Annotated in this window: 50 protein-coding genes (1 of these 50 only partly in view); 29 read left to right on the top strand and 21 right to left on the bottom strand. The window is 67.4% G+C overall.

Translation table 11 applies throughout. From position 1 onward, the window contains the following. The 5 genes from QWY80_RS17320 to QWY80_RS17300 all read right to left on the bottom strand — a co-directional run. Window positions 1–296 carry the 5' portion of a GFA family protein gene (locus tag QWY80_RS17320; protein ID WP_290234337.1) on the bottom strand. It extends 136 nt beyond the left edge of the window, so only the first 296 of its 432 coding nucleotides appear in the window; its start codon is at window positions 294–296; its stop codon lies beyond the left edge, outside the window. 116 nt (window positions 297–412) lie between these two features. Then, window positions 413–1,705 (bottom strand): nitrate regulatory protein, encoded by a 1,293-nt coding sequence (locus tag QWY80_RS17315; RefSeq protein WP_290234335.1) that lies wholly within the window; start codon window positions 1,703–1,705, stop codon window positions 413–415. A 109-nt stretch (window positions 1,706–1,814) separates the two neighbouring features. Then, the gene (locus QWY80_RS17310) at window positions 1,815–3,146 is read right to left on the bottom strand and encodes an MFS transporter (RefSeq protein ID WP_290234332.1); all 1,332 of its coding nucleotides are present in this window, start codon (window positions 3,144–3,146) and stop codon (window positions 1,815–1,817) included. A 284-nt stretch (window positions 3,147–3,430) separates the two neighbouring features. Beyond that, complete coding sequence (locus QWY80_RS17305; RefSeq protein ID WP_290234330.1) at window positions 3,431–4,783, bottom strand: NarK family nitrate/nitrite MFS transporter; 1,353 nt, start codon at window positions 4,781–4,783, stop codon at window positions 3,431–3,433. A gap of 304 nt (window positions 4,784–5,087) precedes the next feature. Continuing rightward, window positions 5,088–5,822, bottom strand: coding sequence for a murein L,D-transpeptidase catalytic domain family protein (locus QWY80_RS17300; protein WP_290234328.1), 735 nt, complete (start codon window positions 5,820–5,822; stop codon window positions 5,088–5,090). A gap of 163 nt (window positions 5,823–5,985) precedes the next feature. Between QWY80_RS17300 and QWY80_RS17295 the strand changes: the two genes are divergently transcribed. Beyond that, window positions 5,986–7,572: a L,D-transpeptidase family protein gene (locus tag QWY80_RS17295; RefSeq protein WP_290234324.1), complete on the top strand. Its 1,587-nt coding sequence runs from the start codon at window positions 5,986–5,988 to the stop codon at window positions 7,570–7,572. A 19-nt stretch (window positions 7,573–7,591) separates the two neighbouring features. On the opposite strand, the gene QWY80_RS17290 is transcribed toward QWY80_RS17295, so the two are convergent. Further along, window positions 7,592–8,542, bottom strand: a complete 951-nt coding sequence (locus tag QWY80_RS17290) for a LysR family transcriptional regulator (protein ID WP_290234321.1) — start codon at window positions 8,540–8,542, stop codon at window positions 7,592–7,594. A gap of 243 nt (window positions 8,543–8,785) precedes the next feature. Between QWY80_RS17290 and rhmD the strand changes: the two genes are divergently transcribed. From rhmD to QWY80_RS17250, 8 genes are read left to right on the top strand one after another with little or no spacing between them, the layout of a single operon-like run. Beyond that, the gene (rhmD, locus tag QWY80_RS17285) at window positions 8,786–9,970 is read left to right on the top strand and encodes an L-rhamnonate dehydratase (protein ID WP_290234317.1); all 1,185 of its coding nucleotides are present in this window, start codon (window positions 8,786–8,788) and stop codon (window positions 9,968–9,970) included. A 27-nt stretch (window positions 9,971–9,997) separates the two neighbouring features. Beyond that, window positions 9,998–10,333 carry an L-rhamnose mutarotase gene (gene rhaM, locus QWY80_RS17280; RefSeq protein WP_290234314.1) on the top strand — a complete coding sequence of 112 codons (336 nt, stop codon included), beginning with the start codon at window positions 9,998–10,000 and terminating at the stop codon, window positions 10,331–10,333. After that, window positions 10,324–11,214 (top strand): amidohydrolase family protein, encoded by an 891-nt coding sequence (locus QWY80_RS17275; protein ID WP_290234311.1) that lies wholly within the window; start codon window positions 10,324–10,326, stop codon window positions 11,212–11,214. The genes rhaM and QWY80_RS17275 overlap by 10 nt, the downstream gene beginning before the upstream one ends. Window positions 11,215–11,252: 38 nt before the next feature. After that, window positions 11,253–12,023, top strand: coding sequence for an L-rhamnose 1-dehydrogenase Lra1 (lra1, locus tag QWY80_RS17270; protein WP_290234309.1), 771 nt, complete (start codon window positions 11,253–11,255; stop codon window positions 12,021–12,023). Between the two features lie 9 nt (window positions 12,024–12,032). Beyond that, a complete protein-coding gene (locus QWY80_RS17265) occupies window positions 12,033–12,836 on the top strand; it encodes an HpcH/HpaI aldolase/citrate lyase family protein (protein WP_290234306.1) in 804 nt (267 codons plus the stop codon). A gap of 38 nt (window positions 12,837–12,874) precedes the next feature. After that, complete coding sequence (gene aldA, locus QWY80_RS17260; RefSeq protein ID WP_290234304.1) at window positions 12,875–14,311, top strand: aldehyde dehydrogenase; 1,437 nt, start codon at window positions 12,875–12,877, stop codon at window positions 14,309–14,311. Between the two features lie 37 nt (window positions 14,312–14,348). Continuing rightward, entirely contained in the window at window positions 14,349–15,887 is a 1,539-nt protein-coding gene (locus tag QWY80_RS17255; protein ID WP_290234301.1) for a purine-cytosine permease family protein, read from the top strand. A 5-nt stretch (window positions 15,888–15,892) separates the two neighbouring features. Next, window positions 15,893–16,096: a hypothetical protein gene (locus QWY80_RS17250; RefSeq protein ID WP_290234298.1), complete on the top strand. Its 204-nt coding sequence runs from the start codon at window positions 15,893–15,895 to the stop codon at window positions 16,094–16,096. A gap of 142 nt (window positions 16,097–16,238) precedes the next feature. Here the strand turns inward: QWY80_RS17250 and QWY80_RS17245 are convergent, their stop codons facing one another. The 6 genes from QWY80_RS17245 to QWY80_RS17220 form a co-directional block, all read right to left on the bottom strand. Next, complete coding sequence (locus QWY80_RS17245) at window positions 16,239–17,060, bottom strand: sugar phosphate isomerase/epimerase family protein (RefSeq protein ID WP_290234294.1); 822 nt, start codon at window positions 17,058–17,060, stop codon at window positions 16,239–16,241. Between the two features lie 139 nt (window positions 17,061–17,199). Next, window positions 17,200–18,201, bottom strand: a complete 1,002-nt coding sequence (locus QWY80_RS17240; RefSeq protein ID WP_290234290.1) for a TRAP transporter substrate-binding protein — start codon at window positions 18,199–18,201, stop codon at window positions 17,200–17,202. 58 nt (window positions 18,202–18,259) lie between these two features. After that, entirely contained in the window at window positions 18,260–19,399 is a 1,140-nt protein-coding gene (gene bglB / locus QWY80_RS17235; protein ID WP_290234287.1) for a beta-galactosidase BglB, read from the bottom strand. A 32-nt stretch (window positions 19,400–19,431) separates the two neighbouring features. Further along, on the bottom strand, window positions 19,432–20,730 hold the full coding sequence (locus tag QWY80_RS17230; RefSeq protein ID WP_290234285.1) for a TRAP transporter large permease: 1,299 nt from the start codon (window positions 20,728–20,730) through the stop codon (window positions 19,432–19,434). Then, on the bottom strand, window positions 20,727–21,218 hold the full coding sequence (locus QWY80_RS17225; RefSeq protein WP_290234282.1) for a TRAP transporter small permease: 492 nt from the start codon (window positions 21,216–21,218) through the stop codon (window positions 20,727–20,729). Before QWY80_RS17225 ends, QWY80_RS17230 begins: the two co-directional genes overlap by 4 nt. Before the next feature lie 116 nt (window positions 21,219–21,334). Continuing rightward, the gene (locus tag QWY80_RS17220; protein ID WP_290234279.1) at window positions 21,335–22,075 is read right to left on the bottom strand and encodes an oligogalacturonate-specific porin KdgM family protein; all 741 of its coding nucleotides are present in this window, start codon (window positions 22,073–22,075) and stop codon (window positions 21,335–21,337) included. A gap of 281 nt (window positions 22,076–22,356) precedes the next feature. On the opposite strand from QWY80_RS17220, the gene kdgR reads away from it, so the two are divergent. Further along, entirely contained in the window at window positions 22,357–23,166 is an 810-nt protein-coding gene (kdgR, locus tag QWY80_RS17215; RefSeq protein ID WP_290234277.1) for a DNA-binding transcriptional regulator KdgR, read from the top strand. A gap of 77 nt (window positions 23,167–23,243) precedes the next feature. On the opposite strand, the gene kduD is transcribed toward kdgR, so the two are convergent. After that, the gene (gene kduD / locus QWY80_RS17210) at window positions 23,244–24,005 is read right to left on the bottom strand and encodes a 2-dehydro-3-deoxy-D-gluconate 5-dehydrogenase KduD (RefSeq protein ID WP_290234276.1); all 762 of its coding nucleotides are present in this window, start codon (window positions 24,003–24,005) and stop codon (window positions 23,244–23,246) included. 16 nt (window positions 24,006–24,021) lie between these two features. After that, entirely contained in the window at window positions 24,022–24,858 is an 837-nt protein-coding gene (gene kduI / locus QWY80_RS17205; protein WP_290234273.1) for a 5-dehydro-4-deoxy-D-glucuronate isomerase, read from the bottom strand. Between the two features lie 210 nt (window positions 24,859–25,068). Between kduI and mgrA the strand changes: the two genes are divergently transcribed. Further along, window positions 25,069–26,103 carry an L-glyceraldehyde 3-phosphate reductase gene (gene mgrA, locus QWY80_RS17200; protein ID WP_290234271.1) on the top strand — a complete coding sequence of 345 codons (1,035 nt, stop codon included), beginning with the start codon at window positions 25,069–25,071 and terminating at the stop codon, window positions 26,101–26,103. Window positions 26,104–26,126: 23 nt separating this feature from the next. On the opposite strand, the gene QWY80_RS17195 is transcribed toward mgrA, so the two are convergent. The 3 genes from QWY80_RS17195 to QWY80_RS17185 form a co-directional block, all read right to left on the bottom strand. Further along, the gene (locus QWY80_RS17195) at window positions 26,127–27,968 is read right to left on the bottom strand and encodes an ABC transporter ATP-binding protein (RefSeq protein WP_290234269.1); all 1,842 of its coding nucleotides are present in this window, start codon (window positions 27,966–27,968) and stop codon (window positions 26,127–26,129) included. Between the two features lie 114 nt (window positions 27,969–28,082). Then, on the bottom strand, window positions 28,083–29,813 hold the full coding sequence (locus tag QWY80_RS17190; RefSeq protein WP_290234266.1) for a peptidoglycan DD-metalloendopeptidase family protein: 1,731 nt from the start codon (window positions 29,811–29,813) through the stop codon (window positions 28,083–28,085). 214 nt (window positions 29,814–30,027) lie between these two features. Beyond that, window positions 30,028–30,876, bottom strand: coding sequence for a pirin family protein (locus tag QWY80_RS17185; RefSeq protein WP_290234264.1), 849 nt, complete (start codon window positions 30,874–30,876; stop codon window positions 30,028–30,030). 100 nt (window positions 30,877–30,976) lie between these two features. On the opposite strand from QWY80_RS17185, the gene QWY80_RS17180 reads away from it, so the two are divergent. From QWY80_RS17180 to rsd, 9 genes are all read left to right on the top strand, one after another. Beyond that, window positions 30,977–31,891 (top strand): LysR family transcriptional regulator, encoded by a 915-nt coding sequence (locus QWY80_RS17180; RefSeq protein WP_290234261.1) that lies wholly within the window; start codon window positions 30,977–30,979, stop codon window positions 31,889–31,891. 98 nt (window positions 31,892–31,989) lie between these two features. Further along, entirely contained in the window at window positions 31,990–33,003 is a 1,014-nt protein-coding gene (locus QWY80_RS17175) for a glutathione S-transferase family protein (protein WP_290234260.1), read from the top strand. 34 nt (window positions 33,004–33,037) lie between these two features. After that, window positions 33,038–33,913: an Hsp33 family molecular chaperone HslO gene (gene hslO, locus QWY80_RS17170; RefSeq protein ID WP_290234258.1), complete on the top strand. Its 876-nt coding sequence runs from the start codon at window positions 33,038–33,040 to the stop codon at window positions 33,911–33,913. 329 nt (window positions 33,914–34,242) lie between these two features. Further along, window positions 34,243–35,796, top strand: a complete 1,554-nt coding sequence (locus QWY80_RS17165; RefSeq protein WP_290234256.1) for a phosphoenolpyruvate carboxykinase — start codon at window positions 34,243–34,245, stop codon at window positions 35,794–35,796. Between the two features lie 140 nt (window positions 35,797–35,936). Next, the gene (msrB, locus tag QWY80_RS17160; RefSeq protein WP_290234252.1) at window positions 35,937–36,434 is read left to right on the top strand and encodes a peptide-methionine (R)-S-oxide reductase MsrB; all 498 of its coding nucleotides are present in this window, start codon (window positions 35,937–35,939) and stop codon (window positions 36,432–36,434) included. 136 nt (window positions 36,435–36,570) lie between these two features. Next, a complete protein-coding gene (locus QWY80_RS17155) occupies window positions 36,571–38,922 on the top strand; it encodes a Tex family protein (RefSeq protein WP_290234251.1) in 2,352 nt (783 codons plus the stop codon). A gap of 178 nt (window positions 38,923–39,100) precedes the next feature. Beyond that, window positions 39,101–40,711 (top strand): glutamate--cysteine ligase, encoded by a 1,611-nt coding sequence (gene gshA, locus QWY80_RS17150; RefSeq protein ID WP_290234249.1) that lies wholly within the window; start codon window positions 39,101–39,103, stop codon window positions 40,709–40,711. Further along, entirely contained in the window at window positions 40,708–41,226 is a 519-nt protein-coding gene (locus QWY80_RS17145; RefSeq protein WP_290234246.1) for a disulfide bond formation protein B, read from the top strand. The genes gshA and QWY80_RS17145 overlap by 4 nt, the downstream gene beginning before the upstream one ends. A gap of 107 nt (window positions 41,227–41,333) precedes the next feature. Then, complete coding sequence (gene rsd, locus QWY80_RS17140) at window positions 41,334–41,840, top strand: sigma D regulator (protein WP_290234243.1); 507 nt, start codon at window positions 41,334–41,336, stop codon at window positions 41,838–41,840. A gap of 60 nt (window positions 41,841–41,900) precedes the next feature. Here the strand turns inward: rsd and QWY80_RS17135 are convergent, their stop codons facing one another. Both QWY80_RS17135 and QWY80_RS17130 read right to left on the bottom strand, forming a co-directional pair. Further along, entirely contained in the window at window positions 41,901–44,978 is a 3,078-nt protein-coding gene (locus QWY80_RS17135; protein ID WP_290234240.1) for an efflux RND transporter permease subunit, read from the bottom strand. Between the two features lies 1 nt (window position 44,979). Next, window positions 44,980–46,074 (bottom strand): efflux RND transporter periplasmic adaptor subunit, encoded by a 1,095-nt coding sequence (locus QWY80_RS17130; RefSeq protein WP_290234237.1) that lies wholly within the window; start codon window positions 46,072–46,074, stop codon window positions 44,980–44,982. Window positions 46,075–46,498: 424 nt separating this feature from the next. On the opposite strand from QWY80_RS17130, the gene QWY80_RS17125 reads away from it, so the two are divergent. Then, window positions 46,499–47,473, top strand: coding sequence for a malate dehydrogenase (locus QWY80_RS17125; protein ID WP_290234235.1), 975 nt, complete (start codon window positions 46,499–46,501; stop codon window positions 47,471–47,473). A gap of 182 nt (window positions 47,474–47,655) precedes the next feature. Here QWY80_RS17125 and QWY80_RS17120 read toward each other — a convergent pair whose 3' ends face one another. Continuing rightward, on the bottom strand, window positions 47,656–48,312 hold the full coding sequence (locus QWY80_RS17120; RefSeq protein WP_290234233.1) for a histidinol-phosphatase: 657 nt from the start codon (window positions 48,310–48,312) through the stop codon (window positions 47,656–47,658). A 166-nt stretch (window positions 48,313–48,478) separates the two neighbouring features. On the opposite strand from QWY80_RS17120, the gene QWY80_RS17115 reads away from it, so the two are divergent. Together QWY80_RS17115 and ptsP are read left to right on the top strand one after the other, a co-directional pair. Next, a complete protein-coding gene (locus QWY80_RS17115; RefSeq protein WP_290234231.1) occupies window positions 48,479–48,970 on the top strand; it encodes an RNA pyrophosphohydrolase in 492 nt (163 codons plus the stop codon). Between the two features lie 48 nt (window positions 48,971–49,018). Then, on the top strand, window positions 49,019–51,277 hold the full coding sequence (gene ptsP, locus QWY80_RS17110) for a phosphoenolpyruvate--protein phosphotransferase (protein ID WP_290234229.1): 2,259 nt from the start codon (window positions 49,019–49,021) through the stop codon (window positions 51,275–51,277). Between the two features lie 160 nt (window positions 51,278–51,437). Here ptsP and QWY80_RS17105 read toward each other — a convergent pair whose 3' ends face one another. After that, entirely contained in the window at window positions 51,438–52,229 is a 792-nt protein-coding gene (locus QWY80_RS17105; RefSeq protein ID WP_290234226.1) for an NRDE family protein, read from the bottom strand. 119 nt (window positions 52,230–52,348) lie between these two features. Here QWY80_RS17105 and QWY80_RS17100 point away from each other — a divergent pair, with 119 nt between their 5' ends. The 6 genes from QWY80_RS17100 to QWY80_RS17075 form a co-directional block, all read left to right on the top strand. After that, the gene (locus QWY80_RS17100) at window positions 52,349–53,374 is read left to right on the top strand and encodes a response regulator (protein WP_290234224.1); all 1,026 of its coding nucleotides are present in this window, start codon (window positions 52,349–52,351) and stop codon (window positions 53,372–53,374) included. Further along, window positions 53,371–54,165 carry a sulfite exporter TauE/SafE family protein gene (locus QWY80_RS17095; protein ID WP_290234221.1) on the top strand — a complete coding sequence of 265 codons (795 nt, stop codon included), beginning with the start codon at window positions 53,371–53,373 and terminating at the stop codon, window positions 54,163–54,165. The genes QWY80_RS17100 and QWY80_RS17095 overlap by 4 nt, the downstream gene beginning before the upstream one ends. 26 nt (window positions 54,166–54,191) lie before the next feature. Beyond that, window positions 54,192–54,980: a prolipoprotein diacylglyceryl transferase gene (gene lgt / locus QWY80_RS17090; protein ID WP_290234218.1), complete on the top strand. Its 789-nt coding sequence runs from the start codon at window positions 54,192–54,194 to the stop codon at window positions 54,978–54,980. A 22-nt stretch (window positions 54,981–55,002) separates the two neighbouring features. Continuing rightward, on the top strand, window positions 55,003–55,863 hold the full coding sequence (locus tag QWY80_RS17085; protein ID WP_290234215.1) for a thymidylate synthase: 861 nt from the start codon (window positions 55,003–55,005) through the stop codon (window positions 55,861–55,863). Further along, the gene (locus tag QWY80_RS17080) at window positions 55,860–56,390 is read left to right on the top strand and encodes a dihydrofolate reductase (RefSeq protein WP_290234212.1); all 531 of its coding nucleotides are present in this window, start codon (window positions 55,860–55,862) and stop codon (window positions 56,388–56,390) included. The genes QWY80_RS17085 and QWY80_RS17080 overlap by 4 nt, the downstream gene beginning before the upstream one ends. A gap of 80 nt (window positions 56,391–56,470) precedes the next feature. Further along, window positions 56,471–56,874 (top strand): hypothetical protein (locus QWY80_RS17075; RefSeq protein ID WP_290234209.1); only part of this gene is annotated, 404 nt, incomplete at its 3' end.

Below are 56,874 nucleotides of genomic sequence, written 5' to 3'. Positions count from 1 at the left end.
TCCACCAGCCCCACAGGGATCGCGTAGTGGTCACCGGTCTTCAGGCGATAGAAGAGGTGGGTGCCGCAGCGGCGACAGAACCCCCGCTCGGCCCACTCCGAGGAGGTGTAGACGCTGACGTTCTCCTCACCCTCGATCTGTACTCGGGTGACGGTCTCCAGGGCCAGTAACGGCCCGCCGCCCCAGGTGCGACACATCCGGCAATGGCAGGCCCCCAGATTCTGCCGACCGGCCTGCACCGAGATCCTCACGGCGCCGCACAGGCAGTTGCCACGGGCGGTCATTCCATCCTGCATGTCGATTCCTCCCTCATGTTCCAGAACACCGGCGACGGGGTAGTCGCGCCGCGCCTTTCCAGTCTAGACACGCAGGGGCAGCAGCGCCGGTCGTCTGTGGTCGAGGCCGGTGTGGATCAGACAGAGGGCTGGGTGGGCGGTGCGAGGATATCGGAGAGATCGAGGATGGTGTTGGCCAGGTCGGCCATGCTCTTGCTCTGGTCCATGGCGGTCTTGCGCATGAAGGCGTAGGCCTGTTCCTCGGTCATCTGACGGCTGGCCATGATCACGCCCTTGGCGCGCTCCACCAGCTTGCGCTCGCGCAGTGCCTTGCGGGTGTTCTCCAGCTCGTCGCTGAGCCCCTGCAGGTGTCCGGCCTGGGCCCGCATCAGTTCGATCAGCGAGCGGTTGAACGGCGAGGTCACCAGGCCGGCGGTCAGCTCGCCCAGTTCGTGGGCATGGTCGTCGTCGAGCAGCTCCACCAGCTGCCGGCAGGCATCGGCGTCCTCCTCCGACACCGTCCGCTCCTTGCCGTGGCGGGCCGGCTCGGCCAGGGCCTGGCGCGCGGTGGCGATCTTCTCCCGGCACAGGCTGGCGAGCTCCTCGGCGAGATGAGCCTCGACCCGCTGCATGGCGTCGATACGCCGGGTGGTCAGCTCGTACCAGGTCTCGCCCAGGGCCGTGGCGCTGTCCGGCAGCGGGGTGTCGCGGCAGGCGATCTCGCGCAGGTGGTGGATGCCGGCCAGGGTGCGGCCGGGCATGTCGCTCTCCCAGCGCTTCCGGGCGTCGCTGGAGGCGAACTCGAGGAAGGTGTCGAAGCAGCGGCCCTGGGCCTCGATGAGGTGTCGGAGCAGCCGGCGGTGCGAGGCGTCGAGATTGCCGGCGGTGAAACCGGCGGAGCCACAGGCGCGTTCCTGGCCAGCCAGTTCCTTGCCCTGCATGAAGTGGAAGATGGCCACCAGGGCACGGGTGATCTCGGGGTCGCTGGCGGTATCGGCGGCATCGAAGACCACCGAGAGCAGGCTGCCGATCAGCCGGTTGAAATGCCGGGTCGCCTGGTCGGAGCCGGTCTTCAGGGTCGCGATCTCCTCTCGTACGGCGTCCAGCCGGTCCAGGGCCTGCAGGGCGCCGGCGATGCGCCGCAGCAGCCGGGCGCTGGCGGGGCCCCGTCCGCCGGGGTTGGCCAGGCCGTCCAGGCGCTGGCGCATGGCCTGTTCCTGGGCACGACACTCCTCCAGGCGTTCCAGTCGGGCAGCGGCGAAGCGTGCCCCGCCCGAGGCCAGGTAGATGCTGGTGGCACCGCGCTCCTTCTGCAGGGCATGGATGAAGCGGCTGATGTCGCCCACGACCTGGCCGACGGCGGCCAGGTGTTCCAGGTCATCGATGTCGCAGCGCTTGGCTGCCAGGAGCAGGCGTTGGGCGGGTGTCATGGTCGTAACCTCATCGGGAGTCGATGCCGATACTGACTAAGCAAGCCGCATGCCAGGCCGCCCGGATGGGTGGGTTCCATGTCACCCGAACCGGCGCCTGGCACGGGTCTCAGCGCGTCGACAGGGCAGCGGTCGCGGCCTCCTCGCCCGCGGCGTCGCGGTAGGCCTGGGCCTCGCGGGCCTCGTCCGCGGCGGAGAAACGCACCAGCAGGGCGCAGGCGGCCAGCGCCAGGACCACCACGCCGAGCACGAAGAGTCCTTGCTGATAGCCGATCGATTCGGCGCGGAACAGGAAGGCGGCGGCCACAGCGCCGATGTTGCCGCCGGCGCCCACGATGCCGGCCACCGTGCCCAGGCCCTGGCGGTTGAGGAAGGGCACCACGCCGAAGGTGGCCCCGGAGGCCATCTGCGAGCAGAGCCCCAGGACCATCAGCAGGGCGATGGCCAGCGGCAGGAACTGGGCCTGGGAGAAGGCGACCAGGGCGATCCCCGAGCAGCTAAGCGCCACGAACAGCCAGCGCACTCGCCCCTTGAGGCCGGCCTGGCGGGCGCTGTAGTCGGACACCACGCCGCCCAGGGTGCGGGCGAAGAGGTTCATCATGCCGAACAGGCCGGCGATCAGCCCGGCGCTGGCGAGCGTCAGGTCGAACTGGTCGAAGAAGTAGATGGCGGCGATGTTGTGCAGGGTCAGCTCGACCCCGAAGCAGAGGGCATAGGCCAGGCCCAGCGCCCAGACACGGATGTCTCGGGCCACGGCGAGGAAGCCCGGCTTGCGGGCGGTGCCCCCGGTGCGGTGCAGCTCGCGGAAGTCGCCGTCGGGGGCATCCTGGGTGAAGCGCCAGTAGGCCAGGCCGGTGATGACCATCACCACGCCCGGCACCAGCATGGCCAGTCGCCAGCCCAGGGTCTCGCTGACGCCGAGCATCAGGAGGCCGGAGAAGATCAGCGGCATCAGGATCTGGGTGGTGCCACCGCCCAGGTTGCCCCAGCCGGCGGTGGTGGCGTTGGCGGTGCCCACCACGTTGGGCGCGAACATGGTGCTGGTGTGGTACTGGGTGATCACGAAGCCGGCACCGATGGCGCCGATGGCCAGGCGGGCCAGCAGGAAGGCCTCGAAGCTGTCGGCCAGGCCGATCGCCATCACCGGCAGGGCGCCGAGCAGCAGCAGGCCGGTATAGGTGCGGCGCGGTCCGAGACGATCCAGGAGCACCCCGACCAGGAGTCTCACCAGCACCGTGATGGCCACCGAGGCGATGATGGTATTGCCGATCTGGGTCTGGGTCAGGGCGAGATCCTCGCGCACCACCGCCATCAGCGGGGCGATGCCGAACCAGCCGAAGAAGCAGATGTGGAAGGCGAACCACGAGAAGTGGAAGGCGCGCATCTGGGGCGTGGTGAGGCTCAGCAGGCGAATGCGGTTCGCCTTGTTGCGGATCTCCATGGGGGCGACCTCATGTCGTAGCGAATACGGGGAACAGTGCCTTCGGCGTTGAAGGCGCGGTTCGACGCACTCGTACTCCCAGGGAGCCTGGTCCACGTCCACCAATGCTTGATGCACATCAAGCAATCGGCCTGCCAGTAGTAGATTTTCTCTATGGGTATCAGCCTCTTAGAGGTGCTTCGGCCGATGAGAATCGGCACCCCGGCCGGGGCCGGGGTGCCGTGATGGTGCAGGGCGAAGCGCCTTCGCCCCGGGATGGTGCCGGCGCACCGGGGGGTAGGCGTTCAGCGCAGCGACAGGGCGCCGGCGCCGGTGTCCTCGCCCACGGCGTCGCGGTAGGCCTGGGCCTCCTCGGCTTCGACCTCCGGCGAGAAACGCACCACCAGGGCACACAGGGAGGCGATCAGCACGGCGATGCCCAGGTAGAAGAGCCCCTGCTGGTAGGAGAGCGACTCCGAGCGGAACAGGAAGCCCGCGGCCACCGCCCCGGCGTTGCCGCCGGCGCCGACGATGCCGGCCACGGCGCCCAGCGCCTTCTTGTTGATGAAGGGCACCACGCCGAAGGTGGCGCCCTCGGCCATCTGCACGAAGAGGCTGAACACCAGCATGATGCCGATGGCGAGTGCCAGCACGTGCATCTGCGAGAAGAACATCAGGGCGACGCCCTCGCAGAGCATGGCGATGAACAGCCAGCGCACCCGGCCCTTGAGGCCGCCGCTGCGGGCGAAGAGGTCGGAGAAGATGCCGCCCAGGGTGCGGGCGAAGAGGTTCATCAGGCCGAACAGGCCGGCGATCATCCCGGCGGTGGCGAGCGTCAGGTCGAAGTGGTCGAAGAAGTAGATGGCGGCGATGTTGTTGATGGTCAGTTCGACGCCGAAGCAGGCGGCGTAGACTACGAACAGCGCCCAGACGCGGACGTCCTTGGCGGCGGCCTTGAAGCTCTGGGCCATGCCGTGCTCGCCGCTGGCCGACGGCAGCTCGCCCCGGGCGCGCAGCTCATCGAAGTTGCCGTTGGGAGCATCCTGGGTGAAGAAGTAGTAGGCGATACCGGTGAGGAACAGCACCACGCCGGGGACCACCATGGCCAGGCGCCAGCCCAGGGCCTCGTTGACGCCGAGCATCAGGATCCCGGAGAAGATCAGCGGCATCAGGATCTGGGTGGTGCCACCGCCCAGGTTGCCCCAGCCGGCGCTGGTGGCATTGGCGGTGCCCACCACGTTGGGGGCGAACATCACCGAGGTGTGGTACTGGGTGATCACGAAGGAGGCGCCGATGGCACCGATGGCCAGGCGGGCCAGCAGGAAGGTCTCGAAGCTCGAGGCGAAGCCGATGCCCATCACCGGCAGCGAGCCCAGGCAGAGCAGCCAGGTGTAGGCCCTGCGCGGCCCGATCTTGTCGCAGAGTACGCCGATCACCAGGCGCACGAGGATGGTGATGGCCACCGAGGCGATGATGGTGTTGCCGATCTGGGTCTTGGTCAGTCCCAGGTCGTCGCGTACCACCGCCATCAGCGGGGCGATGCCGAACCAGCCGAAGAAGCAGATATGGAAGGCGAACCACGAGAAGTGGAAGGCGCGCATCTGGGGGGTGCTGAAGTTCAACAGGCGGATTCTGTTGGCCTTGTTGAGGATGTCCATGGGTGAACCTCGCAGTGGCGTCGCGTTGACGATTCAGGAATCGAGCCCTTCTTCGTTGAAGGTCCGGTTCGACGCACTCGTACTCCGAGGAGCCTGGTCCACGCCCACCAAGTCTTGATGTAGATCAATTGATATGCATCAAGCAATAGCTTTGCCATGTTGGTTATTTGTCTTTATTTTCAAATGACTACACTGATTCTAGGGCGAATAACGGCAGCCGCCGAGTCAGGAGGGGGCGCCCGGTGGGCGCCGTGATGGTGCGAGGTGGGGGCGAGGTTGCGCCCCGGCGGGGCGTGCGGGCCGGTCACTGCATGGCCAGCTGCGAGCCGTCGGGTCCCTGGCAGTCGAGGAAGGCGGAGGAGGCGAGCCAGTCGGCGTCGGGATAGTAGACGAACAGGTACTGCCCCTCACGGATACTGTCGATCAGCGGGTAGGTGACCGCCTGGCGTACCGCCGGGCAGCCGTGGCTGCGGCCCAGCCGGCCGGTACGCTCGATGAAGGCCTCGCTGACGTAGTCGGCGCCATGGATGACGATGGCGCGTTCATAGGCCAAGTCGTTGATGCCGGCTTCCAGGCCCTCCAGGCGCAGCGAATAGCCGTTGCGACCGTAGTAGCTGTTGCGGGTGCGGAACAGGCCCAGGCTCGACTGGTGGCTCTCCGGGGTGTTGGAGAAGGCAGTGGCCAAGGCGTCGCCCGACCCCTGGCCGTGGGAGACCAGTTCCTCGAACAGCAGGCGTCGCTCGGCCAGGTCGAAGACCCATAGTCGCGGCTCGGTGGAGGGCAGCGAATAGTCGATCACCGCCAGTCGCTCGGCGTTGGGGTCGGCACAGGCCAGGGCGCCGGCGGCCAGGTACAGCACCCGGGAAGACGCCGCGGGGGCCAATCGAGCCAGGGTCTGGGCGAGCGATTGACCCAATGTCTGATGATGGCCGGGGAGGTGGGCGAGGAAGTCGCCGCCATGGGCCGAGGGGCCGACGAGCAGCAGGCCGATGGCGAAGGGAGCGAGGGCGGCACGAGCAAGGGAAGTCGGTGGCGTCATGGACGGTCCTGGGTTGTGGTTCGGCTTGTCGGATTCATGGAATTGGGGCCCATGGCGCGGGCATGGCGAAGGGGCCGGCTTCCCTGCGGCCCCGAGTCAGGCACTATTATGAGGGTGAGTGTCAAGGACGCTACTCAAGCTATCAACGAAGCAGGAGGCGGTCATGAGAGCAGTCGTCGCCCTGGGCTGGGCGCTGGTCATGATGCTGGGCCTGTCCGGCATGGCGCTGGCCGGGGAGGAAGAGGCCTCGGAGAAAGCGGCGACGGCGCCGTTGGCGCGACTGCTGGGGGAGGCGGCTCCCGAGCTGCGCGCCTTCTACGCGGCGCGTGATCGGCGGCCGGCCTGGCAGGAGCGCCGGACGGTGGCGGCCTTCGCCGAAGCGCTGCAGGGCCTGGAAGGCGATGGCCTGGAGCCGCGCGACTATCGCCCCGATGAACTGCTGGCGGACTATCGGCGGGCCCACGCCGGCTCGGACGAGGAGGCCCAGGCCCGCTTCGAACTGGCGGCCACCCGACGGCTGCTGCGAGCGGTGGAGCATCTGCAACGCGGCCGGTTCGATCCCCGTGAGGTCGAGCCGTCATGGGAGATCCCGGTGGCACCGGCGCGTTTCGACATGCCGGCGCTCTCCCGGGCCGTGGAATCCCGGCACTTCGCGCAGGCCTTCGCCGAGGCGCGTCCCGAGCATGCCGCCTACACGCGGCTGCGCGATGGCCTGGCCCGCTACCGCCGCATCGCGCGCCTGGGCGGCTGGCCGCAGCTGCCGGCGCGCGAGGACGCCCTGCGCCCCGGCGACGTTCACGACGACGTGGTGGTACTGCGCGAGCGCCTGGCGGTGATCGGCGAGCTGGAGGTGATGGCGGCGGGACTGGCCGTCCCGCAGCCGCGACGCTATGACGCCACCCTGGAGACAGCGGTCGAGCGCTTCCAGCGCCGCCATCTGCTGGAGACCGACGGCATCGTCGGTCCCCGCACCCGCGACGCCCTCAACGTGCCGGTGGCGCGCCGCATCGACCAGATTCGCCTCAACCTCGAGCGTGCCCGCTGGCTGCTCCACGACCTGCCCGAGGCCTTCGTGCTGGTCGACATTGCCGGCTACCGGATCCGCTACCATCGGCCCAATGGCGAGACCTGGCGCTCGCGCATCGTGGTGGGCCAGCCCTATCGCCACACGCCCTCGCTGCGCTCCGAGATCACCCACCTGACCGTCAATCCCAGCTGGACGATCCCGCCCACCATCCTGCGCGAGGACGTGCTGCCCAAGGTGCGCCGCGACCTCGGCTATCTGTGGCGCGAGCGCATCCAGGTACTCAGCCCCTCGGGTGAGCCCCTCGATCCCTGGCGGGTGGACTGGGAGGACCCCGGCAACATCGTGCTGCGTCAGGTGCCGGGCGACGACAATCCCCTGGGCGACCTGGTCATCCGCTTCCCCAACGCGCATATGGTCTATCTCCACGACACCCCGTCCCAGGGCCTGTTCGGCCGCGAGCAGCGCGCCTTCAGTTCCGGCTGCATCCGCGTCCAGGGCGTGCATGAACTGGCCCAGCTGCTGTTCGAGGACACCGGCACCGCACACGACATCCGCGCCCTGGTGGCGGCGGGGCGCACCCGCAACGTCTCGCTGGCGCGGCGCATGCCGGTGATCCTGCACTATGCGACGGTGCATGCCGACGCGGAGGGGGTACTGAGCTTCCGCCCCGATATCTACGGTCGCGATGCGACGCTGTTGGCGGCGCTGGATGCCCCGCAGTAGGAGGGAGGAGCCGGTGGGCTCAAGCCCCGATACCGGCGCGCCAGTCGGCGGCATTGCGTCTCAGGATCTCGCAGAAGCCGGTGATCGGTTCGTCGTAGAGGGTGTCCTTGCGCATCAGCAGTCCGAAAGGGGAGAGAGCGCGGCCGATAGAGAGTGGCAGTTTCTCGATGAGCCCGGCCTCCAGGTGATCGCGCAGGACGGTTTCCGCCATCACCAGCAGGGCATCGCTCTTCTGCACCAGTTGCAGTGCCGCAAAGATCGAGCCGCACTCGATGATGTCCCGCGGCGAGACCAGCCCCTCCATCTCGAACTCCTTCTCCAGCGCCTGGCGCGCCGGGGTGGCTATCGGTTGCAGGATCCAGGGCCACGCTTCGAGCAGCTCCTCCAGCGGGGGCAGCTCGGCCATGCATAGGGGGTGGCCGCGGCGCACCACGGTGATCATGGTTTCGTTGCCCAGCGGCTCGAAGTCGAACTGGTTGTGCTGGATTACACTGGCGTAGCGGGCGATGGCAATGTCGATCTTGCCCTGCTCGAGCAGCTCGACCAGCTGGTCGCTGGTTTCGCCCATCAGCCGGATCTGCAGCAACGGACGCTGGCGCTTCATCTCGATCACCGCCTGGGCCACCAGGTCCGGGGCGGCGCCCATGATAGCGCCTACCGTCAACTGGCCCCGGCCACCCAACTGGTAGCGATGCACCTCCTCGGCACAGCGGTCGAGGCGGGTCAAGGCGTTGTCGGCGAAGTCGATCAGCATCTCGCCCACCGTGGTGGGCTGCATGCCACGGGCGGTGCGCTCGAACAGCTGACAGCCGAACACCTTCTCTATCTCGCCCAGCATGCGCGTGGCCGCCGGCTGTGACATGTGCATGGTCGCGGCCGTCTGGTGCAGGTTGCGGCGCTTGCCCAGCGTCGAAATCATCAGCAGGTGCTTGTAGCGCAGCCGGCTCAATAGTGCCTGATATCCCTCCATCCTCAAGCCTCTTTCGATACCTTGAAATTATGGTGAGCCGCCAGGCTCAAGGCTTCGACATTAGTCGAACCATCGAGGTCGCGGTGATACGGCGTGATCATCGGAAAGCAGCCTAACATGCGGCCTGGCGCCAATCGATAACCTCAGGGTATCAATCGGCGTACGATTCTCATTGGTCGCCCCTGTCCTGCATGGGTAGAACTCTCCCCAACACCGATTCGTTTCACGCCACAGGGGGAGCCCATGAGCGAAGTGACCATCAAGCAGGTACGCGCCTATACCGTTCGCGGCGGGGGGGCCGATTACCATGACCAGGCCGAGGGCCACTGGATCGACTCGCAAATCGCCACGCCGATGAGCAAGTACCCCGAGTACCGCATGACCCGGCGCAGCTTCGGTCTCAACGTGCTCGGCACCCTGGTGGTGGAACTGGAGGCCAGCGACGGCACCACCGGCTTCGCGGTGACCACCGGCGGCGAGATCGGCGCCTGGATCGTCGAGAAGCATCTGGCGCGTTTCATCGAGGGCAAGCGCGTCACCGAGATCGAGAAGATCTGGGACCAGATGTTCAACGCCACCCTCTACTACGGCCGCAAGGGCGTGGTGATCAACACCATCTCCTGTGTCGACCTGGCACTGTGGGACCTGCTCGGCAAGGTGCGCGGCGAGCCGGTGCACCAGCTGTTGGGTGGCCCGGTACGCGATGAGCTGGTCTTCTACGCCACCGGCGCTCGCCCCGACCTGGCCAAGCAGATGGGCTTCATCGGCGGCAAGATGCCGCTGGTCCATGGCCCGGCCGAGGGCGAGGAAGGCCTCGAGCGCAATCTGGCGCACCTGGCCGAGATGCGCCGCGCCGTGGGCGACGACTTCTGGCTGATGTACGACTGCTGGATGAGCCTCGACCTCAACTACGCCACTCGCCTGGCCCAGGGGGCTCAGGAGTATGGCCTGAAGTGGATCGAGGAGGCCCTGCCGCCGGACGACTACTGGGGCTATGCCCAGCTCAAGCACGACGTACCCCGGGGCATGCTGGTCAACACCGGCGAGCACGAAGCGACGCGCTGGGGCTTCCGCCTGCTGCTGGAGATGGACTGCTGCGACGTCATCCAGCCCGACGTCGGCTGGTGCGGCGGCATCACCGAGCTGATCAAGATCTCGGCGCTGGCCGACGCCCACAACAAGCTGGTGGTGCCGCACGGCTCCTCGGTCTACAGCTATCACTTCGTGATCACCCGCCACAACAGCCCCTTCGCCGAGTTCCTGATGATGGCGCCCAAGGCGGACAAGGTGGTGCCGATGTTCAACCCGCTGCTGCTCGACGAGCCGGTGCCGGAAAACGGCCGCCTGCCCGCCGCCAAGCTCGACAAGCCGGGCTTCGGGGTGCGGCTCAACCCCGAGTGCGAGCTGGCACGTCCCTATACCCACTGATCCGATGGTCGAGACGAGGAGGGCAGCATGCCGATCCAGGCCTTTCGCATGACACTGCACCCCGGCCAGGCGGCGGAGTACCGGCGTCGGCATGACGCCCTCTGGCCGGAACTCGCCGAGGCGTTGCAGGAGGCGGGTATCGAGGAGTACCGCATCTTCCTCGACTCTGAAACCCACCAACTGTTCGCGATCATGGTGCTGCGCGAGGACCACCGGACGGTACGCTTGCCCGAGTTGCCGGTGATGCGCCGCTGGTGGGCCTACATGGCGGATATCATGGAGACTCACGAGGATCAGGCGCCGATCAGCGTGCCCCTCGATGAAGTGTTCACCTTCCTGCCAGGAGCCACCGCATGCAAGTGATCGACCCCCATGTGCACTTCTGGGTGCTCGACCAGGGCAACCAGCCCTGGCTCGAGCACCCGTCCCCCAACCTGCTCGGCGACTACTCGCCCATGGCACGGGACTTCGGTCCCGAGGAACTGCTGGCCGGGCGTGGCGATATCGAGCTGCTGGGCGCCGTACATGTCGAAGCCGATGCCGTCGACCCGCTGGCCGAGACGCGCTGGCTGACCGCTTCGATGGAGCCGTCCCGCGAACCGGTGCTGCCCACCGCGCTGGTGGTCGGCGCCGATCTGTCCCGTGGCGATGCCGGCGAACAGCTGACGGCCCAATGCGGGATGTCCGATAGGGTGCGGGGCGTTCGGCAGATCCTCAACGTCCATGCCGACCCGCTCTACGACTATGTGGGTCGCCACTACATGGAAGACCCCGGTTGGCGGGAGAATTTCGCCCTGCTGGGCCGCCTGGGGCTCTCCTTCGACCTGCAGCTCTATCCCTCCCAGATGCCCCAGGCGGCGAGGCTGGCCGCCGAGCACCCGGAGACGCTGTTCGTGCTCAACCACGCTGGCATGTACGTCGACCGCCAGGGCGTGGCGGGGTGGCGGGCCTGGCGTGACGGCCTGCGCCAGCTGGCCGCCCGGGACAACGTGGTGGTCAAGCTCAGCGGCTTCGGCATGCTCGACCACCACTGGACGGTTGGCAGCATCCGGCCGCTGGTCCTGGAGGCCCTCGATGCCTTCGGCATCGAGCGTTGCCTGTTCGCCTCCAACTACCCGGTGGACGGCCTCTACGCCCGCTATCAGGACATCTGGCACGCCTACGCCGAGATCGTCGCCGACGCCTCGGAGGACGAGGCCCGAGCCCTGTTCATCGACAATGCCCGGCGTGTCTACCGGCTGTGATCGCTGGCACGCCCATCCAGACCTTTCAGGAGTCCGCCATGTTGCTCAAGGACAAAGCCGTCATCATCACCGGTGCCTCACGCGGGATCGGCCGTGCCGCTGCCTTGGAGTGCGCCCGCCAGGGAGCCAATGTAGTCATCGGCTACAGCGGCAGCGAGTCCAGCCGTCCCGCCGTCGAGGCGCTGATCGGCGAGATCGAGGCCCTGGGCCGTCGTGCCGCCGCGGTCGGCGCCCCGGCCGGCGATCCGGAAACCGGCGACAAGCTGGTCGAGGCGGCCGTGACGAACTTCGGCGGCGTTGACGTCTTCGTCAACAACGCCGGCATCTGCCCCTTCCACAGCTTCCTCGACATGCCCCGCGAGACCTATCTCGAAACGGTGAATACCAACCTCAACGGCGCCTTCTTCGCCGTGCAGGCGGCGGCCAACCAGATGCAGCGCCAGGGCCGCGGCGGGGCGATCATCGCCGTCAGCTCGATCAGCGCCCTGGTCGGCGGCGGCATGCAGACCCACTACACCCCCACCAAGGCTGGGCTGCTGTCGCTGATGCAGTCCTGCGCCATTGCCCTGGGCCCCTATGGCATCCGCTGCAACGCCGTGCTGCCCGGGACCATCGAGACCGACATCAACAAGGACGATCTCGCCGATACCGAGAAGCGCGACTACATGGCCAGCCGCTCGCCCCTGGGCCGTCTGGGACGCCCCGAGGACCTGGCCGGTCCCATCGTCTTCCTCGCCTCGGACATGGCCCAGTACGTCACCGGCGCCTCGCTGCTGGTCGACGGCGGCATGTACGTCAACCTTCAGTAGGAGTTTCCCATGCAGATGCCAGTCAATCCCTTCCTGCGAGCCTTGGAAGGTGACGACGTCCAGTACGGCCTGTGGGCCGGATTCGCCACCGGCTATGCCGCCGAGATCTGCGCCACCACCGGTTTCGACTGGCTATTGATCGACGGCGAGCACGCGCCCAACACGGTGCCGACGATCCTCGCCCAGTTGCAGGCGGTGGCCCCCTATGCCACGGCACCGGTAGTGCGCACCGTCAACCAGGACCCGGCGCTGATCAAGCAGTTGCTGGATGTCGGCGCCCAGACCCTGATGGTGCCCATGGTCGAGAGCGCCGAGCAGGCTGCGGCGCTGGTGCGTGCCATGCGCTATCCCCCTCACGGCATTCGTGGCGTGGGCGGCGGCCTGGTGCGCGCCACCCGCTGGGACGGCATCGACGATTACCTGGGCCGAGCCCACGAGGAGCTCTGCCTGATCGTGCAGGTGGAATCGCCCAAGGGCATCGAGAACGTGGAGGCGATCGCCGCCACCGAGGGGGTGGATGCGGTGTTCGTCGGACCCGCGGACCTCTCGGTGGGCATGGGGCATCCCGGCAATCCGGGACATCCCGAGGTCCAGGCCGCCATCGAGCATGCCATCGATGCCGTGCAGACGGCCGGCAAGCCGGCAGGCATCCTCGCCCCCGTGGAAGCCGATGCGCGCCACTATGCGTCACTGGGCTGCCGGTTCATCGCCGTGGGCATCGATATCAGCCTGCTGCGCCAGGGGGCGCTGGCCACCATCGCCCGTTACAAGGGCACCACACCGGGCGATTCGTCGGCCTCGTCGACCTACTGAGACACCATCTCTCGTACGACCACAACCGGAGCAACCACATGACTCAGCCCACCACCTATCAGAACTACATCAACGGCACCTTCGAGTCGGCCCGCGAGCACCTCGAGGTCTACAACCCGGCCACCCAGGCTCTGCTGTCACGGGTGCCGGAGTCCGGCGCCGAGGACGTCGAGCGCGCCCTGGCGGCGGCCCGCGCGGCCCAGAAGGGCTGGGCGGCCCGGCCCGCCGTGGAGCGCGCCACCTTCCTGCATCGCCTGGCGGACAAGCTGCGCGACAACGTCGCCCGCCTGGCCCGGGTGATCACCGAGGAGCAGGGCAAGGTCACGGGGCTGGCCGAGACCGAGGTCAACTTCACCGCCGACTACCTGGACTACATGGCCGAGTGGGGCCGGCGCATCGAGGGCGAGATCATCGAGAGCGACCGCCCCGACGAGAGCATCTTCCTGTTTCGCAAGCCGCTCGGCGTGGTCGCCGGCATCCTGCCGTGGAACTTCCCGTTCTTCCTGATCGCTCGCAAGATGGCGCCGGCCCTGGTCACCGGCAACACCATCGTCATCAAGCCCAGCGAAGAAACGCCCAACAACTGCTTCGAGTTCGCCCGGTTGGTCGACGCCCTGGAGTTGCCGCCCGGCGTCTTCAACGTGGTCAGCGGCAGCGGCGCCACTACCGGCAGCGCCCTGACCGCCAGCCCCGACGTGGACATGATCAGCTTCACCGGCAGCGTCGCCACCGGGTCGCGGATCATGGCCAGTGCCGCCAACAACATCACCAAGCTCAACCTGGAACTGGGCGGCAAGGCCCCGGCCATCGTGATGGACGACGCCGACCTCGACCTGGCGGTCAATGCCATCCGCGGCTCGCGCATCATCAACAGCGGCCAGGTGTGCAACTGCGCCGAGCGTGTCTATGTCCAGCGCGGCGTCGCCGACGAGTTCGTCGCGCGCATGGCCAAGGCGATGGACGCCACCCGCTACGGCGACCCGCTCGCCCAGCCCGACGTGGAGATGGGCCCGCTGATCAACCGCGCCGGCCTCGACAAAGTGGCACGGATGGTCGAGGTCGCCCAGGGCGAGGGCGCCGAGCTGATCACCGGCGGCCGCATCGCCGACCTGGGGTCGGGCTTCCACTACCGGCCCACGGTGTTGGCCGGCTGTCGCCAGGAGATGGCGATCATGCGTCAGGAAATCTTCGGCCCGGTGCTGCCGGTCCAGATCGTCGACGACCTCGACGAGGCCATCGCCCTGGCCAACGACAGCGAGTACGGCCTCACCTCCTCGGTGTATACCCGCAGCCTCAAGCATGCCATGCAGGCCTGCCGTGGCCTCGACTTCGGCGAGACCTACGTCAATCGTGAGAACTTCGAGGCCATGCAGGGCTTCCACGCCGGGGTGCGCAGGTCGGGCATCGGTGGTGCCGACGGCAAGCACGGCCTCTACGAGTACACCCACAGCCATGTGGTTTACCTCGAGACCTGATTCCCTGCCCACCCAACAACAACGGGAGGTACACGCCGTGAGTGACAACCTGCATGAGCAAGCGGCGGCGGTGGAGACCACCGCCGCCGGTGGCGAATACGAACGACACCCCGTCCCCCCAAACGCCCGGCTGGGGTTCAAGAACTTCATCGGCATGTACGCCGGCGAGCATACCGCCGGTACCGAGCTGATGATCGGCCCGCTGTTCGTGCTGGCCGGGGTGGCGGCCTTCGACGTGGTCATGGGACTGGTCATCGGCAACCTGTTGGCAGTACTGAGCTGGCTGTTTCTCACCGCCCCCATCGCCACGCGGGTGCGACTGACGCTCTACTACCAGCTCGAGAGGATCGCCGGCCGTTACACCGTGATTCTCTACAACCTGGCCAACGGCCTGGCGTTCTGCTTCCTGGCCGGTGCCATGATCACCGTATCGGCGACTGCCGTGGGCGTCTGGTTCGGCTTCCCGCTGCCGACCCTGGCGGACCTGATGCCCAACAGCGTCGGCTGGGTGTTGAGCGTGCTCGGCGTCGGCATCGTGATCACCCTGGTAGCTGCCTATGGTTACCGCTTCGTTTCCTGGTTCGCCAATATCGCCGCCCCCTGGATGGTGTTGATCTTCCTGGGTTTCGGCATCGTCTCGCTCAAGTGGTTCATCGATGCGACAGGGTCGGAAGTCGGTTCGACGGCTGACTTATGGGCGCTGGCCGAGACGGCGATCTGGACCGGTGTGCAGGTGCCCGGACAACCGGACTTCTCCATCTGGCATGTGATCTTCTTCGCCTGGTTCGCCAACATGGCCATGCACGTCGGCATGTCTGACCTGTCGGTGCTGCGCTTCGCCCGCAAGAGCTGGTACAGCATCGCCTCGGCGGCGGGGATGTACGTCGGCCACTTCATGGCCTGGCTTGCCGCCTCGATGCTCTTCGCCTTCCAGATGTACGAGGCGGGGCTGACCAGCGACAGCGCGATGATCGCCGCGGCAGAGTCGGGGAGCATCCCCAACCCCTTGCCCGGTCCCCTTGCCGACCAGGCACTGGGCGTGGCGGGACTCATCTGCGTGATCATCGCCGGTTGGACCACCGCCAACCCGACGATCTACCGTGCCGGCCTGGCGTTCCAGGCGGTCATCCCCCAGGTCTCCCGGTTCAAGGTGACGATCGGCACGGGGCTGTTGACCACCTTCGTGGCAATGTTCCCGGGCGTGGCGATGCAACTGCTGGGCTTCGTGGCGCTGTACGGGCTGCTGCTGATGCCGATCGGCGCGGTGATTTTCATCGACTTCTGGGTGCTGCCCAAGCTGAGGCTCAAGAGCTTTTATGCCGAATACGCGGGTCGCAAGGCTACCTATCCGGTGCTGGGTACTTGGCTGATCACTCTGGCGATCTGTCTGGTCCTGGTAGAGTTTGCCGGCATCGAGATCTTCTTCGTGGCCCTGCCCGGCTGGTTCATCGCCGCGGCGCTGTTCATCGCCTTGAGCTTTATGGCCCAGAAGAGCTCGGTGACCTCTACATTCGCGGTGGGTACCGGGTACGAGCGAAACTCGTCAGTCACCTCGACCGAATCGACCAAGGAGTAAGCAAGATGAGAATACTGCTCCAGACCATCTCGATCTTGATGCTGGTATTGACGGTACTGTTCCCGGTGCTCTACCTGGCCGACGCCATGGGCGAATCGGCGATGAAGTGGGCCATGCTGGCGGTCACGGTCGTCTGGTTCGCGGTCACTCCGTTCTGGATGGACAAGGAGGACCTTGCGGTCGTGACCGGTGAGCATACCGAGGGATAGCTCGGGACTCTCCTTTACCTCGCTTCCAGTTGGCCAGGAGAGCGGGGGCCTCATGAGCATGGCCACAATCTATGCGGTAGCTCCAGGGAACACACCTTGTCCCTGGAGTTTTTTCATGTTCCTCCGTTGACGCCTGGCGATGCTAGAGAGCGTTCAGGAAGGCGATGCCGCTTTCGATGTCATCGGCATCGATCTCGTCCATGATGACGTTGATGTATGGCTTGCGTGGCCCGAGCCGCTCGAAAAGCAATGCATAGTCGAGGAGGCCCTTGCCCAGAGGGGCAGGGCAGATGGCTCCCTCTTCAACGATGAAGTCCTTGGCATGGATGACCGCCACCCTGTCGCCCCAGGAGTCGATGGCTTCCTGAAGGATCTCCCTCTGCTGCATATAGTTGTCGATGGTCAGGAAGTTGACGGGGTCGAAGATGATCTGCAAGTTGTTGGAGTTCACCATTTCCAGCATTCGCCCAACCTTCTCGGGTGAGTGCAAGGGATGGTTCACGCCTGGCTCGATGCCGACGATCACCCCAAATCTTTCTGCTTCTTCCACCAACTCCCTGACACTGTCGATAACCTCCTGAAAGGGAGCCTCGTGGAAGTTGTCTTCGGTGTAGACGATATCGGCATTGACGTTGCCAGTCTCCGTTCCCACGATGCTGCAGCCGAAGTCGCGCGCATAGCACAGATGTTCCTTGAAGCGTGCCAGTGCATTACGTCTTTCACTCGGGTCTGGGTGTATGATGTTGACATAGCAACCCAGCACGGCAATTTGAATATCGTGACGACGAAAGGCGTGGCCGATGTGATGTGCCATGCCGGGATTCAGGCAGCCCAGGCTCGTATCGAAGTCGAATGACTTGTTCAGTGCCAGTTGTACTGAATTGAGTCCGCGTTGCGAGAGCTCGGTGACGATACTGTTCAATGGCTGTTTCGGGAGATCATGCGCTCTGATGCCTACATTCATATATGTTTCCATTTTCGATTTCTGGATGCCCGGTGCTCCCGTAGGGCTATGGAGGGTCATAGGAAGAGGGGTGAAGGGAGACATGAATCGGCCACGAGGGGTTGCCGAACAATCAAGGCAACCCCTCGTCTGCAGCTTCTTACTTGTCCCCCAGCTCCTTGATCTTCTGGTAGAGAGCGTACTGTTCGGGCTGGTCCTTCAGGCGCTCGTACATCGGCTGAACGGCTGCCTGGAAGGGCGTGATATCGACCTCGTTGATCTCGACACCGAAGTCGTTGCGGATACTGTCCCGAGCCGTATCGACGGCTTCCGACCACTTCTCGAGCTGGAATTCGGTCGACTCCTGGATGGCTTCCATGACGGCGTCGTGTTGCGCGTCTGAGAGACGGGACAGGGTATTGCTGTTGAACAGGATGATATCGGGGATGCGAGTATGCCCATCGAGAGAATAGTATTCGGCCACTTCGCCATGACGGGCGGTGGTGAGGGCAAACTCATTGTTCTCGGCACCATCCAGGACGCCTTGCTGAAGTGCCGTATAGACTTCTTCCTGGGCCATCACCACGGGCGAGGCTCCCAGCAACTCCATGGTGTCGACGGCGGTCTGGCTCTGCATCACCCGAATTTTCTTGCCTTCCAGATCCGAGACGCTTTCGATCGGAGTGTCCCTGGTATAGAAATTCCGCTGACCGGAGTCGTACCAGCCGACGCCGACGAACCCTTGATCCTGGGTGGACTGGTAGACCTCGTCCATGATGGCTTCGCTGTTCATGACCTCGTGGAAGTGCGCCTGGTCGTTGAACAGGTATGGCATGGAGAAGACACCGTAGAGCGGCGAGAAGCTGCCCATCAGGCCACCGGAGACCTTGGTCATGTCGATGGCCCCCGTCTGCAGCAGCTCGACCAGCTCGCTCTCGCCGCCCAATTGGCTGTCTGGGAAGTAGGTGACACTGATCGAGCCCTCCGACTTCTCCTCGACGAGCTCGCCGAACCTGGCCAAGGCATCCTTGACCGGTTGCGGGTTCTGGGCATATGCCAACTTCAGGTTGACGCTGTTCTGGGCCTGTGCCGACGTGGTACCCAGGGAAAGGACGGCGATAGCCGCCGTCAGGATGGCTTTCGTATGGCGCTGTGTGGTCATGATCGACTCCTGGGTTTGCTGTTGTTGGTGGTTAGAGTCCTCGGGGGACTAGTCGTGATTACAGGTACGTCCTCATGTACTCGGAAAGACAGAGGATGGCCATGGCCTGGCCGTAGGGCATGGAGGTCAGGGGAATCTCCCGGTAGTAGTCGAGGCCTTCGCCCATGGCGGTGCCGAAGGAGACCTGTTCCAGCTCCCCCTCCGCATTGATGTTGTGGATGACGCCCTGGACGGCCTTCTCCGCCATCTCGTAGTAGGAGGCGTCGAGGTAGCGCATCCTGACGGCCTTGAGGATGCCGTAGGCGAAGCCGGCCGTGGCCGAGGCCTCCTGATAGGAGGACGGATCGTCGAGCAACGTATGCCAGAGACCGGACTCCGCCTGCCATTTGGTCAGCGCCTCGACCTGGGACTCCAGCACCTGGAGGAGGAAGCGGCGTATGGGGTCGTTGGCCGGCAGATCAAGCAATTCTAGGAACTCGGGGATGACGATGGTCAGCCAGCTGTTGCCACGTGCCCAGCGCGCCTCGGCGAAATTGTGGTTGCCATCGAAGGTCCAGCCATGAAACCAGGCCCCGGTCTTCCGATCCATGAGGTACTGGACATGGATCAGGAACTGGTATTTGGCCTCTTCCACGTAGTCCGGCCTGCCGAGCAGGCGCCCGATCTTGGCCAAGGGCAGCACGCTCATCATCAGGGTGTCGTCCCATAGCTGCTGGTGGTTCTCGCTGTTGTAGACGACGTGCTGCAGGCCGCCCTTGTCGGTGCGGGGCATGTCATACATGACCCAGTCCGCCCAGGCCTGCAGGTAGGGAAGCCACTCCTTGCGGCGCGTTTCCTGGTAGCGGTAGGCAAGGGTCAGGAAGGGGCATACCGTGTTGACGTTCTTGGTTGCCAGGCGCTCGGCGAAACGGTCGTGAAACCAGCCGTCGATGATGGACAGGGCCTCGGTATCGCCTGTCTGCTCGTAATAGCGGTAGATGCCGTAGAGGCCGATGCCATGGGTCCACTCCCAGCCGGCCCACCCCTTGGTATCTATCGTGCGGCCATCGTCCAGGTGGAGCAGGAACTCTCCGGTTTCATCCTTGATATTGATCAGATTGTTGATGGTCTTCTTGATCAGTTCTGTCACTTCATCCTTCTCGATGAAACGCTCGTCTTGTCTCAGAAGCGGGCTGTGCTTGACGCTGAATACCTGCATGTCGTGGTGCTCCAAGTCTTGTCGCGTGGGGCTCAAAGTCCCATGACCCTGGGGAGGAATAGCGTGATTCCAGGAATGTATGTGATCAGAAGCAAGGTCAACATGATCACGATGTAGAATGGCATGAGGGGGAGTAGTAGATTCTCGACCTTTTCCCTGGCGATACCAGCACCTACGAATAGCCCAGTGCCAACTGGAGGCGTGATGGTGCCGATGCACAGGTTGAACACCATGATGATGCCAAAATGGACCGGATCGACGCCGATCGACGAGGCGATGGGCAGCAGGATCGGCGTGAAGATCAGGATGGCCGGTCCGATATCCATGAAGCACCCGATGGCGAGAAGCATCAACGTGATGATAAGCAATACTATGGCAGGGTTGTCGGAGAGTCCGAGAATCGCTTCGCTCAGTGCGGCGGGTAGACCGGTGATGGACATGGCAAATGACATAGCGGCAGAGGCCGCGAGCAGGAACATGATCACGCCCGTCGTTTCCGTGGCCTTTATCAGCGATGTGAGGAAGGAGCGCAGGTTGATGGTTTTGTAGATGATTACCGTCAGAAACATTGTGTAGATGACGGAGATGGCGGATGCCTCGACTGCCGTGAAGACCCCCAGGACGATGCCGCCGATGATGATGACGATCAATAGCAGGCTTGGTAGGGCTTCCATGACGACCCTGCGCACCGAGGAGTCGCGCAGATCAAGCTTCGTGGTGTAGCCACGAGACTTGGCGGTGAGGTAGGCGACCAGCATGCAGCCGACTCCCCACAGGCAGCCTGCAATCAGCCCCCCGGCAAACAGCGCAGAGATGGAGGTGCCACCACTGGCCAGGGCATAGAGAATGAAGGCGGTCGTCGGGGGGATCAGCATGCCCGTCGGGGCCGAGGCGATATTGGCGGCGGCCGAGAAGGGGCGGCTATACCCTTCCTTCTCGCTCATCGGCACCATTACCCCGCCTATCGAGGTGGAGGCGGCGATCGCCGAACCCGAGATGGCTCCGAACATCATGTTGCCCACGATGTTGGTATGCGCTAACGATCCTGGAATGCGTCCACTGAACAGTTTGGCAAAGCTGACCAGGCGCAGGGCGATGCCCCCATTGTTCATCAGGACGCCGGAAAGAATGAAGAACGGTACGGCAAGGAGAGTGAAGCTGTCCAGACTCGATACCATCTTCTGCGCCGTTGTGAAGATGGCAATCTCGGGTGGCAGGGCCAGCAGGATCGTTGCCGTAGAAGAGATGGCAATACAGATGCCTATCGGAACGCCAACGATAAGTAGTCCGATGAAAGATGCTATCAATACGATGCCGGCATCTAGAATCATGACTCCAGCCTCCTGGTGCGAAGACATCCCCTGTATATGCTGACGCAATTGATCAGGGAGTAAGTGATGATGATTGCCCCTGACAATGGAAGGGACAAGTAAAGGAATCCCTTGGGGATATCCAGCATGGGATAGACCTGGCTCATACTGTTGGCGGTTGCTTGGGCGCCTCCATAGAGCAATACGAATGCCGAGAAGCCGATGAACAGGATTTCGATCGACATTTCGAAAGCGGATTTCCAGGCTCCTGTCAATTTGTCTGTTAGCAGTGTCAGGCTCACGTGCTCACGACGACCCGCGACATAGGCAATCGCCAACATCGACAGCCATACCAGTGAGAACCTCAGGAAGGCTTCCGACACGGTGCTGGGATCGTTGAGGATATACCGGGCAATGACCTGCCAGCTAGCCACACCCACCATGGTGATGAAAAGCAGGCAGCACAGGAGTTGCATACTCCTGTCAAGCAGGGTGCGCATGGTTTCCATCGGTCCTCCCCTGTCTCTCGAAGCGAACTTTCAGGGATCTATCGGCAGCCATCTCATGCTCCCCGGTTGAGGTAATCCATGGGCATGGGAGGTGGAACTCACCATGCCCTGCCACTCTAGAACTTGTACTGGTAACCGATCAGCCAGGAGCTGAACCTCTGGCCGGGGTCCGTTGCCACCTGGTCACTATTCTTGTCCCTTTGGATATATCCACCGAATACCGTGTTATTAGCATTCAGTTTATGGAATACCAGGAGCTCATGCTCGAGGTAGTCACGATCGCCGGTGTGGAAGTCAGGAGAGTCGCTCTCGTGCTTGAAGTGGTAGTGTGGGTTGTAAAGTAGGGTCCAGTCATCATTGATATCGTAGCTGGCATAGAGATCGATGCGTCCCGCGCGCCCCTCGACCGCCGTTTCATGGGTCGTCTCGTGCTCGTAACGATAGCGTCCCGAAAGGCTCCAGCCGTCTCCCGCATAACCGACTTTGATTCCCGCCAAGGCTCGTGTCACATTGGACCTAAACTTGGCGCCTAGCTGGGGCGTCACGGACCACTGATCGTCCTGTCCCAACCGGTAGGCGGGGAGGGAGTAGTTCACGAAGGCCTCGTCATGCTTCGGCCAACCGCTCTCATGGACGTCCTCCTGCCAGAACCAGGACTTTTCCAGGGTGAGAGAGGAGGTGTCGTCGAATACCCGCGTAATGGCGACCTTGGGCAGGGTCAGGGCGTGGTCGTTGGTGGTCTGTTCCAGTTTCATCGTCAGGATGTTATCGGCAGACCAGGTCGGGCCGGACATTGACAGCGCCACACAGGTCGCTGCGATACCAGTCAACCATTTGGGCTGGGGGATCGTTTGCATGTCGTCTCCGTTGTAGGTGTTATGGATTGGCGTCTGGACCGAGGAGCGACCGCGACCATATCGGGGGAGTCGTGGCGGCATGTCTATCTTATTTCAGTCCCTCGGTTCGTATTTAATGTATCAGTGTGCCTATAAAATTGAAACGACGTTTCTTTTATACTTTGGTCGATGGTCCATGCCGGCTCGTTTCGTCGCCGCGTCGGTGGGGAGTGGCATCTCGGGTTGATCTGCGTTAAAATTAGACCAACATTCCAATTTTTATGAAACGAGGTGTGAGGCTTATGGCAGTGTCGCAAAAGCCCGACAATGTGGCAGCCGTCATGAAGGTGTTCGCTATCCTCGAGGGGCTTGCCGAACGGCGGGAGATAGGCCTCTCCGAGCTGTCCCAGCGTGCTTTCACGTCGAAGAGCACTGCCTATCGCTTCCTGCAGACCATGAAGGAGCTGGGCTATGTGACTCAGGAAGGGGAGTCCGAAAAATATGCATTGACCCTGAAGCTCTTCGAGCTGGGAGCCTCGGCCCTGGAGAACGTGGATCTGGTCCGGCTGGCCGATGCCGAGATGCGCAGGCTCTCCGAGTCCACCCATGAGGCCATCCATCTGGGGGCGCTGGATGAGGACCGTCGGCACATCATCTACCTCCACAAGTACGACTCGCAGTTCAACCTGTGCATGCAGTCGCGGATCGGGCGCCGCAATCCCGTGTATTCCACGGCCATGGGCAAGACCCTGCTGGCCTGGATGGAACCGGAGCGGGCGCGGCAGGTGCTGGAGTCGATCGACTTCGTGCCCCATACCGAGCACACCCTGACCAGCGTCGAAGCGGTCATGGACGAGCTGCCGACGATTTGCACGGAAGGCGTCGCCGAGGACCGGGAAGAGGCCGAGCTCGGGGTGCGCTGCCTGTCGGTGCCGGTGTTCGACCGCTTCGGCCAGGCGGTGGCGGCGCTCAGCCTGTCCTTCCCGGTGGTGCGCTACGACGCCCAGAAGCGGGCGGAATACGTGCGCCTGCTGCACCAGGCCGGCGAGCGCATCTCCGAAGGCCTGGGCTTCCATGACTATGCCTTCGCCGGCGCGGCCGAGACGGCCTGATTCGGCTCCCCCCAATACGACGCAGGACGCGGCCCGAGGGCCGCGTCCTGCGTTGTCGATGGGGTGACGCAAGGCGCTCACCGCGCCAGCCAGCCGCCGTCGACGGCGAGGGTATGGCCGTGAACGTAGTCCGAGGCGGATGAAGCCAGGAACACCGCGGCGCCGGCCAGGTCCTCGGGGTCGCCCCAGCGACCGGCCGGGATCCGGCCCAGGATCTCGCGGCTGCGCTCGGGGTCGTTGCGCAGGGCCTCGGTGTTGTTGGTGGCCATGTAGCCGGGGGCGATGGCATTGACGTTGATGCCGCGGGCGGCCCACTCGTTGGCCATCAGGCGGGTCAAGCCCAGCACGCCGCTCTTGGAGGCGGTGTAGGAGGGCACCCGGATGCCGCCCTGGAAGGACAGCATGGAGGCGATGTTGATGATCTTGCCTCGGCGCTGGCCGTCGATGCAGGAGCGGGCGAAGGCCTGGGAGAGGAAGAACAGGCTCTTGAGGTTGACGTCCAGGACGTCGTCCCAGTCCTGCTCGGTGAACTCCAGGGTGTCGGAACGACGGATGATGCCGGCGTTGTTGACCAGGATGTCGGCGCCGCCGAAGCGCTCCTCGGCCTGAGCCAGGATGTCGTCGATCGGCGCCGTGCTGGCCAGGTCGGCGTCAACGGCCAAAAAGCCCACGCCCAGCGCCTCGACGCGACGCCGGGTCTCCTCGGGGGCACGGCGGTTGACCGCGACGATGTTGCAGCCGGCAGCGGCCAGGCCCAGGGCCATGCCCTGGCCCAGGCCGGTGTTGCAGCCGGTGACGATGGCGGTCTTGCCGCTCAGGTCGAAAAACGATGCACTCATGGGTCCTCCTCGCGGCTCAGCGCAGGTCCGCCATTGCGACATGGTCCATGTCGGGGAAGGTCTGGTTCTCGCCGACCATGGCCCAGATGAAGGTGTAGCTGCCGGTGCCCACGCCGGAGTGCAGCGACCAGCTCGGCGACAGCACCGCCTGGCGGTTGCGCACCACCAGGTGCCGGGTCTCCTGCGGCTCGCCCATCATGTGGAAGACCAGGTTGTCGTCGGCCATGTCGAAGTAGAAGTAGGCTTCCATGCGCCGCTCATGGGTATGGCAGGGCATGGTGTTCCAAAGGCTGCCTTCCTCGAGTCGGGTCATGCCCATCAGCAGCTGGCAGGTGGGCAGCACGTCCGGCACCAGGAACTTGTAGATGGTGCGCTTGTTGCTGTTGGCAGCGTCACCCAGGGTCTGGGGCGAGGCGTCCTCCAGGGTCACCTTGCGCGTCGGGTGGGCCTGATGGGCCGGGGCGCAGGCCATGTAGAAGGCCGCCGGGTTGGTCGGGTCCCCGCTCTCGAACTGGACATCGCGGCTGCCCTTGCTGATGTACAGGCCTTCGTGGGTGCCGATCTCGTGGCGGGTGCCGTCAATGACGATCGCACCGGGGCCGCCGATGTTGATGGTGCCGAGCTCGCGGCGCTCGAGGAAGTAGTCGGTGCCGGTCTGCTTGCCGAGCGAGTCTGGGATAGTGACGGGCTCGTTCACCGGCAGGGCGCCGCCGATGATGATGCGATCGATATGGCTGTACACCAGCTTGAGCTGGTCAGCGACGAACAGCTCCTCGATCAGGAACTGATCGCGCAGGCCCTGAGTATCCAGGGTCTTGGCGTGTTCACTGTGGATTGCTTGACGAATCTCCATGGGTCCTCCAGAACCTTTGGTCTCACAAAAGTAAAACGAAGGTTCAAAATATCATCACCAAGGTTTCGCTTCAACCTCGGAGGGCTGAACTCGTCCGGCGTCGACGACTGGTCGGGAGAGATGGTGGAACGTGACGTGAGTCCACGGTTTGGCTTGCCGGGCTGGGTGCGCATAATGGGCCTTCAGCCATCGATCGAGAGGGATATCTCCATGAGCTATGCGTCGGCGGAAGATCGCTACGAACGCATGCCCTATCGTCGCTGCGGACGCAGCGGGCTGAAGCTGCCCGCGCTCTCGCTGGGCCTGTGGCAGAACTTCGGCGAGAATGCCCGGGTCGACACGGCACGGGCGATCTGCCGCACCGCCTTCGACCACGGCATCACCCACTTCGACCTGGCCAACAACTATGGGCCGCCGCCCGGTAGCGCCGAGGCGTTCTTCGGCCGCCTGCTCAAGCAAGACTTCGCCGGCCTGCGCGACGAGCTGGTGATCTCCACCAAGGCCGGCTACTACATGTGGCCGGGGCCCTACGGCGAGTGGGGCAGCCGCAAGTACCTGCTCTCGAGCCTCGACCAGAGCCTGAAGCGCCTGGGGGTCGACTACGTCGACGTCTTCTACTCCCACCGCTTCGACCCCGAGACGCCGCTGGAGGAGACCATGGGCGCCCTGGACCAGGCGGTACGCCAGGGCAAGGCGCTGTACGTCGGCATCTCGTCCTACAATGCCCAGCGCACCCGCGAGGCGGTGGCGATCCTGCGCGAGCTGGGCACGCCCTGCCTGATCCACCAGCCCAGCTACTCCATGCTCAACCGCTGGATCGAGGACGACGGCCTGCTGGACGCCCTGGACGAGTTGGGCATGGGCTCCATCGTCTTCTCGCCGCTGGCCCAGGGGCTGCTGACCGGCAAGTACCTGGACGGGGTGCCACAGCAGAGCCGGGCGGCCCGCGAGGGTAGCCTGCGGCCGGAACACCTCTCGGCGGAGAATCTCGAGCATGTGCGGGCGCTGAACGCCATCGCCGAGCGTCGCGGTCAGAGCCTGGCGCAGATGGCCATCGCCTGGGTGCTGCGCCACACGCGCGTGACCTCGGCATTGATCGGGGCGAGCCGTCCCGAGCAGGTCGTCGATTGCCTGGGCGCCCTGGCGCGTCTCGACTTCTCCGATGCCGAGCTGGCGGAGATCGATCGTCATGCGGTGGAGGGCGGCATCAACCTCTGGGCGGCCTCGGCGGAGCGCCCGGCCTAGGGGGCGTGCCTGACCCGGCCCCGTCAGCGGTAGCCGCGCGCCTGCAGCCGGAACAGCCGCGCATAGCGGCCGTTGGCGGCGAGCAGGCTTGCGTGGTCGCCGCGCTCGAGGATCTCGCCGCCGTCGATCACCAGGATCTGGTCGGCGGCGCGCACCGTGGAGAAGCGGTGCGAGATGAGGAGGGTCATCTTGTCGTGGCCGTGGTCGCGGAAGTCGGCGTAGACCTCCGCCTCGGCGGCGGCGTCCATGGCCGCGGTGGGCTCGTCCAGCACCAGGATGTCGGCGCCCTGGCGCATGTAGGCCCGTGACAGGGCGATCTTCTGCCACTGGCCGCCGGAGAGTTCCTGGCCGCCCTTGAACCAGCGTCCCAGCTGGGCGTGATAGCCGTCGGGCAGGTCGCGGATGAAGGCATCGGCGAGCCCCCGGCGGGCGGCCTCCTGCCAGCGTGACTCGTCCGCGAAGGCGGCCACATCGCCGGCCCCCAGGTTCTCGCCGACCTTGAGCTGGTAGCGCACGAAGTCCTGGAAGATCACCCCGATGCGTCGCCGTAGGGCGCCGGCGTCCCAGTCGCGCAGGTCGCTGCCGTCGAGCAGGATGCGCCCCTCGCTCGGCTCGTAGAGCCGGGTCAGCAGCTTGATCAGGGTGGTCTTGCCCGAGCCGTTGGCGCCCACCAGGGCCAGGCTCATGCCCGGTTCGAGGTGCAGCGAGATGCCCGACAGCGCCGGGCGTTCGGCGCCGGGATAGGTGAAGCCCACGCCCTCGAAACGGATACCGTCGCCGGGCACGGCGCCTTGCCGGAGGTGCCCCGGCTCGGGCGGCGTCGGCTGCTCCAGGTACTCGTAGAGGTTGGAGAGGTAGAGGTTGTCCTCGTACATGCCGCCGATGGCGGTGAGGCACGACGAGAGCGCGGCCTGCCCCTGCTTGAACACCATCAGGTACATGGTCATCTCGCCCAGGGTTAGGCCACCGGTGATGGTCGCTACTACCACCCAGGCGTAGGCGCCGTAGAAGGCCAGGGTACCCAGCAGGCCGAGCAGGAAGCCCCAGGTCTCGCGACGCAGCGTCAGGCTCCGCTCCTCGCCGTAGAGGGTGTCGAAGATTCCCCGGTAGCGCTCGAGCAGCAGGGGCTCCAGGCCGAACAGCTTGACCTCCTTGATGCTGTCCTCGCGGGCCAGCACCGTCTCCAGGTACATCTGCATGCGGGTCTGGGGCGAGCGCCAGCGGAACAGTCGGAAGGCATCGCCGGAGAACTTGGCCTCGGAGAGGAAGGCCGGCAGGGCGCCGACCGCCAGGATCAGCAGCGCCAGGGGCGAGAACTGCACCAGCAGCACGGCGAAGCTGGCCAGGGAGATGCCGTGCTGGGCCAGGGAGAAGGTCTTGTTGACCAGGCCCAGGGGGCGGGTCGAGGCCTCGCGCCGGGCCCGGGTCAGCTTGTCGTAGAACTCCGAATCCTCGAACTGGGCCAGCGACAGCGTGCCGGCCTTCTCGAGGATCATCACGTTGACCTTCTGGCCGAGCAGGGCGCGCAGCAGCGCCTGCTGGGCCGAGAGCGCGCGCTGCGCCAGGGCGATGGTGGCGATCACCCCGGCCTCGGCCAGCACGTAGCGCAGCACCGGCCACCACGCCACGCTGCCCGTCTCGGCGTGGCGCTCCATGGCGGCCACCACGGCGTCGACGATCAACTGGCCGAGCCAGGCCGCCACCGCCGGCAGCACCCCGGCCACCAGGGTGGCGAGTGCCAGCCCCACCGTCAGGGCGCGCGAGGTCTGCCATACCAGCGCCAGCGCCCGGCGGCTGTAGCGGAACACCCCGAGGAAGGCCATCAGGCGGCTCTCGGGGGGTGGGGCGGGGCGAGGGGAACGCATGGGGTGGGCTCCGGGGCGGCATGCCAGGGCGTCACGGCCTGGCGGTCATGCTGTAACTGCTGCGCCCCGCTCGGTGGCGGGGCGCAGTAGGGACAGTGGGTGACGGGGGAATCATCAACCCCCGTCATCGCCCTCGGCGGGCTCGTCGCGGCCTGTCCGGGCCACCACGGCGCCGGTCTCGCCGGACTCCAGGGCGGCCAGCAACGGCTCGGCCTCGCTCTGGAAGGCCAGTAGCGCATCGTCGGTGAGGCTCTTGTTCTCGGGCAGGTCCACCTGCATGGCGTCGACCTGGTTGTTGTTGACCAGGACTTCGTAGTGCAGGTGCGGGCCGGTGCTGCGCCCGGTGTTACCGGAGAGGGCGATGCGCTCGCCCATGGTCACCCGTTCGCCGCGGCTGACCAGCGGCTTGGAGAGATGCAGGTAGCGGGTGCGGTAGCCGTTGTCGTGGCGGATCACGACGTAGCGGCCGGCGGCATAGTGATTGCTGACCTTCTCGACGCGGCCGTCGGCCGGGGCGGTGATCGGGGTGCCGATGGGCATGGCGAAGTCGGTGCCCTTGTGGGGGCTGATGCGGCCGGTGACCGGATGCTTGCGACGCGGGTTGAAGGAGGAGCTCAGCCGGTAGCGGCCCTCGAAGGGGTAGCGGCTGAACGCCGGGTCCAGGCTCTCGCCGTCCGGCGTATAGAAGTTGTTGTCGGCGCTGTTGTGGACCAGCGTCAGGTTCAGGCGCTCGCCCTCGTACTGCACCGCCAGGATGCGTGGATCGAAGCTCTCGCCATCGACGATGTCGGACTCCACCAGCACCTGAAAACGATCGCCGCGACGGGTGTCGCGGCGGAAGTCGAGTTTCTTGCCGAGGACGCGGGTGAGTCGGGATATCTCGGCGCTGGAGAGGCCGGTGGCCTGGGCCGAGCGGGCGAAGCTGCCGCTCACGGTGCCGGCGAACAGGCGCTGGGCGGCTTCGCCGGTGCGCTCGATGGTGGCCACCTCGAAGTTCTCGTTGTCGCGCTCCACGACGAAGCCCTGGCGGGCATCGCGCATCATGCGCAGGGTCAGCAGCTTGCCGCCCTCGTCGAGCTGGTATTCGAAGCGGTCACCGCTACGCCAGCGGGTCAGGGCATGCTGGTCGGGCAGCTCCTCGAGCAGCCGAAGCACCTCGCTGTAGCCGAGTCCCAGGCGGTTCTGGGCCATCACCGCGAAGGTGTCGCCCGACTCGACGGTGTAGGTTTCCCACTCGGGCACATACGGCTCGTTGGCGGCGATCTCCTCCTCGAGGAGGATCGGGCCGTCCTCGAACAGGCTCAGCTCGTCGTCGCTGAAATCGGCGTAGGAGGTGGCGTCGGCCACCAGGCCGCCGTCGTGGTCGAGCATGCCACTGCCGATGGTGCCCAGCACCACCGCGATGTGCACGGCCCCGTCGTCGAGGGTGCCACCCTGGCCGACCAACGGCGTGGTCGGCTCGCCCGAGGCCGTGTCGGCGGGGCGAGTCAGGGCGAGGGGCGTTGACGTGTCCACCGCGGCGCCGGCGTCATCCACCATATCCAGGTCGACGACTTCCGTGGCGGCGAGGCGGGAGAGGGGGACATGGGCGCGGGTGGCGTCCAGTGCCTGGCTGGCCAGTTCGATGGCGTCGCCCACGGGGCTGCGCTCGAAGCTCAGTGAGGGGAGGCCGGGACTGGTGTCGGTATCCAGGGGAACGATCACGGTGTCGAGCGTCTGTTGATCACGCTGGACATCCTGGTAGGTGGTGACGATCTTCTGTGCGCCCAGCACGGTGACCATGGTGGCGACCGGTAACAACAACAACTTGTGCGTGCGGGGCAGCGAATGGAGGATTCGCAGCATGGGTAAATGGCCAGTGAATATAGATAAAGATTAAAAAAAGGCTTCGAAACCATAACCCATGAGCCGGGATATGCCTAGGCTGTATATACATACAGAAATAGCCTCCCGAGCGTGCGCCAGGAGGCCGGAGCGTGATAGAACGCTGTTTGCTAACTACGCATTGGAACCGAGGCGCGCGGGGAAATCAACCCCTGCGTCGGCCGGATAGGGGCACTCAATCGGCGGTGAAGGTGCCGTCGCGGTAGTCGCGCAGGGCCTGTTCGAGCTCGTGCTGGTGGTTCATCACGAAGGGGCCGTAATGGGCGATGGGCTCGCCGTGGGGCGTGCCGGCCAGGAGCAGGGCCTCGCCGGCGCCGCCGCTCAACGCCAGGCGCGAGCCTGGCCCCAGGCGCGCCAGGTGGCCGGCGGGTACCGTGCGGCCACCGATGTCGAGTTCGCCGGCGAAGACGTAGGCCAGCAGGGTCGGGGCATCGACGTCCAGTGCCAGCTCGGCCCCGGCCGCCAGGCGTACATGGGCCACCGCCCCCCGACCGGCCAGGGCGTCCAGGGGGCCCTCGACGCCTTCGCCGTCGGTGCGTCGCCAGTGGCCGCCCAGGGCGATCAGCTCGCTGCCCGCCCCGGCCAGGCGTGGCATCTCCCCGGCGCGCACGTTTCGGTAGGTGGCCGGGGTGAGTTTCTCCGCGGCCGCCAGGTTGATCCATAGCTGGAAGCCATGCAGGCCCTGGCTGTCGGTGAGCGGCATCTCGGAGTGGATGATGCCGCGGCCGGTGTGCATCCACTGGGCGTCCCCGGCGCGGATGGTGCTCGAGTGGCCCAGGTGGTCCTCGTGGGTCAGGCCGCCGTGGATCACGTAGGTCAGGGTCTGCATGCCGCGATGGGGGTGTGGCGGGAAGCCGCCGAGGTAGTCGTCGGGGCGGTCGGAACCCAGTTCGTCGAGCATCAGGAAGGGATCCAGGCCGCCGCCGAAGTCGTGGATGCGGCGGATCTGGACGCCATCGCCATCCTGGCTGGGTTGGCTGGGCTGCAACCGGTCCACCCGGCGGAGCGTGGCGGAGTGGGACATGGCGTGTCTCCTGCGAATTGCACCGTGTGACTGGCATTCTAGGACGCTTTTTTCGAAAATTAAGCGCAACGTTTCGCCTTACACGTTCGAGGAATTCGAAATGTCCCGCGTCACCCTGGCCCAATGGCAGATGCTGGCGGCGGTGGTCGATCACGGCGGCTTCGCCCGCGCCGCCGAGGCGATCCACAAGAGCCCCTCCACCCTCAACCATGCGGTGCACAAGCTCGAGGAGCAGCTCGGCGTGCAGGTCCTGGAGCCGGTGGGGCGGCAGGTGCGCCTCACCGAGGCCGGCGAGCTGCTGCTGCGCCGCGCCCGCCAGCTGATCGAGGGCGCCGCGGCGCTGGAGGACGTGGCCGGCCGCCTGGCCGAGGGGCTGGAGGCCGAGGTGGTGCTGGCGGTCGACCAGGTCTTCCCGCCCGATGCCCTGGCCTGCGCCCTGGAGACCTTCTCCGCGGCCTATCCCCATGTGCGCGTCCAGCTCCACGAGACGGTGCTCAACGGCGGCATCGAGATGCTCTACGACGGCAGCGCCGACCTGGTGATCTCGGGGCTCTCCGCCCAGGGCTTCCTCGGCGAGTCGCTGGTCATGGTGCGCTTCGTGGCGGTGGCCCACCCCGAGCATCCCCTGCACCGGTTGGGGCGACCGCTGGACCTGCGCGACCTGGTGCAGCATCGCCAGTTGGTGGTGCGTGACTCGGCGCTGCGCCAGTCCATGGATTCCGGCTGGCTCAAGGCCGAGCAACGCTGGACCCTGAGTCACCTGGGGACCTCCATCGACATGCTGGAGCGCGGCCTGGGCTTCGCCTGGTTGCCCGAGACCCGCATTCGCGGGGCCCTGGCGGCCGGTCGCCTGGTGGCGCTGCCGCTCACCGCCGGGGGGCTGCGCGAGATCCCGGTGCAGCTGATCCACCGCGACCGCGACCGCGCGGGGCCGGCCACCCGTGCCCTGGCCGAGGCCCTGGCGAGGGAGGCCCGACGCTGTCCCGCCGGGGATGGATTCGATGGCGTCGAATGATAAGACCCAGAATATGCGCTGAAAGGTCGATCATTTCGCCCTAGGCTAGGGCCAGATCCATTCAGCGAGCGGAAGCATCCGCCAACCGAGGAGGCACCATGGGCCTGTTGATCGACGGCGTCTGGCACGACCAGTGGTACGACACCGACAAGCACGGCGGCGAGTTCGTGCGCGAGTCCGCCCAACTGCGCGACTGGGTGACCCACGATGGCGGGGCCGGCCCGGACGGCCAGCCGGGACGGCCCGCCGAGGACGGCCGCTACCACCTCTACGTCTCCCTGGCCTGCCCCTGGGCACACCGCACCCTGATCCTGCGTCGGCTCAAGGGACTCGAGGGCGTGATCGGCGTCTCCCATGTCAGCCCGCTGATGCTCGACCAGGGCTGGAGCTACCGGGTGGAGGAGGGCTCCAGCGGCGACCCCATCAACGGCATCGACTACCACCGCCAGCTCTATACCCTGACCGACCCCCACTACACGGGCCGCGTCACCGTGCCGGTGCTGTGGGACCGGCAGGAAGGGCGCATCGTCAACAACGAGTCGGCGGAGCTGGTGCGCATCTTCAACGACGCCTTCGACGACCTCACCGGCAACCGCCTGGACCTCTATCCCGAGGACCTGCGCGAGACCATCGAGGCGGTCAATGCCGACGTCTACGACCACATCAACAACGGCGTCTACAAGGCCGGCTTCGCCACCGACCAGCGGGTCTACGAGAAGCACGTGGTGGCGCTGTTCGAGGCGCTGGATCGCATGGAGTCGCGCCTGGCGGAGCACCGCTACCTGGCCGGCGAGTGGCTCACCGAGGCGGACATCCGCCTGTTCACCACCCTGGTGCGCTTCGACGCCGTCTACCACGGCCACTTCAAGTGCAACCTCAGGCGCATCGAGGACTACCCGAACCTCGCGAACTACCTGCGCGAGCTCTACCAGTGGCCGGGCATCGAGGAGACGGTGGACTTCGACCACATCAAGCGCCACTACTACTACAGCCACGACACCATCAACCCCACGCGCATCGTGCCGCGCGGCCCGCTCCTCGACCTGGAGCGTCCCCACGACCGCCAGCGCCTGCCGGGCCAAGGAATCCGCAGGAAGCGATGGGGCTGCTAGAATGCGCCCACGTTCACGACCCGATACGAGCCCCATGTCCGACCAGATCCAGCGTTTCCTCTTCGACGACACCAATGTCCGCGGCGAGCTCGTGGCCCTCGAGCGGGCCTACGCCGAGGTGCTCGACCGCCACGACTACCCGCCGGCGGTCAACCACCTGCTGGGCGAGATGCTCGCCGCCGTGGCGCTGCTCACCGATACCGTGAAGCTCGACGGCACCCTGAGCCTCGAGGTGCGCGGCGACGGGGCCCTCGCCCTGCTGATGGCCGAGTCCAACCCCGGCGGCGAGCTGCGCGCCATCGCCCGGCTGGCCGAAGGCGCCGAGGCGCCCGCCGACGACATCGGCTTCCGCGAGCTGCTCGGCCAGGGCCAGATCATGATCACCCTGGACCCCCGCGAGGGGCACCGCTACCAGGGCATCGTCGCCCTGGAGCACGACAGCCTGGCGGGGTGCCTGGCCGCCTATTTCGCCCAGTCCGAGCAACTGCCCACCCGGCTGTGGCTGGCCGCCGACGGCCAGCATGCCGGCGGCCTGCTGCTGCAGCGCATGCCCGACGAGTCGCGCAACCAGGACCACGACGCCTGGGAGCGCAGCGTCCACCTGGCCGACACCGTCAAGCGCGAGGAGCTGCTGAGCCTGGCGCCGCGCGAACTGCTGCACCGCCTCTACCACGAGGAGACGGTGCGGGTCTTCGAGCCCAAGGCGCTGCGCTTCGGCTGCACCTGCTCGCGGGAGCGCATCGCCGACGCCCTGCTGACCCTGGGCGAGGCGGAACTGCGCCAGGTGCTGGAAGAGCAGGGCGGCATCGAGACCCAGTGCCACTTCTGCCACAGCCGCTACGCCTTCACCGCCGCGGAGATCGAGGCGTTGCTGGCCTCCTCCGACGAGCCGCCCCCCGTGCTGCACTGAACGCCACCTCGGTTGCCGATGACTGGCCCCGCCCGATGGCGGGGCCAGTCGTTAGCGGGCCGGACACCCGTCGGGCTTTCCTTGCTGCGCCGCACAAGAAATCTTGTAGCGAAAATGCCGCATGTTGTAGAAAAACTACATGAATATCGCCTAAAAATGGCGTTTCCCGGGGCAGGCCTTTTTGCCATAATGGCGCGGCCTTCGCGGCGCGATCGCCACCAGAAGACGGGATACCCGCACGGTGCGATCGACCAGCCTCCCCTGGTTTCCGCGTCTCCGACGACGCTCGGCACACGAGAGAGAACACGGCCCACGGCCCAGGAATCGACATGACCACACCCCAAGCTCCCAACGCCCACGTCAACCTCTGCGGCGCCGAACTGATCGAGCGTGCCGTGGCCAGCGGCGAAGGCCGCCTGGCCACCAACGGTGCCCTGGTGGTGAACACCGGCGTGCGCACCGGTCGCTCCCCCAAGGATCGCTTCATCGTCGACGAGCCCTCCACCAGCGAGCGTATCGACTGGGGCAGCGTCAACCGCCCGTTCGACGCCGAGAAGTTCGATGCCCTCTGGGCGCGTGTCGAGGACTACCTGCTGGGCCGTGAGCACTATGTGTCGGAGCTGCACGTGGGCAGCGACCCGGCCCACTACCTGCCGGTACGGGTGGTCACCGAGACCGCCTGGCAGAACCTCTTCGGGCGGACCATGTTCGTGCGCCCCGAGGACTACAACCCGGCCGTCAAGGGCGAGTGGACCATTCTCAACGCGGCCGGCTTCGAGTGTGACCCGGCCCGCGACGGCACCGGCACCGACGGCACCGTGATCATCGACTTCGCCCAGCAGAAGGTGCTGATCGCCGGCATGCGCTACGCCGGCGAGATGAAGAAGGCGATGTTCTCGGTACAGAACTTCCTGCTGCCCGAGGCCGACGTGCTGCCCATGCACTGCAGCGCCAATGTCGGCGAGGATGGCGAGACCTGCCTGTTCTTCGGCCTCTCCGGCACCGGCAAGACCACCCTGTCCGCCGACCCGGCCCGCTACCTGATCGGCGACGACGAGCATGGCTGGGGCCCGGGCACCGTCTTCAACATGGAGGGCGGCTGCTACGCCAAGTGCATCGACCTCTCCGAGAAGAACGAGCCGGTGATCTGGAACGCCATCCGCTTCGGCACCGTGCTGGAGAACGTGGTGCTCGACGACCGCCGCCAGCCCGACTACGCCGACGACAGCCTGACCCAGAACTCCCGGGCCGCCTACCCGCTGGAGCACGTCGACAAGCGAGTGCCCGAGAACCGCGCCGGCGAGCCCAACGCCATCGTCTTCCTGACCTGCGACATGTCCGGCGTGCTGCCGCCGGTCTCGGTGCTCTCCAAGGAGGCCGCCGCCTACCACTTCCTGTCCGGCTACACCGCCAAGGTGGGCTCCACCGAGATGGGCTCCTCCGAGGGCCTGGCGGCGACCTTCTCCACCTGCTTCGGCGCTCCCTTCTTCCCGCGCCCGGCGCGCGAGTACGCCGACCTGCTGATCAAGCGGGTGGCCGAGAAGGACGCCCAGGTCTACCTGGTCAACACCGGCTGGACCGGCGGCGCCTACGGCGAGGGCGGCGCGCGCTTCTCCATCCCCACCACCCGCGCCATCATCCACGCCATCCAGTCCGGCGTGCTGCGCGAAGTGGAGACCAAGCGCCTCGCGGGGCTCAACCTGGACGTGCCCACCGCCGTGCCCGGCGTCGATTCCCGCCTGCTCGACCCCCGCGAGACCTGGGCCGACCCGGCCGCCTATGACCGCCAGCGCCAAGAGCTGGCCGCCAAGTTCGTCGACAACTTCAAGAAGTTCGAGGGCGTCAGCCCGGCCATCGTCCAGGCCGGTCCCGGCCTCACCTGAGGCCGGCGAACCGCCGCGATCGCCGATGGTCACAATGGGGGAAGGGCGCAAGCCCTTCCCCCGTTTCCTCGTGCATCCGGACCCCGGTCGAGGCGTAGGAAGGGTAGCGAGAACCGGGACATCCACCGCGGAGGCTTGTCATGCAACGACGTCATTTCCTGGGACTGCTGGGGGCGGGCGGCCTGGTCGGCCTGGCACCGAAGCTGGCCGGTGCACGCCCCAAGCCGGAGCTCAGTGCCGCCCCCGGGATCGAGCCGCTGGAGCTCAGCGACGCCGAGTGGCGCGAGCGGCTGACCCCCGAGCAGTACGAGATCCTGCGTGAGGAGGGCACCGAGCCGGCCTTCTCCAGTCCGCTGGACAAGGAGACCCGCGAGGGTGAGTACCGCTGCGCCGGCTGCGACCTGCTGCTCTTCACCAGCGCCATGAAGTACGACTCCGGCACCGGCTGGCCCAGCTTCTTCGAGCACGTGGAAGGGCACCTGCTGACCAGCGTCGACTACTTCCTGGTCTTCCCGCGTACCGAGTATCACTGCGCCCGCTGCGGCGGCCACCAGGGCCACGTCTTCGAGGACGGTCCCGAGCCCACCGGCCTGCGCTGGTGCAACAACGGCCTGGCGCTGAGCTTTCATCCGGCATAGCCGGGAGCTGCCCTCCTACGACGCGGTCTTGGCACCTTGACGCGAGGCCACAGGCTGCCTTCCCGCTTACGGCTCCCGGAGCAGCCAGCCTTGTGATACCGTTGCGCGATCTTTCGTTGCTGCCAGTCAGGAAGTCATGGACGCCACCAACCGCATCATCACGCGCCTCGCCGAGGAACTCTCCGTTCGCCCCCAGCAGGTCTCGGCCACGGTCGAACTGCTCGACGGCGGGGCGACCGTGCCCTTCATCGCCCGCTATCGCAAGGAGGTGACCGGCGGGCTCGACGACAGCCAGCTGCGCAGCCTCGAGGAGCGCCTCGGCTACCTGCGCGAACTGGAGGAGCGCCGCGCGACGGTGCTCGCCACCATCGACGAGCAGGGCAAGCTGACGCCCGAGCTCGAGGGACAGATCCGCGCCGCCGACACCAAGCAGCGCCTGGAAGACCTCTACCTGCCCTACAAGAAGAAGCGCCGTACCAAGGCCCAGATCGCTCGCGAGGCGGGGCTCGAGCCGCTGGCCGAGGCGCTGCTCGCCGATCCCACCCTGGAGCCCGAGGCCGAGGCGGCGCAGTACCTTCGCGCGGCCGAGGGCGACATTCCCGCCATCGCGGATGCCAAGGCGGCGCTCGACGGCGCGCGCCAGATCCTGATGGAGCGCTTCGCCGAGGACGCCGAACTGGTCGGCGGCCTGCGCGAGCGGCTGTGGAGCGAGGGCGAACTCTCCGCCCGGTTGATCGAGGGCAAGGAGCGCGAGGGCGCCAAGTTCTCCGACTACTTCGAGCACGACGAGCGGCTCGCCAAGGCGCCGTCGCATCGCGCCCTGGCCATGTTCCGGGGGCGCAACGAGGGAGTGCTCTCCCTGGTGATCCGCCTGCCCGGCGAGGAGGACGCGGCGATTCACCCGGCCCAGGTGACCATCGCCCGCCACTTCGATATCCGCGACGAGGGCCGGCCCGCCGACAGGTGGCTGCGCGACGTGGTGCGCTGGACCTGGCGGGTCAAGCTCTACACCCACCTCGAGACCGAGCTGCTGGGCAGGTTGCGTGAGCGCGCCGAGCAGGAGGCCATCGGGGTGTTCGCCGCCAACCTCAAGGACCTGCTGCTGGCCGCCCCGGCGGGGCAGAAGGCCACACTGGCCATCGACCCCGGCCTGCGCACCGGCTGCAAGGTGGCGGTGGTGGATGCCACCGGCCAGTTCCTCGCGCATGCCACCATCTACCCCCACGCCCCCCGCAACGCCTGGGACGCCTCCCTGGCCGAGCTGGCCAGGCTGGTGGAGAAGCACGACGTGGCGCTGATCGCCGTGGGCAATGGCACCGCCAGCCGCGAGACCGACCGGCTGGCCGGCGACCTGGTCAAGGCCTTCGCCGGCCGGCGTGCGCTGTCGAAGGTGATGGTCAGCGAGGCCGGCGCCTCGGTCTATTCCGCCTCCGAGTACGCCTCCCGCGAACTGCCCGACCTCGACGTCACCATCCGCGGGGCGGTCTCCATCGCTCGCCGCCTGCAGGACCCGCTCGCCGAGCTGGTCAAGATCGAGCCCAAGTCGATCGGCGTGGGCCAGTACCAGCACGACGTCTCCCAGGTGCAGCTGTCGCGCAGCCTGGAGACGGTGATCGAGGACTGCGTGAACGCCGTGGGCGTCGACCTCAACACCGCCTCCAGCGCCCTGCTGTCGCGGGTCGCTGGCCTATCGCCGGCGCTGGCCGAGGCCATCGTCTCCCGCCGCAACGCCGCGGGCGCCTTCACCACCCGCCGTCAGCTCCTCGACGTCAGCCGCCTGGGGCCCAAGACCTTCGAGCAGTGCGCCGGCTTCCTGCGCATCATGGGCGGCGACAATCCACTCGACGCCAGCGCGGTGCACCCCGAGGCCTACCCGCTGGTGGAGCGCATCGCCGAGCGGAGCGGCCGCCCGCTGGCCGGCCTGATCGGCGACAGCGCCACCCTCAAGGCGGTGAAGCCCGCCGACTTCGCCGACGAGCGCTTCGGCGTGCCCACCGTCACCGACATCCTCGCCGAACTCGACAAGCCGGGCCGCGACCCGCGCCCCGAGTTCAAGGCCGCCGAGTTCCGCGAGGGCGTCGAGGATATCAAGGACCTCGAGCCCGGCATGATCCTCGAGGGCAGCGTGACCAACGTCACCCACTTCGGCGCCTTCGTCGACATCGGCGTCCACCAGGACGGCCTGGTGCACATCTCGGCGCTCTCCAGCAAGTTCGTCGAGGACCCGCGTTCGGTGGTCAAGGCCGGCGACATCGTCAAGGTCAAGGTGATGAGCGTGGACCTGGAGCGCGCGCGCATCGGCCTGACCATGCGCCTGGACGACCAGCCGGGCGAGGAGGGCGGCCGGCCACGCCGCACCGGCGAGGGGCCGAAGCGCCAGGGCGGCAAGCCGCCGCGCAAGGGGGACGGCGGTCGCACCGACGGCGGCAAGGACGACCAGTTGGGTGCGCTGGGCGCGGCCCTGCTCAAGGCCAAGAAGGAGCGCTAGTGTCCGCGAGCTACGAGTCGCGAGCCATAGGGGCCAAGCCCGAAGCTTATAGCCGGCTAACCTTTGACTCCCGGCGCTCAGGCACCATAATCAGCCATTCACGGGCGCCTGGGGCGCCCGTCGCACAACCAGCGAAGCGCGGCGCCGCGACCGGCTTCCACGACATGGGGTGTTCATCTTGTCCGACTCACTCGCCACCCTCATCGCCCGCCTGGAAGGGCCCGCCCGACGGGGGCAGTTCAGCCGCCTGCGCCGCGGCCTCGAGAAGGAGGGGTTGCGCGTCGACCCGGCGGGGCGCATCGCCCAGACCCCGCACCCGGCCACCCTGGGCTCCAAGCTGACCCACCCGCACATCACCACCGACTACTCCGAGGCGCTGCTGGAGTACATCACGCCGGTCTACTGTCGGCCCGAGGACGCCATGGCCTTCCTCGGCGACCTGCATCGCTTCACCCATCGCCACCTGGGCGAGGAGCTGATCTGGCCGGCCAGCATGCCGGCGCGGCTCGACGGCAACGACAGCGTGCCCATCGCCGACTACGGCCCCTCCAACGTGGGCACCATGAAACGGGTCTACCGCCAGGGCCTGGACGTGCGCTACGGGCGCATCATGCAGGCCATCGCCGGGGTGCACTACAACGTCTCGCTGCCCGACGATCTCTGGGAACTGCTGCGCGAGGCGGACGGCGCCGGCGATACCCTGCTGAACGACTACCGTTCGGCGCGCTACTTCGGCCTGATCCGCAACTTCCGTCGTCACAGCTGGCTGCTGCTCTACCTGTTCGGCGCCTCGCCGGCGCTGGACCGCAGCTTCCTGCCGGGCGGCGAGATCCCCGACAAGCTCCAGGCCCACGGCCGCGATACCCTGGTCGCGCCCTACGCCACCAGCCTGCGCATGTCCGACCTGGGCTACCAGAACAAGGTGCAGGCTCAGCTCAAGATCTGCTTCAACTCGCTGTCCAATTACGTGGGCACCCTGCGCCACGCCATCTCCACGCCCTGGCCGGCCTACCAGGCGCTGGGCGTCAAGGCGGACGACGGCTGGCGCCAGCTCAACGCCAACATCCTGCAGATCGAGAACGAGTACTACAGCGACATCCGCCCCAAGCGGGTGGCGCGCCACGACGAGACCCCCAGCCAGGCGCTGGAGGCCCGCGGCGTGGAGTACATCGAGGTGCGTTGCCTCGACCTCAACCCGCTGCTGCCGCTGGGCGTGGACGAGACGCAGATCCGCTTCGTGGACGCCTTCATGATGTGGTGCCTGCTCAGTGAGAGTCCCTGGATCCCGGACCTCGAGTGCGAACACCTGGACGACAACCGCCGCCGGGTGGTGGAGCGCGGGCGCGATCCCGCCCTGCGCCTGGTGCAGCACGGCGAGCCGCGTGACCTGGCGGACTGGGGCAGCGAGATCCTCGACGAGGTCGGCCGGGTCGCCGAGCTCCTCGACCGCCTGGAGGAGGGCAACCCGCATCGCGACGCCGTGGCGGTCATGGTGCCGCGCCTCGCCGATCCCGCCCTGACGCCTTCCGGCCAGCTGATGGCCCGATTGCAGGACCGCGGCGAGGAGTTCAGCGACGCCATGCTGGCCATCGCCCGCCAGCAGGCCGAGCGCTTCGGCCATGGGCCGATGGACCCGGGCCGGGCGGCACTGTTCGCCGAGCTGGCCGAGACCTCCCACCACCAGCAGCACGAGATCGAGGCCGCCGACCGGGAGCGCTTCGAGGCGTTTCTCGAGGGTTACTTCGCCCGCGCCAGGGAGTCGCGCATTGCCGGGGAGGCGGCCTCATGACCGCCTCCCTCGCGCGTCTCTCCGTGCGCCAGTGGAGCCTCGCCGGCCTGGCCTTCTGCGTGCTGATGATGGCCGTGGCCCTGGGCCTCGAGCACCTCGGCGGCCTGGAGCCCTGCCCGCTGTGCATCTTCCAGCGTGTGGCGGTCATCGTTGCCGCCGCGGTGTTCGCCGTGGCGGCCCTGCACAACCCGGGCGGCCGGCTCGGCGCCGCCCTCTACGGCGGGCTGGGGCTCGCCGCCGTGGGCGGCGGCATCGGCGTGGCCGCGCGTCACCTCTGGCTGCAGTCGCTGCCCGCCGACGAGGTGCCCAGCTGCGGCCCCGGCCTCGACTACATGATGGAGATCATGCCGCTGCAGCAGGTGCTGGCGCAGGTGTTCACCGGCTCCGGGGAGTGCGCCGACATCGACTTCCAGCTGCTCGGCTTCTCGCTGCCCGGCTGGACCCTGATCGGCTTCATCGTGCTGGCCCTGGCGCCGCTGGGCCTGCTGCTCTCGGCCTGTCGCGAGCGGGGGTGAGGCCTCCCGCGGATGGGGATTGACAGCGGGTCCGGCAGGCGCGAGTCTGAGGACTCCTCGGCCGGGCGCTGGATGTCCTCGGCCCCATCGGAGCAAGGGAGGCCCCCATGCTGGAAGACTGCAAGAGCGCGCTGGAGCGCTGGGGTGGCGTACACAGGCTGATCGACCGCTGGCTGGATGAGCGCCGCGAGTTGCTGGTCAACTTCGTCGAGCTCAAGGAGGCGTGCGACGCCGAGCTCGAAGCGGTGAGCAAGGAGCGCATCGACGCCTTCAGCGAGCTGCTGATGGACTACATCAGCGCCGGCCACTTCGAGGTCTATCCCCAGCTGCGCGAAGAGGCGCGCGCCTTCGACGACGACCAGGCCCTGACCCTGGCCGACCGTCTGCTCGAGCGCCTCGAGCTGTCCACCGAACTGGTGCTGGCCTTCGACGCCGATTACCAGAGTCCCGGTCGCGTACGCCAGCACATCGCACGGCTTCCCGCCTGGCTCGAGCGCCTCGCCCATGGCCTCACCGAGCGCTTCTCCCTGGAAGACCAGCTCATCGGCCGGCTGCATGCCGCCCACGCCCCCGACGCCGCCCGCCAGGAAGCCGAGGCCCGGTCACGCGCCTGAGTGGGCTTCGCCGGGAGCTCGATGTCGTAGGAGGGCAGCTTTGCTGCGCGACTGGCGCCGTCAGGCGCCCGGCGGCTTCCTATTTCCGGCGGAGCCAGGACCGATCACCAGCATGCACGGCGTCAGCAGTAGCGTCAGACCGGTGGCGAAGGTCAGCCCCCCGGCGATGGCGCTGGAGAGCTGGGTCCACCACTGGGTGGAGGGGGCGCCGATCCCCAGGCTGGGCGCCAGCAGGTTGACGTTGACTCCCAGCACCATGGGCGTGAGGCCCAGCACCGTGGTCACCGCCGTGAGCAGCACCGGGCGCAGGCGCAGCCCACCGGCCTCCAGCGCCGCCTCACGGGGGGCGAGGCCTTCGCCGCGCAGCTGGTTGTAGGTGTCGATCAGCACGATGTTGTTGTTCACCACGATGCCCGCCAGGGCGATGATCCCCATTCCCACCATGACGATGCCGAAGGGCTGGGCGTTGACCAGCAGCCCCAGCAGCACCCCGGCGGTGGAGAAGACGATGGCCGAGAGCACCAGCACCGCCTGGTAGAAGCTGTTGAACTGGGTCACCAGGATCAGTGCCATCAGGCCGATGGCCACCAGGAAGGCGGTGGCCAGGAAGCGGCTCGCCTGCTGCTGGTCCTCCTGCTCGCCGGCCGCCGCGACGCTCACCCCCTCCGGGGGAGCGCCCGCGGCTTCCTGCAGGGCGCGCAGCCGTTCGTCGGGGCGCTGGCCCGCGGCCACGTCGGCCTCCAGGGTGATGGCACGCCGGCCGTCGATGCGGTGCAGGGTGCCCACCTTGGGGGCCGGCTCCACGCTGACGAAGTGCGAGATCGGCACCTGGCCGCGCGGCGTGTTCAGGCTGAGCCGGCCCAACTGCTCCAGGGTGCGATCGCCCTCGGGCAGGCGCACGCGGATATCCACCTCGTCGTCGACCCCCGCCGGCCGGTAGCTGGCCACCTGCAGCCCGGTGGTGAGCAGCTGCACGGCGCTGCCCACCGCGGCCACGTCGGCGCCGAAGCGCGCCGCCGCCTCACGATCCACCACCACTCGCCACTCCACCCCGGGCAGGCTGCGGTTGTCCTCGATGTCGCGGAAGCCGCCGAGTTCGCCCATCAGGTCGCGCAGCCGCTCCACCGTGCGCTCGGTGGCCTCGGCATCGTGGCCGCTGATCTCCAGCACGATGGGCTTGCCCTGGCCGGGGCCCATCTCCTGTTCGCGGAACTCCAGGATCACCCCGGGCAAGTCGCGGGTGCGGCTGCGCATCTCGGCGAAGATCTCGGCCAGGGGGCGCCGATCCTGCCAGTCGATCAACTGGAACTGCAGCACGCCGATCACGTCGCCGCCGAGCTGCTGGTCGGCCACCGCGAAGGAGCGCGCGTAGAGCGCCTCCACCTCGCCCATCCCCGCCAGGCGTGCCTCCACGCGCCTCACCACGGCGTCCTTCTCCTCGGCGGAGAAGTCGCCCCGGGCGCGCACCACCACCTGGGCACTGTCGGGCTCCACGGCGGGGAAGAACTCCACGCCATGGTTGAAGCGGCCATAGCCGGCATAGATCAGCGCCATCAGCAGCAGGGCGAACAGCAGCGTCAGGCCCGGATGGGCCAGCAACCGGGCCAGCACGCGGCGGTAGAGGCGGCCGCCGGCGGTGGTCATGGCCGCCTCGCTCACCGGGGTGGCGGCGCGGGCCCCGAACACCCCGCCCAGGGTGGGCAGGAAGACCAGCGCCATGGCCAGCGAGGCGAGCAGGCAGAGGATCACCGTGGCCGGCAGGTACTTCATGAACTCGCCCACCACGCCGGGCCAGAACAGCAGCGGCACGAACACCGCCAGCGTCGTGGCGGTGGAGGCGATCACCGGCCAGCTCATGCGCGTGGCGGCGTTGACCCAGGCCTGGCGGGGCAGCTGACCCTGGCGCAGGTGGCGGTCGGCCAGTTCGCTGACCACGATGGCGCCGTCGACCAGCATGCCGGCCACCAGGATCAGCGAGAACAGCACCACGATGTTGAGGGTGTAACCCACCGCCCAGATCAGCAGGATGCCGGTGAGGAAGGCGCCGGGAATCGTCAGCCCCACCATCATGGCGTTGCGCACCCCCATGGCGGCGAGGATCACGATCAGCACCAGCACCACCGCGGTGAGCACGTTGTTGAGCAGCTCCGAGAGCATCTCCTCCACCATCTCGGACTGGTCCATGATGGTGGTGATCTCCAGCGCCTCGGGGATCAGGCCCTCCGCCTCGTCGAACAGCGCCTCGACCTGACGAATGGTGGCGATGATATTGGCGCCGGCGCGCTTGGAGACCTCCAGCACCAGCGCCGGCTGGCCGTCGATGCGGGCGAAGCCCTCCGGGTCCTTGAAGGTGGGGCGGATCCAGGCCACGTCGCCGAAGGTCACCACCCGGTCGCCGTCGATCTTCACCGGCATGGCCATGACATCGTCGAGGGACTCGATCACCCCCGGGACCTTCATGGCCAGGCGGCCGGCGCCGGTGTCCAGGCTGCCGGCGGCCACCAGCCGGTTGTTGCGGCTCACCAGGTCGAACAGGGTGCCGAAGTCGACGCCGTAGCTGTCCAGCACCAGCGGGTCGACGACCACCTCGAGCAGTTCCTCGCGGTCGCCGCCGATGTCCACCTCCAGCACCTCGGCGATGCCCTCGATCTCCTCCTTGAGGCGCCGCGCGATGGCCACCCGCCGCTCCTCCTCGATGGGACCGGAGAGCCCGATGGAGAGCACCGGGAAGAGGCCCACGTTGACCTCCATCACCCGCGGCTCGTCGGCCTCGGCGGGCAGGTCCGCCCGGGCGATGTCGACTTTCTCGCGCACGTCGGTGAGCGCCTGGTCGGCGTCGAAGCCGGCATCGAACTCCAGGGTCAGGGCGGCATGGCCCTCGCTGGACTGGGCGGTCAGCTTGCGCAGCCCCTCGATGCTGCGCAGCTCCTGCTCCATGGGGCGCACCAGCAGCCGCTCGCCGTCCTCGGGGCTGACCCCCTCCAGGGTCATCGACACGTAGATGATGGGAATGGGGACGTCGGGGTTGGCCTCCTTGGGGATCGACTGCCAGGCCGCCAGGCCCGCCAGCAGCAGGGCTACCAGCAGCATCAGGGTGGTCCGCGAACGCTCCAGGGCGGCGTCGATCAGGCGGCGCATCTCAGCGCTCCTCCGCCGCGGGCGCCTCGGCCTCCACCGCCTCGACCCGCTCGCCGGCCTCCACCAGGGCCCCGCCCAGGGTGATCAGGCGCACCGGGTCGGGCAGGCCGGTCACCCGCGCCACCCGGGTATCGGCATCCACCAGGGTCACCGGGCTCGCCACCACCCGGTCCGCGTCGTCGAGATGCTTCACCGCCAGGCGGCCCTCCGCATCCAGGGTCAGCAGGGCAGGGGAGAGGCGCTGCACCCGGCGTTCCGGCAGGCGGATGCGCAGGGTGGCGCTGGCACCGGCCAGGCGGCGCCCCTCGGGATTGTCGGCCGCCACCTCGACCCGGAAGCTGTGCGTCTCGTCGTCGGCACGGCGCCCCACCACGCTGACCTCGCCGGCCAGGCGCGAGTCGTCCAGCAGCCGCAGCTCGGCGGGCAGTCCGGCCTCCAGCTCCAGGGCGTCGCGTTGCGGGGCCCAGGCGGTGGCGACCAGTCGGGTGTCGTCCACCAGCCGGCCCCAGGTCTCGCCCACCTGCACCAGCTCGCCGAGTTCCACGTCGAGGCGGTCGAGCACGCCGGCGAAGGGCGCCGTGGGGCGGGTGTCGTCGAGCTGGCGGCGCAGGGCGGCCAGCTCGGCCACGGCTCGGCTCACCTCGGCCTGCCGGCGCAACAACTCGGTATTGGAGATCAGCTCGCGGCGCCGCAGCTCCTCGGCCCCGGCCAGCTCGGCGCGGGCCAGGGCCAGGTCGTCTTCGGCCTGGGCCTGGCGCTCGGGGAGCTCGTCGCGGGCCAGCTCGAGCAGCACGCTGCCGGCCTCGACCCGGCTGCCCTCCGCCACGGGCAGTGCCGCGACACGGCCCGCCTGGCGGGCGCGCAGGAGCAGCTCGCGGCGGGCCTCCAACTGGCCTTGAAGCACCAGGGTGGGGGCGTGGGGCTCGGCGTGGCGGGTCGCCACCTCCACCCGGGTGGCCTCGGCGGTGGGCCGGGCCTCGGCATCGGGTGCCTCGTCCTGGAAGCGCTGCAGGTCCCCGAGCAGCAGCCAGGCCAGCAACAGCACGACGAGCCCGATGGCGACCAGCGGCGGGAGGGGCAGACGGCGGCGGAACATGCGGTGTGGTCCATCAGCAATGCATGAAGGGCCAGCATAGCACTCCTGCCCCCTCACTCCTTACCACCAAGCCCACATGCTTCGTGTCTGATGAGGGTGGCAGCCGAATGGCAGACAGTCGACTCGTCGGTCGATGAGAGGCAGTAGGAGGTCACGGTCCGACGCTTCGGCTCCGCTGGGCGAATGGAGGCCGCAGGCCTCCCGGAGGCGGCCACCACAGGCTAGTAATCCCGCCGGGCGCCTGGCGGCGCCAATCGCGCAACAAGTTGCCCTCCTACAGGTTGGCCGGCGAAGCCGGGCGTCCCTACTAGGTCGCATTGAGTTTTGTGCACTGCAGGCATACCATCTTGGCGGTTCGATTTCAGGCCAGCGCGGGCCGGGCGCCCGCCGGGCTATCCTCACGGCGACAACCGAAGGAGCCACCATGAAAGATCCCGTTCGTATTGCCATCACCGGCGCCGCCGGCCAGATCAGCTACTCCCTGGCCTTCCGCATCGCCTCCGGCGACATGCTGGGCAAGGACCAGCCGGTCATCCTGCAACTGCTGGAGATCACCCCGGCGCTGGAGGCCCTGCAGGGCGTGGTGATGGAGCTCAACGACTGCGCCTTCCCGCTGGTGCAGGACATCGTGGCCACCGACGACGCCAACGTCGCCTTCAAGGACGCCGACTACGCCCTGCTGGTGGGCGCCCGTCCGCGCGGCCCGGGCATGGAGCGCAAGGACCTGCTGGAGGCCAACGCCGCCATCTTCTCCGTGCAGGGCAAGGCCCTGAACGACAACGCCAGCCGCGACGTCAAGGTGCTGGTGGTGGGTAACCCGGCCAACACCAACGCCCTGATCGCCTCCTGCAACGCCCCCGACCTGGAGCCGGGCCAGTTCACCGCCATGACCCGCCTGGACCACAACCGTGCCCTGACCCAGCTGGCCCAGAAGACCGGCAAGCACGTCACCGACGTGGAGGGCATGATCATCTGGGGCAACCACAGCGCCACCCAGTACCCCGACATCGCCCACTGCAAGGTGGACGGCAAGCCGGCGGCCGAACTGGTCGAGCGCGACTGGTACGAGAGCGACTTCATCCCCACCGTGCAGCAGCGCGGCGCCGCCATCATCAAGGCGCGCGGTGCCTCCTCCGCCGCCTCCGCCGCCTCTGCCGCCATCGACCATATGCGCGACTGGGCGCTGGGCAGCGACGGCATCGTCAGCATGGCGATCCCCGCCGACGGCAGCTACGGCATCGAGAGGGGCGTGATCTACTCCTACCCGGTCGTCTGCAAGGGCGGTGACTACGAGATCGTCCAGGGCCTGGAGATCGACGACTTCAGCCGCGAGAAGATGCAGGCCACCGAAGACGAGCTGCGCCAGGAGCGCGCCGCCGTCGAGCATCTACTGGGCTAAGGGGGTCGCCCACTCTGTAGGAGGGATGCTCCGCATCGCGACTGGAGGCCGCAGGCCTCCCGGAAACTTCCGGGCACCTGACGGCGCCAGTCGCCCGGGGGACCCGGCCTCCTACAAGCAAGGCCCCGCCGATTCCTATCCGGCGGGGCCTTGCTTCTTATGGCTTACGGCTCTGATCCGGATCAGTCCCGCAAGCTGATGATCCGCCAGCCGCGCTCCTTGGCCGCCTGACGCAGGGTGTCGTCGGGGTCCACCGCCACCGGGTGCTCGACGATCTCCAGCAGCGGCAGGTCGTTGTGGGAGTCGCTGTAGAACCAGGCGTCGTCCAGGGTCAGCTCCTTGTCGACCAGCCACTCCTCCAGGCGCTGCACCTTGCCCTCGCGGTAGCTCGGGGTGCCGCTCACCTTGCCGGTATAGCGGCCCTCGACCACCTCGGGCTCCACGGCGATCAGGTCGTCCACCCCCAGCCGTTCGGCGATGGGGCCGGTGATGAAGCGGTTGGTGGCGGTGACGATCAACAGGGTATCGCCGCGCGAGCGATGCCGCGCCACCAGTTCCTCGCCCTTGGGCAGGATGTGCGGCTCGATCTTGCTGGCCATGAACTGCTGGTGCCAGGCAGCCAGCTGCTCCGGACTGTTCTCCGCCAGGGGCTTGAGTGCCACCTCCAGGAAGGCGTGGATGTCCAGGGTGCCGGCCTCGTAGTCGGCCAGGAAGCGGTCGTTGGCCTCGCGGTAGGCCACCGGGTCGACGGCGCCCTGCTCGAGCAGGAACTCCCCCCAGGCATGGTCGCTGTCGATCGACAGCAGCGTGTTGTCCAGGTCGAAGATGGCCAGGCTCACGGTCACTCCCATGGGTTGTGGATCACGGTCGAAGGTCGGCGATTATGTCAGATGCCGGCGACACCTGCACGCCGCCGCAAGGGCCGTGGCTACCCGCGTATTGATGCGCTTCATGGGCTTGTGGAAGAATGGCCCCAATACGACTGGTTTCCACAAGGTGAAGTCCGTGATCGACGCTGACGGCTTTCGCCCCAACGTTGGCATCATCATCGTCAACGACCAGGGGCAGCTGCTCTGGGCGCGTCGGGTAGGGCAGAATGCATGGCAGTTTCCCCAGGGAGGCATCAAGGCGGACGAGACACCGAAACAGGCGCTTTTTCGCGAGTTGCATGAGGAGATCGGCCTGACGGCCGACGACGTCGAGATCCTCGCCTGCACCCGGGGTTGGCTGCGCTATCGACTGCCGCGACGCATGATACGAACGCATTCCAGGCCGGTCTGCATCGGCCAGAAACAGAAATGGTTCCTGCTGCGGATCCGCTGCACGGAGAACCGGATCTGCATGGACGGCACCGGCAAGCCGGAATTCGATGGCTGGCGCTGGGTCAGCTACTGGTACCCGCTGGGCCAGGTGGTGCCCTTCAAGCGCGAGGTCTATCGCCGGGCGCTGAAGGAACTCTCGCCGCGGGCCCAGCGGCTCGCCCTCGGCCACGGCTGAGGCGGGCGCCGGCTCCCACCAAGATAACCAACGGACGAAGTCACTCCCATGCTCGAGGTCTTGCGCCGCATCATCCAGGAAGTCAACGGGGCTCGCACCCTGGAGGCGGCGCTCGCCACCATGGTGCGTCGCATCCGCAAGGCGATGAAGACCGATGTCTGTTCGTTCTACCTCTACGACGAAGAGCTCGATCGCCTGGTACTGATGGAAACCATCGGCCTGCGCAGCCAGGCGGTACGCCAGGTCACGCTGCCCATCGGCGAGGGCCTGGTGGGCCTCGTGGCACGGCGCGAGGAGCCGCTCAACCTCGAGGACGCCCAACACCACCCGCAGTTCCGCTACTTCGAGTCCACCGGCGAGGAGCGCTACTCGAGCTTCCTCGGCGTGCCCATCATCCACCAGCGCCGCATGCTCGGCGTGCTGGTGGTGCAGCAGGCCGACAAGCGCCGCTACGGCGAGGAGGACGAGGCCTTCCTGGTCACCATGGCGGCCCAACTGGCCGGCGTGCTGGCCCATGCCCTGGCCACCGGCAACCTCACCCGGCCGAGCCTCGAGGGCCAGGTGCACTTCAAGGGGGTGGCCGCCTCGCCGGGCATGGCCATCGGCGAGGCGATAGTGATCGCCCCACCCGCCGACCTGGATAGCGTGCCCGACCTCATTCCCACCGATGTCGACTACGAGATCACGCGCCTCAAGGAGGCCATCGGCCGCGTCCGCGAGGAGATCCGTGCCGCCGGCGAGCGCCTGGCCAACCGCATCTCGGCCCAGGAGCTGGCGTTGTTCGAGGTCTATCAGCAGATGCTCAGCGAGGCGGCGCTCTCCCAGGAGGTGGTGAAGCGCATCCGCGAGGGGCAGTGGGCCCCCGGCGCGCTGGCCGACGTGGTCAAGCGCCATGTCCAGTACCTGGAGCGGGTCGACGACGACTACCTTCGCGAGCGCGCCGCCGACGTGCGCGACCTGGGCCGCCGGGTGCTCGCCCACCTGCAGGAGGAGACCCCCCAGACCCCCGACGTCTACCCGGAGCGCACCATCCTGGTGGGCGACGAGCTGAGCGTGGCGCTGCTCGGCGAGGTGCCGCGCGAGCGGCTGGCCGGCCTGGTCTCGGTACGCGGCTCCAGCACCTCGCACGTGGCGATCCTGGCGCGGGCCATGGGCATCCCCACGGTGCTGGGCATGGTCGATCTCCCGCTGCCGCGGCTCTCCGGGGCGCCGGTGATCCTCGACGGCCACCGCGGGCGCCTCTTCGTGCGCCCCGGCCCGGAGTTGCTGACCCACTACGAGGGGCTGATCGGCGAGGAGCAGGCCCTGGCCGAGGTCCTCGAGCACGAACAGGACCTGCCCAGCCGCACCCCGGACGGCCACGTCATGCCGTTGATGGTCAACACCGGTCTGGCCGTGGACGCGGTGGCCTCGCTGAAGAGCCGCATCAGCGGCGTGGGGCTCTACCGCACCGAGGTGCCCTTCATGGTCACCGAACGCTTCCCCGGCGAGCAGGAACAGACCCGCCTCTATCGCGACCAGCTCGAGAGCTTCGCGCCGTTGCCGGTGGTGATGCGCACCCTGGACATCGGCGGCGACAAGGACCTGCCCTACTTCCCCATCGAGGAGGCCAACCCCTTCCTCGGCTGGCGCGGCATCCGCGTGACCCTCGACCACCCCGAGGTGCTGATGGTGCAGCTGCGTGCCATGCTGCGTGCCTCCCAAGGGCTCGACAACCTGCAGGTGCTGCTGCCCATGGTGACCAACGTCGATGAGGTGGACGTCGCCCTGCGGCTGCTGGATCGCGCCATTCTCGAGCTCAGCGAGGAGGGTGTGAGCGTGCCGCGGCCCCCGGTGGGGGTGATGATCGAGGTCCCGGCGACCCTCTACCAGCTCGATGCCCTGGCCACCCGGGCCGACTTCTTCTCGGTGGGCAGCAACGACCTCACCCAGTACCTGCTGGCGGTGGATCGCAACAATCCGCGGGTCGCCGACCTCTACGACGCCTGCCATCCGGCGGTGCTCACGGCCCTGGCGCGGCTCGCCGAGGATGCCCATCGGCTGCAGGTGCCCATCTCGGTGTGCGGCGAGCTGGCCGGTGACCCGGCCGGCGCCCTGTTGCTCATGGGTATGGGCTTCGATGCCCTGTCGATGAACGCGCCCAGCCTGCCCCGGGTGCGTGCCGCCATCCGCCGCGTGCCACTGGACGGCGCCAAAGCTTTGGTCGAGGAGACCCTGCGTCTCGACTCCCCCGGCGAGATCCGCCGCCACCTGGCCGAGCGCCTGGAAGGCTGGCAGCTCGCCCATCTGCTCCCGCCCCGCGACTGAGCCGGGCCTCGCCCGGCTCAAGCTTGAAGAGCAGCGCTACGCGCCTGGAAGAGCCGGGCTGCGCCCGGAGCTGGAAGAACGTCCGCTGCGCGGACTTGAGCTTGAAGCCGGAAGAAAAACCTTGGCGCAAGGGCTGGTGGTAACAAGCTGCCTTCCAGCTTTAAGCAGTTCCCGGTGAAGTCGGGCTCAGCTCCCAGCGAAGCTGGGTCTCGCCCAGCTCCACGCCGCCCGGCCCGAAGCGCCGCTCGCCGATCTCGATGCGGCCGCTGGCGTGCCAGCCCAGCCAGCTCATGGCCCGTGTGCCATACTCCTCGCCGACGATGAACGGCGCGGAGAGCCTGCGTTCCATCTCCAGCCCCACGCCGGTGTCCGGCAGTGCCGCGTCGTCGGCGGGATGCGGGTCGGCCATGGCCGCCAGGGCGTCGTCCGGCCAGCGGCCGTGGCGCAGGCTGGCGGTCAGGCCCTGTCGGGCGGCGATCAGCTTGGGCCAGGGAGCGTCGAGGCTGGCATTGGAGAGGCCATGCACCCCCGGTGGAACCTCGCGCAGGGTGACCCCATCGAGGCCGCGATGCAGGTGCCAGAGCCGCCGGCCATCGCCGGCCAGCAGGTTGAAGCCGGCGAAGCGCGTCGCCTCGCCCCCGGCCAGGCGATCGAGCCAGGCCGGCAGGTCGGGGCAGGTGAGGGCCTCGCGCACCAGGGCGCCGCGGCTCGGTGCCCCCTCGGGCCTCTTGAGCCGTGGATCGCGGACATTGGTCACGGCGGCGAAGCGGCCGCAGCGATGTACCGCCAGCCAGGTGCCACCGGCTTCCAGGTCGCGACCGCCGAGGATCTCGGGGGCATCCTGCCAGGTGGCCAGCGGCGCCGTGGGGCGGGCGTGGAATTCGTCACGGTTGGCCACCAGGCGCAATGGCCAGGCGCTTCCCGGGCGGTGATCGAAGGCTATCAGGCACATCGCACCAGCTTAGCGGCTCGACGACGGGCGGGAAAGTCGCTCTGGCGCCCGCCGCCATGACAGCGGTCGCGCGGCGGCGTACACTCGGGCGTCACCTCGTGAAAGGCCAAGGATGACGGATGCGAGTCGATACCCGGCGCTCCCGGCGCCTTCCTCCGCTGCTTCGCCTGGCATTGACCCTGCAGCTGCTGATCGTGGCGGCCGGCCCCTTGTGCCTGCTGCTGGCGCCCCGGTGGACGGTGGCCTGGTTGCTCGGCCTGCTGCTGGCCTCCAGCCTCAACCTGATCCTCGTGGTATTCCGGCCGTGTCGCCAGTCCGGCGACGAGCCGGGCCGCGACACGCCGCCCGGCGGCGGGGCCGGTGGCCACCGTCAGCGGGAGGGCGACGACCAGGCACCCGGCCAGGCGCTGGTCGCCAGGGAGGAGCGCCTGCGCCTTCACCTGCAGGGCCTGGAAGACGACCTGGCCCAGCGCGAGCGTCGCCTGTCACGCCTGGAGGCCGGCCGCGACCGGGCCCGGGAGGAGTCGCGGCTCAAGTCCGATTACCTGACGTTGATGGGGCGCGAGCTGCAGCGTCTCCAGGCCCGCATCGATGAGCTGATGGTGCCGGAGGGAGAGGCGGCATCGACACACGCCTACCGGCAGGCCACCCGTGAGCTGCACGAGCGGGTCGCCGATCTCAGGGAGCTGCTCGAGGGCCTGGCCGGCGAGGGCGAGGCGGCGGCCGTGGCCGCGCCCGTGCGCCAGGGGCGCGTGCTGATCGTCGACGATGGCCCGGTGAACCTGATGCTGGCGCGCCAGGTGCTCGAGCGCCAGGGGCTGGAGGTGCACACGGCCACCTCGGGCCACGAGGCCCTCAAGGCCCTGGAGCAGGGGCCCTTTGCCCTGGTGTTGATGGATATCTTCATGCCCGGCATGGACGGCATGGAGACCAGCCGTCGCTGGCGTGAGCAGGAGGCCAGGACCTATCCCGGGCGACGCAGCGTGCTGGTGGCGTTGACCGCCAACGCCAGCGACGAGGATCGCCGGCGTTTCGCCGAGGCCGGGCTGGACGACTTCCTGGCCAAGCCCTACCGTCCGCAGACCCTGGTCGAGCGGGTCAGCCGCTGGTTGCCGGAACGTTTCGAGGACGCCGACAGCTCATGAACGCGCTGGTCGCCTTGCTGGGTTATCTGGCGCTCGGCGCCGTGGCGGGCACCATGGCCGGCCTGTTCGGCGTGGGCGGCGGCCTGATCATCGTGCCGGCACTGGTCTTCGTCTTCGGCCTGCAGGGCGTGGCCCCCGAGGTGACCATGCACCTGGCGGTGGGCACCTCGCTGGCCACCATCGTGATCACCGGCGCCTCCTCGGCCTGGGGGCACTACCGCCGCGGCAGCATCCATCGCCAGTGGTTCCTGGCGCTGCTGCCCGGGCTGCTGCTGGGCGCCATCGCCGGGGTCTTCGTCGCCGGGGCCCTCTCCGGCGGCTTGCTGGGCACCCTGTTCGGCATCTTCGTCTTGCTGATGGCGGCACGCCTGGCGCTGGGACGCGGCCCCAGGCCGGGCAGCCAGGCGCCGGGCAGGAGCGTGATGGCGCTGGCCGGTGCGGTGATCGGCGGCGTCTCGGCGCTGTTCGGCATCGGTGGGGGGACCCTTTGCGTGCCCTGGCTGATCCGCTGCGGCGCCACCCTGACCCGTGCCGTGGGCACCTCGTCGGCCTGCGGGGTACCCATCGCCCTGTTCGGTGCCGCTACCTTCATCGTGGTGGGCTGGGGGCATCCGTTGTTGCCGGCCGGCACCAGCGGCTTCGTGATGTGGCCGGCCTTCCTGGGCATCGTGCTGGCCAGCGTGCCCTTCGCCCGCCTCGGCGTGCACCTGGCCCACGCCCTGCCGACCCGCGTGCTCAAGCTCGCCTTCGCCGCCCTGCTGGCGGTGGTAGGCCTGAAGTTTCTGTTATAGCCATCTCCCAACTCCCGAGGACCTCTATGCTCAGCTATCCCGATATCGATCCCGTGGCGATCTCCCTGGGGCCCTTCCAGATACACTGGTACGGCCTGATGTACGTGGTGGGCTTCGTCGCCGCCTGGTTCCTGGGCCGGCGGCGGGCCGCGCGGATCGGCCTGACCCACGACGACATCGGCGACCTGATCTTCTACGCCGCCCTGGGCGTGGTGCTGGGCGGGCGCCTGGGCTATGCGCTGTTCTACGGCCTGGATCAGTGGCTGGCCGACCCGCTGTGGATCGTGCGGATCTGGGATGGCGGCATGAGTTTCCATGGCGGCCTGGTCGGCGTGCTGCTGGCCGCCTGGTGGTTCGCCCGCAGGAAGCGCCTGGCCTTCTTCACCCTCACCGACTTCGTCGCCCCCCTGGTGCCCATCGGGCTGGGCGCCGGGCGCATCGGCAACTTCATCAACCACGAGCTGCCCGGCCGGGTGACCGAGCTGCCCTGGGGCATGCCGTTCCCCGGCATGGGGCCCGAGCCGCGCCACCCCTCGTCGCTCTACGAGGCCGCCCTGGAAGGGGCGGTGCTGTTTGCGGTGCTGTGGTTCGTCTCGGCCACGCCGCGGCGTCGCGGGCTGGTCTCCGGGCTCTTCCTCACCCTCTACGGCGGCTTCCGCTTCCTGGTGGAGTTCGTGCGCCTGCCCGATGCGCATATCGGCTACCTGGCCTTCGGCTGGGTGACCATGGGCATGCTGCTGACCCTGCCGATGATCGCCGCCGGCCTGGCGCTGATCGCCTGGTCGCGCCAGCAGCCGGTCGACGCCAGGGTGTAGCCGGATGGCGGCGCCATGTAGAATGAGCCACCCATCCACCAGCCCCGACGCCGCCGTGACTGCCGATACCCTGGAACCGCCCGCCCTCGAACAGCCCTATCTCGACCTGATGCGCCAGGTGCTCGACCACGGCGTGGAGCGGGCCGACCGCACCGGCGTCGGCACCCGTTCGATCTTCGGCCACCAGATGCGCTTCGACCTCTCCCGCGACTTCCCGCTGGTCACCACCAAGAAGCTGCACCTGCGCTCGATCATCCACGAGCTGCTGTGGTTCCTGGCCGGCGACACCAACATCGCCTATCTCAGGGAGAACGGCGTGCGCATCTGGGACGACTGGGCCGATGCCAACGGCGACCTGGGCCCGGTGTACGGCTACCAGTGGCGCAGCTGGCCCGACCCGCGCGGCGGCCACGTCGACCAGATCGCCAGGCTGCTCGAGCAGCTCCGCGACAACCCCCAGTCGCGACGGCTGATCGTCTCCGCCTGGAACCCGGCGCTGGTCGACGAGATGGCCCTGCCGCCGTGCCACTGCCTGTTCCAGTTCTACGTGGCGGAAGGGCGGCTCTCCTGCCAGCTCTACCAGCGCAGCGCCGACATCTTCCTGGGCGTGCCCTTCAACATCGCCAGCTATGCGCTGCTGACCCGGATGATCGCCCAGGTCGCCGGCCTCGCCCCCGGCGACTTCGTGCACACCCTGGGCGACGCCCACCTCTACCTCAACCACCTGGAGCAGGCCGAACTGCAGCTCTCGCGCAGCCCGCGCCCGGCCCCGCGGCTGGTGCTCGACCCCGGTATCGACGACCTCTTCGCCTTCCGCTTCGAGCATATCGCCATCCAGGACTACGACCCCCATCCCCATATCAAGGCCGAGGTGGCCGTATGAGCGAAAGGACGCAAGAGGAAACCCTGATCCCCATCGCCATGATCGCCGCCATGGCCAAGAACCGCGTCATCGGCGTCGACAACCAACTGCCCTGGTACCTCCCCGAGGACCTCAAGTTCTTCAAGCGCATGACCCAGGCCAAGCCGCTGGTGATGGGCCGCAAGACGTTTCAATCCATCGGCCGGCCGCTGCCCGGGCGACTGAATATCGTGATCAGCCGGGACCCGCACTTCGAGCCACTCGGCGTCAGGGTGTGCCGCAGCCTGGACGCCGCCCTGGCCCTGGCCGACCAGCAGGCCGCCATCGACGGCGTCGAGGAGATCATGGTGATGGGCGGCGCCCAGATCTATGCCCAGGCGCTGCCCCGGGCCAGCCGGCTCTACCTCACCGAGGTGGACGTCGAGGTGGCGGGCGATGCCCGCTTCCCCGAGCTGGACCCGGCCGAGTGGGAAGAGGTGCAGCGCGTGCCCGGCAGTCCCGCCGACGGACAGCCCGCCTACGACTTCGTGGAATACCGACGCCGATAGGCGACATTTGTCATGCGCCCCCATCTGGCACAGACTTGACGGCAACGCCTCGTATGAAGAGCTTGCGGGAGGACACCGGTTTGGTCGAGGAACGCGCAACCCGTCTGCTGGATGCCCTGGAGGGGCGTACGGTCACCTTGCTGGAACGCCTGGCGGAAGAGCGCCGGGCACGCCACCGGGCCGAGGCCGGCCTGGCCGAGCTGGAGCGGCGCCTGGCCGAGGCCGAGGCCGGCGTGCTGGAGCTGCAGGAGGAGAATCGCGAGCTCGACGAGCAGAACCGCGAGCTGGAGGCCCACAACCGCCACCTCCACGAACGCCTGGCCGGCCGCGAGGGGGCGGAGGGCAACTTCCGCCTCGGGCGGCGCTCCCAGGGGCTCTCGGCACTGATCGGCCGCCGTCCGCCGGCCCCCGTCGTCGGCGGCCGTGAGGAGCCGGCGCCCGGGCCGGAGGCGCCCGCCGGCGAGCCGCCGGCCGCGAGCGCCAC

The sequence above is a fragment of the Halomonas ramblicola genome (genome assembly GCF_030409215.1).
Taxonomy (GTDB): Bacteria; Pseudomonadota; Gammaproteobacteria; order Pseudomonadales; family Halomonadaceae; genus Halomonas; species Halomonas ramblicola.
The sequence above is the reverse complement of the archived record's forward strand: the minus strand, read 5'-3'. Positions and strand labels throughout refer to the sequence as shown.

Excerpts from the sequence above, each read along its gene's own strand:
- kdgR (WP_290234277.1), top strand. The coding sequence starts at position 22,357 with ATGGCAGTGTCGCAAAAGCCCGACAATGTGGCAGCCGTCATGAAGGTG.
- QWY80_RS17095 (WP_290234221.1), top strand. The coding sequence starts at position 53,371 with ATGAACGCGCTGGTCGCCTTGCTGGGTTATCTGGCGCTCGGCGCCGTG.
- QWY80_RS17165 (WP_290234256.1), top strand. The coding sequence starts at position 34,243 with ATGACCACACCCCAAGCTCCCAACGCCCACGTCAACCTCTGCGGCGCC.
- bglB (WP_290234287.1), bottom strand. The coding sequence starts at position 19,399 with ATGCAGGTATTCAGCGTCAAGCACAGCCCGCTTCTGAGACAAGACGAG.
- lra1 (WP_290234309.1), top strand. The coding sequence starts at position 11,253 with ATGTTGCTCAAGGACAAAGCCGTCATCATCACCGGTGCCTCACGCGGG.
- QWY80_RS17130 (WP_290234237.1), bottom strand. The coding sequence starts at position 46,074 with ATGTTCCGCCGCCGTCTGCCCCTCCCGCCGCTGGTCGCCATCGGGCTC.
- ptsP (WP_290234229.1), top strand. The coding sequence starts at position 49,019 with ATGCTCGAGGTCTTGCGCCGCATCATCCAGGAAGTCAACGGGGCTCGC.
- QWY80_RS17145 (WP_290234246.1), top strand. The coding sequence starts at position 40,708 with ATGACCGCCTCCCTCGCGCGTCTCTCCGTGCGCCAGTGGAGCCTCGCC.
- QWY80_RS17175 (WP_290234260.1), top strand. The coding sequence starts at position 31,990 with ATGGGCCTGTTGATCGACGGCGTCTGGCACGACCAGTGGTACGACACC.
- kduI (WP_290234273.1), bottom strand. The coding sequence starts at position 24,858 with ATGGAGATTCGTCAAGCAATCCACAGTGAACACGCCAAGACCCTGGAT.
- QWY80_RS17080 (WP_290234212.1), top strand. The coding sequence starts at position 55,860 with ATGAGCGAAAGGACGCAAGAGGAAACCCTGATCCCCATCGCCATGATC.
- kduD (WP_290234276.1), bottom strand. The coding sequence starts at position 24,005 with ATGAGTGCATCGTTTTTCGACCTGAGCGGCAAGACCGCCATCGTCACC.
- QWY80_RS17265 (WP_290234306.1), top strand. The coding sequence starts at position 12,033 with ATGCAGATGCCAGTCAATCCCTTCCTGCGAGCCTTGGAAGGTGACGAC.
- rhaM (WP_290234314.1), top strand. The coding sequence starts at position 9,998 with ATGCCGATCCAGGCCTTTCGCATGACACTGCACCCCGGCCAGGCGGCG.
- QWY80_RS17185 (WP_290234264.1), bottom strand. The coding sequence starts at position 30,876 with ATGTCCCACTCCGCCACGCTCCGCCGGGTGGACCGGTTGCAGCCCAGC.
- QWY80_RS17310 (WP_290234332.1), bottom strand. The coding sequence starts at position 3,146 with ATGGAGATCCGCAACAAGGCGAACCGCATTCGCCTGCTGAGCCTCACC.
- QWY80_RS17125 (WP_290234235.1), top strand. The coding sequence starts at position 46,499 with ATGAAAGATCCCGTTCGTATTGCCATCACCGGCGCCGCCGGCCAGATC.
- rsd (WP_290234243.1), top strand. The coding sequence starts at position 41,334 with ATGCTGGAAGACTGCAAGAGCGCGCTGGAGCGCTGGGGTGGCGTACAC.
- QWY80_RS17195 (WP_290234269.1), bottom strand. The coding sequence starts at position 27,968 with ATGCGTTCCCCTCGCCCCGCCCCACCCCCCGAGAGCCGCCTGATGGCC.
- msrB (WP_290234252.1), top strand. The coding sequence starts at position 35,937 with ATGCAACGACGTCATTTCCTGGGACTGCTGGGGGCGGGCGGCCTGGTC.
- QWY80_RS17305 (WP_290234330.1), bottom strand. The coding sequence starts at position 4,783 with ATGGACATCCTCAACAAGGCCAACAGAATCCGCCTGTTGAACTTCAGC.
- QWY80_RS17295 (WP_290234324.1), top strand. The coding sequence starts at position 5,986 with ATGAGAGCAGTCGTCGCCCTGGGCTGGGCGCTGGTCATGATGCTGGGC.
- rhmD (WP_290234317.1), top strand. The coding sequence starts at position 8,786 with ATGAGCGAAGTGACCATCAAGCAGGTACGCGCCTATACCGTTCGCGGC.
- QWY80_RS17315 (WP_290234335.1), bottom strand. The coding sequence starts at position 1,705 with ATGACACCCGCCCAACGCCTGCTCCTGGCAGCCAAGCGCTGCGACATC.
- QWY80_RS17225 (WP_290234282.1), bottom strand. The coding sequence starts at position 21,218 with ATGGAAACCATGCGCACCCTGCTTGACAGGAGTATGCAACTCCTGTGC.
- QWY80_RS17250 (WP_290234298.1), top strand. The coding sequence starts at position 15,893 with ATGAGAATACTGCTCCAGACCATCTCGATCTTGATGCTGGTATTGACG.
- QWY80_RS17135 (WP_290234240.1), bottom strand. The coding sequence starts at position 44,978 with ATGCGCCGCCTGATCGACGCCGCCCTGGAGCGTTCGCGGACCACCCTG.
- QWY80_RS17240 (WP_290234290.1), bottom strand. The coding sequence starts at position 18,201 with ATGACCACACAGCGCCATACGAAAGCCATCCTGACGGCGGCTATCGCC.
- QWY80_RS17085 (WP_290234215.1), top strand. The coding sequence starts at position 55,003 with ATGAGCCACCCATCCACCAGCCCCGACGCCGCCGTGACTGCCGATACC.
- hslO (WP_290234258.1), top strand. The coding sequence starts at position 33,038 with ATGTCCGACCAGATCCAGCGTTTCCTCTTCGACGACACCAATGTCCGC.
- QWY80_RS17275 (WP_290234311.1), top strand. The coding sequence starts at position 10,324 with ATGCAAGTGATCGACCCCCATGTGCACTTCTGGGTGCTCGACCAGGGC.
- QWY80_RS17190 (WP_290234266.1), bottom strand. The coding sequence starts at position 29,813 with ATGCTGCGAATCCTCCATTCGCTGCCCCGCACGCACAAGTTGTTGTTG.
- QWY80_RS17100 (WP_290234224.1), top strand. The coding sequence starts at position 52,349 with ATGCGAGTCGATACCCGGCGCTCCCGGCGCCTTCCTCCGCTGCTTCGC.
- QWY80_RS17105 (WP_290234226.1), bottom strand. The coding sequence starts at position 52,229 with ATGTGCCTGATAGCCTTCGATCACCGCCCGGGAAGCGCCTGGCCATTG.
- QWY80_RS17290 (WP_290234321.1), bottom strand. The coding sequence starts at position 8,542 with ATGGAGGGATATCAGGCACTATTGAGCCGGCTGCGCTACAAGCACCTG.
- QWY80_RS17300 (WP_290234328.1), bottom strand. The coding sequence starts at position 5,822 with ATGACGCCACCGACTTCCCTTGCTCGTGCCGCCCTCGCTCCCTTCGCC.
- QWY80_RS17245 (WP_290234294.1), bottom strand. The coding sequence starts at position 17,060 with ATGAATGTAGGCATCAGAGCGCATGATCTCCCGAAACAGCCATTGAAC.
- mgrA (WP_290234271.1), top strand. The coding sequence starts at position 25,069 with ATGAGCTATGCGTCGGCGGAAGATCGCTACGAACGCATGCCCTATCGT.
- QWY80_RS17180 (WP_290234261.1), top strand. The coding sequence starts at position 30,977 with ATGTCCCGCGTCACCCTGGCCCAATGGCAGATGCTGGCGGCGGTGGTC.
- aldA (WP_290234304.1), top strand. The coding sequence starts at position 12,875 with ATGACTCAGCCCACCACCTATCAGAACTACATCAACGGCACCTTCGAG.
- QWY80_RS17155 (WP_290234251.1), top strand. The coding sequence starts at position 36,571 with ATGGACGCCACCAACCGCATCATCACGCGCCTCGCCGAGGAACTCTCC.
- QWY80_RS17220 (WP_290234279.1), bottom strand. The coding sequence starts at position 22,075 with ATGCAAACGATCCCCCAGCCCAAATGGTTGACTGGTATCGCAGCGACC.
- lgt (WP_290234218.1), top strand. The coding sequence starts at position 54,192 with ATGCTCAGCTATCCCGATATCGATCCCGTGGCGATCTCCCTGGGGCCC.
- QWY80_RS17230 (WP_290234285.1), bottom strand. The coding sequence starts at position 20,730 with ATGATTCTAGATGCCGGCATCGTATTGATAGCATCTTTCATCGGACTA.